The sequence below is a fragment of the Streptomyces sp. Edi4 genome (genome assembly GCF_040253615.1).
Taxonomy (GTDB): Bacteria; Actinomycetota; Actinomycetes; order Streptomycetales; family Streptomycetaceae; genus Streptomyces.
This window is the reverse complement of record NZ_JBEJGY010000004.1, coordinates 2115237-2172159: the sequence shown is the minus strand read 5'-3', so window position 1 is coordinate 2172159 and position 56923 is coordinate 2115237. Positions and strand designations below refer to the sequence as shown.

General features: G+C 72.6%; 50 protein-coding genes and 1 riboswitch (2 of these 51 only partly in view). Of the genes, 15 read left to right on the top strand and 35 right to left on the bottom strand.

The window, feature by feature from the left end:
- From ABR738_RS11875 to ABR738_RS11860, 4 genes are all read right to left on the bottom strand, one after another.
- A protein-coding gene (locus tag ABR738_RS11875; RefSeq protein ID WP_350229938.1) for a metal-dependent hydrolase crosses the window boundary here: on the bottom strand, positions 1 to 511 show its 5' portion. The gene continues 377 nt to the left of window position 1, outside the view; the window shows 511 of its 888 coding nt (coding positions 1-511); it begins with the start codon at positions 509 to 511; the stop codon falls past the left edge of the window.
- 156 nt (positions 512 to 667) lie between these two features.
- Positions 668 to 2611, bottom strand: coding sequence for a hypothetical protein (locus tag ABR738_RS11870; RefSeq protein WP_502964071.1), 1944 nt, complete (start codon positions 2609 to 2611; stop codon positions 668 to 670).
- A gap of 78 nt (positions 2612 to 2689) precedes the next feature.
- Positions 2690 to 3484, bottom strand: coding sequence for a tyrosine-protein phosphatase (locus ABR738_RS11865; protein ID WP_350229936.1), 795 nt, complete (start codon positions 3482 to 3484; stop codon positions 2690 to 2692).
- 28 nt (positions 3485 to 3512) lie between these two features.
- Positions 3513 to 4094 carry a rhomboid-like protein gene (locus ABR738_RS11860; protein WP_350229935.1) on the bottom strand — a complete coding sequence of 194 codons (582 nt, stop codon included), beginning with the start codon at positions 4092 to 4094 and terminating at the stop codon, positions 3513 to 3515.
- A 98-nt stretch (positions 4095 to 4192) separates the two neighbouring features.
- On the opposite strand from ABR738_RS11860, the gene ABR738_RS11855 reads away from it, so the two are divergent.
- The gene (locus ABR738_RS11855) at positions 4193 to 4591 is read left to right on the top strand and encodes a hypothetical protein (protein WP_502964070.1); all 399 of its coding nucleotides are present in this window, start codon (positions 4193 to 4195) and stop codon (positions 4589 to 4591) included.
- Between the two features lie 52 nt (positions 4592 to 4643).
- Here ABR738_RS11855 and ABR738_RS11850 read toward each other — a convergent pair whose 3' ends face one another.
- The 8 genes from ABR738_RS11850 to ABR738_RS11815 form a co-directional block, all read right to left on the bottom strand.
- Positions 4644 to 6041, bottom strand: coding sequence for a DUF1996 domain-containing protein (locus ABR738_RS11850; protein WP_350229934.1), 1398 nt, complete (start codon positions 6039 to 6041; stop codon positions 4644 to 4646).
- 97 nt (positions 6042 to 6138) lie between these two features.
- Positions 6139 to 7284 carry a methyltransferase gene (locus ABR738_RS11845; protein ID WP_502964069.1) on the bottom strand — a complete coding sequence of 382 codons (1146 nt, stop codon included), beginning with the start codon at positions 7282 to 7284 and terminating at the stop codon, positions 6139 to 6141.
- Positions 7285 to 7346: 62 nt separating this feature from the next.
- Complete coding sequence (locus ABR738_RS11840; protein ID WP_350229932.1) at positions 7347 to 7994, bottom strand: LuxR C-terminal-related transcriptional regulator; 648 nt, start codon at positions 7992 to 7994, stop codon at positions 7347 to 7349.
- A complete protein-coding gene (locus tag ABR738_RS11835) occupies positions 7979 to 9244 on the bottom strand; it encodes a sensor histidine kinase (RefSeq protein WP_350229931.1) in 1266 nt (421 codons plus the stop codon). Before ABR738_RS11835 ends, ABR738_RS11840 begins: the two co-directional genes overlap by 16 nt.
- Before the next feature lie 144 nt (positions 9245 to 9388).
- Positions 9389 to 9973, bottom strand: coding sequence for a winged helix-turn-helix domain-containing protein (locus ABR738_RS11830; RefSeq protein ID WP_350229930.1), 585 nt, complete (start codon positions 9971 to 9973; stop codon positions 9389 to 9391).
- Positions 9974 to 10471: 498 nt separating this feature from the next.
- Positions 10472 to 11512, bottom strand: a complete 1041-nt coding sequence (gene glnII, locus ABR738_RS11825; protein WP_350229929.1) for a glutamine synthetase — start codon at positions 11510 to 11512, stop codon at positions 10472 to 10474.
- A gap of 161 nt (positions 11513 to 11673) precedes the next feature.
- Positions 11674 to 12777, bottom strand: a complete 1104-nt coding sequence (locus tag ABR738_RS11820) for an ARPP-2 domain-containing protein (protein ID WP_350229928.1) — start codon at positions 12775 to 12777, stop codon at positions 11674 to 11676.
- Positions 12774 to 14195, bottom strand: coding sequence for a hypothetical protein (locus tag ABR738_RS11815; RefSeq protein ID WP_350229927.1), 1422 nt, complete (start codon positions 14193 to 14195; stop codon positions 12774 to 12776). Before ABR738_RS11815 ends, ABR738_RS11820 begins: the two co-directional genes overlap by 4 nt.
- 201 nt (positions 14196 to 14396) lie before the next feature.
- Between ABR738_RS11815 and ABR738_RS11810 the strand changes: the two genes are divergently transcribed.
- Positions 14397 to 15302, top strand: coding sequence for a Gfo/Idh/MocA family protein (locus ABR738_RS11810; RefSeq protein ID WP_350229926.1), 906 nt, complete (start codon positions 14397 to 14399; stop codon positions 15300 to 15302).
- A gap of 7 nt (positions 15303 to 15309) precedes the next feature.
- Here the strand turns inward: ABR738_RS11810 and ABR738_RS11805 are convergent, their stop codons facing one another.
- Positions 15310 to 15672 (bottom strand): ArsC/Spx/MgsR family protein, encoded by a 363-nt coding sequence (locus tag ABR738_RS11805; protein ID WP_350229925.1) that lies wholly within the window; start codon positions 15670 to 15672, stop codon positions 15310 to 15312.
- A 118-nt stretch (positions 15673 to 15790) separates the two neighbouring features.
- Between ABR738_RS11805 and ABR738_RS11800 the strand changes: the two genes are divergently transcribed.
- Positions 15791 to 16072 carry a hypothetical protein gene (locus tag ABR738_RS11800; protein WP_350229924.1) on the top strand — a complete coding sequence of 94 codons (282 nt, stop codon included), beginning with the start codon at positions 15791 to 15793 and terminating at the stop codon, positions 16070 to 16072.
- 40 nt (positions 16073 to 16112) lie between these two features.
- On the opposite strand, the gene ABR738_RS11795 is transcribed toward ABR738_RS11800, so the two are convergent.
- On the bottom strand, positions 16113 to 16502 hold the full coding sequence (locus ABR738_RS11795) for an ArsR/SmtB family transcription factor (protein ID WP_350229923.1): 390 nt from the start codon (positions 16500 to 16502) through the stop codon (positions 16113 to 16115).
- Between the two features lie 190 nt (positions 16503 to 16692).
- A riboswitch (cobalamin riboswitch) is annotated at positions 16693 to 16895 on the top strand.
- 28 nt (positions 16896 to 16923) lie between these two features.
- Here ABR738_RS11795 and nicT point away from each other — a divergent pair.
- The gene (gene nicT, locus ABR738_RS11790; protein WP_350229922.1) at positions 16924 to 18030 is read left to right on the top strand and encodes a Nickel transporter NicT; all 1107 of its coding nucleotides are present in this window, start codon (positions 16924 to 16926) and stop codon (positions 18028 to 18030) included.
- A gap of 792 nt (positions 18031 to 18822) precedes the next feature.
- Here nicT and glnA read toward each other — a convergent pair.
- Positions 18823 to 20232 carry a type I glutamate--ammonia ligase gene (gene glnA / locus ABR738_RS11785; protein ID WP_350229921.1) on the bottom strand — a complete coding sequence of 470 codons (1410 nt, stop codon included), beginning with the start codon at positions 20230 to 20232 and terminating at the stop codon, positions 18823 to 18825.
- A 210-nt stretch (positions 20233 to 20442) separates the two neighbouring features.
- On the opposite strand from glnA, the gene ABR738_RS11780 reads away from it, so the two are divergent.
- Positions 20443 to 20910 (top strand): RDD family protein, encoded by a 468-nt coding sequence (locus tag ABR738_RS11780; RefSeq protein WP_350229920.1) that lies wholly within the window; start codon positions 20443 to 20445, stop codon positions 20908 to 20910.
- 132 nt (positions 20911 to 21042) lie between these two features.
- On the opposite strand, the gene ABR738_RS11775 is transcribed toward ABR738_RS11780, so the two are convergent.
- From ABR738_RS11775 to lipB, 4 genes are all read right to left on the bottom strand, one after another.
- Positions 21043 to 21750, bottom strand: coding sequence for a DUF4191 domain-containing protein (locus tag ABR738_RS11775; protein WP_350229919.1), 708 nt, complete (start codon positions 21748 to 21750; stop codon positions 21043 to 21045).
- A gap of 19 nt (positions 21751 to 21769) precedes the next feature.
- Positions 21770 to 21982 (bottom strand): SCO2195 family GlnR-regulated protein, encoded by a 213-nt coding sequence (locus ABR738_RS11770; RefSeq protein ID WP_350229918.1) that lies wholly within the window; start codon positions 21980 to 21982, stop codon positions 21770 to 21772.
- Positions 21983 to 22289: 307 nt separating this feature from the next.
- On the bottom strand, positions 22290 to 23246 hold the full coding sequence (lipA, locus tag ABR738_RS11765; protein ID WP_350229917.1) for a lipoyl synthase: 957 nt from the start codon (positions 23244 to 23246) through the stop codon (positions 22290 to 22292).
- A 194-nt stretch (positions 23247 to 23440) separates the two neighbouring features.
- Complete coding sequence (lipB, locus tag ABR738_RS11760) at positions 23441 to 24250, bottom strand: lipoyl(octanoyl) transferase LipB (RefSeq protein ID WP_350229916.1); 810 nt, start codon at positions 24248 to 24250, stop codon at positions 23441 to 23443.
- 251 nt (positions 24251 to 24501) lie between these two features.
- On the opposite strand from lipB, the gene ABR738_RS11755 reads away from it, so the two are divergent.
- Positions 24502 to 25950: an NsdA family TPR-like regulatory protein gene (locus tag ABR738_RS11755; protein ID WP_350229915.1), complete on the top strand. Its 1449-nt coding sequence runs from the start codon at positions 24502 to 24504 to the stop codon at positions 25948 to 25950.
- 52 nt (positions 25951 to 26002) lie between these two features.
- On the opposite strand, the gene ABR738_RS11750 is transcribed toward ABR738_RS11755, so the two are convergent.
- Together ABR738_RS11750 and ABR738_RS11745 are read right to left on the bottom strand one after the other, a co-directional pair.
- A complete protein-coding gene (locus ABR738_RS11750; protein WP_350229914.1) occupies positions 26003 to 27319 on the bottom strand; it encodes an NAD(P)/FAD-dependent oxidoreductase in 1317 nt (438 codons plus the stop codon).
- Positions 27320 to 28372: 1053 nt separating this feature from the next.
- Positions 28373 to 29278 carry a TIGR01777 family oxidoreductase gene (locus ABR738_RS11745; protein WP_350229913.1) on the bottom strand — a complete coding sequence of 302 codons (906 nt, stop codon included), beginning with the start codon at positions 29276 to 29278 and terminating at the stop codon, positions 28373 to 28375.
- A gap of 36 nt (positions 29279 to 29314) precedes the next feature.
- On the opposite strand from ABR738_RS11745, the gene ABR738_RS11740 reads away from it, so the two are divergent.
- Positions 29315 to 29842, top strand: a complete 528-nt coding sequence (locus ABR738_RS11740; RefSeq protein ID WP_350229912.1) for a GNAT family N-acetyltransferase — start codon at positions 29315 to 29317, stop codon at positions 29840 to 29842.
- A gap of 86 nt (positions 29843 to 29928) precedes the next feature.
- Positions 29929 to 31173, top strand: a complete 1245-nt coding sequence (locus ABR738_RS11735; RefSeq protein ID WP_350229911.1) for an amidohydrolase — start codon at positions 29929 to 29931, stop codon at positions 31171 to 31173.
- Positions 31174 to 31182: 9 nt separating this feature from the next.
- Here ABR738_RS11735 and ABR738_RS11730 read toward each other — a convergent pair whose 3' ends face one another.
- On the bottom strand, positions 31183 to 31854 hold the full coding sequence (locus tag ABR738_RS11730) for a TetR/AcrR family transcriptional regulator (RefSeq protein ID WP_350229910.1): 672 nt from the start codon (positions 31852 to 31854) through the stop codon (positions 31183 to 31185).
- A 172-nt stretch (positions 31855 to 32026) separates the two neighbouring features.
- Between ABR738_RS11730 and ABR738_RS11725 the strand changes: the two genes are divergently transcribed.
- Positions 32027 to 32824 carry an SDR family NAD(P)-dependent oxidoreductase gene (locus ABR738_RS11725; RefSeq protein WP_350234531.1) on the top strand — a complete coding sequence of 266 codons (798 nt, stop codon included), beginning with the start codon at positions 32027 to 32029 and terminating at the stop codon, positions 32822 to 32824.
- Between the two features lie 92 nt (positions 32825 to 32916).
- On the opposite strand, the gene ABR738_RS11720 is transcribed toward ABR738_RS11725, so the two are convergent.
- Together ABR738_RS11720 and ABR738_RS11715 are read right to left on the bottom strand one after the other, a co-directional pair.
- Positions 32917 to 33438, bottom strand: a complete 522-nt coding sequence (locus ABR738_RS11720; RefSeq protein WP_350234530.1) for a DUF4240 domain-containing protein — start codon at positions 33436 to 33438, stop codon at positions 32917 to 32919.
- A 230-nt stretch (positions 33439 to 33668) separates the two neighbouring features.
- Positions 33669 to 34541 carry a GntR family transcriptional regulator gene (locus ABR738_RS11715; protein WP_350229909.1) on the bottom strand — a complete coding sequence of 291 codons (873 nt, stop codon included), beginning with the start codon at positions 34539 to 34541 and terminating at the stop codon, positions 33669 to 33671.
- A gap of 259 nt (positions 34542 to 34800) precedes the next feature.
- Between ABR738_RS11715 and ABR738_RS11710 the strand changes: the two genes are divergently transcribed.
- Positions 34801 to 35028 (top strand): hypothetical protein, encoded by a 228-nt coding sequence (locus ABR738_RS11710; protein ID WP_350229908.1) that lies wholly within the window; start codon positions 34801 to 34803, stop codon positions 35026 to 35028.
- A 64-nt stretch (positions 35029 to 35092) separates the two neighbouring features.
- Here the strand turns inward: ABR738_RS11710 and ABR738_RS11705 are convergent, their stop codons facing one another.
- From ABR738_RS11705 to ABR738_RS11675, 7 genes are all read right to left on the bottom strand, one after another.
- The gene (locus tag ABR738_RS11705; RefSeq protein WP_350229907.1) at positions 35093 to 36022 is read right to left on the bottom strand and encodes a winged helix-turn-helix domain-containing protein; all 930 of its coding nucleotides are present in this window, start codon (positions 36020 to 36022) and stop codon (positions 35093 to 35095) included.
- 158 nt (positions 36023 to 36180) lie between these two features.
- Complete coding sequence (locus ABR738_RS11700) at positions 36181 to 36948, bottom strand: VOC family protein (RefSeq protein ID WP_350229906.1); 768 nt, start codon at positions 36946 to 36948, stop codon at positions 36181 to 36183.
- 99 nt (positions 36949 to 37047) lie between these two features.
- The gene (gene aceE / locus ABR738_RS11695; RefSeq protein ID WP_350229905.1) at positions 37048 to 39783 is read right to left on the bottom strand and encodes a pyruvate dehydrogenase (acetyl-transferring), homodimeric type; all 2736 of its coding nucleotides are present in this window, start codon (positions 39781 to 39783) and stop codon (positions 37048 to 37050) included.
- Positions 39784 to 40008: 225 nt separating this feature from the next.
- Positions 40009 to 40635, bottom strand: coding sequence for a GntR family transcriptional regulator (locus ABR738_RS11690; protein ID WP_350229904.1), 627 nt, complete (start codon positions 40633 to 40635; stop codon positions 40009 to 40011).
- Between the two features lie 129 nt (positions 40636 to 40764).
- The gene (sucB, locus tag ABR738_RS11685; protein WP_350229903.1) at positions 40765 to 42597 is read right to left on the bottom strand and encodes a 2-oxoglutarate dehydrogenase, E2 component, dihydrolipoamide succinyltransferase; all 1833 of its coding nucleotides are present in this window, start codon (positions 42595 to 42597) and stop codon (positions 40765 to 40767) included.
- A 55-nt stretch (positions 42598 to 42652) separates the two neighbouring features.
- Positions 42653 to 44041, bottom strand: a complete 1389-nt coding sequence (gene lpdA / locus ABR738_RS11680; RefSeq protein ID WP_350229902.1) for a dihydrolipoyl dehydrogenase — start codon at positions 44039 to 44041, stop codon at positions 42653 to 42655.
- A 330-nt stretch (positions 44042 to 44371) separates the two neighbouring features.
- Entirely contained in the window at positions 44372 to 45892 is a 1521-nt protein-coding gene (locus ABR738_RS11675; RefSeq protein ID WP_350229901.1) for a leucyl aminopeptidase, read from the bottom strand.
- A 360-nt stretch (positions 45893 to 46252) separates the two neighbouring features.
- Between ABR738_RS11675 and ABR738_RS11670 the strand changes: the two genes are divergently transcribed.
- The 4 genes from ABR738_RS11670 (at position 46253) to ABR738_RS11655 (ending at position 51949) form a co-directional block, all read left to right on the top strand.
- Positions 46253 to 48244, top strand: a complete 1992-nt coding sequence (locus tag ABR738_RS11670; RefSeq protein WP_350234529.1) for a hypothetical protein — start codon at positions 46253 to 46255, stop codon at positions 48242 to 48244.
- A gap of 40 nt (positions 48245 to 48284) precedes the next feature.
- Positions 48285 to 49835, top strand: coding sequence for a GT4 family glycosyltransferase PelF (pelF, locus tag ABR738_RS11665; RefSeq protein WP_350229900.1), 1551 nt, complete (start codon positions 48285 to 48287; stop codon positions 49833 to 49835).
- Entirely contained in the window at positions 49832 to 51268 is a 1437-nt protein-coding gene (locus ABR738_RS11660; protein ID WP_350229899.1) for a hypothetical protein, read from the top strand. The genes pelF and ABR738_RS11660 overlap by 4 nt, the downstream gene beginning before the upstream one ends.
- Positions 51269 to 51331: 63 nt before the next feature.
- Positions 51332 to 51949, top strand: a complete 618-nt coding sequence (locus ABR738_RS11655) for a spherulation-specific family 4 protein (protein ID WP_350229898.1) — start codon at positions 51332 to 51334, stop codon at positions 51947 to 51949.
- Positions 51950 to 51970: 21 nt separating this feature from the next.
- On the opposite strand, the gene ABR738_RS11650 is transcribed toward ABR738_RS11655, so the two are convergent.
- Positions 51971 to 52753, bottom strand: coding sequence for an adenosylcobinamide-GDP ribazoletransferase (locus ABR738_RS11650; protein WP_350229897.1), 783 nt, complete (start codon positions 52751 to 52753; stop codon positions 51971 to 51973).
- A 78-nt stretch (positions 52754 to 52831) separates the two neighbouring features.
- Between ABR738_RS11650 and ABR738_RS11645 the strand changes: the two genes are divergently transcribed.
- Entirely contained in the window at positions 52832 to 53587 is a 756-nt protein-coding gene (locus tag ABR738_RS11645; RefSeq protein ID WP_350229896.1) for a hypothetical protein, read from the top strand.
- On the opposite strand, the gene ABR738_RS11640 is transcribed toward ABR738_RS11645, so the two are convergent.
- From ABR738_RS11640 to cobT, 3 genes are all read right to left on the bottom strand, one after another.
- Complete coding sequence (locus ABR738_RS11640) at positions 53536 to 54267, bottom strand: hypothetical protein (protein WP_350229895.1); 732 nt, start codon at positions 54265 to 54267, stop codon at positions 53536 to 53538. The two genes, ABR738_RS11645 and ABR738_RS11640, sit on opposite strands and share 52 nt — an antisense overlap.
- Positions 54264 to 56033, bottom strand: a complete 1770-nt coding sequence (locus ABR738_RS11635) for a phosphatidylglycerol lysyltransferase domain-containing protein (protein ID WP_350229894.1) — start codon at positions 56031 to 56033, stop codon at positions 54264 to 54266. The genes ABR738_RS11640 and ABR738_RS11635 overlap by 4 nt, the downstream gene beginning before the upstream one ends.
- Positions 56034 to 56114: 81 nt before the next feature.
- Positions 56115 to 56923: the 3' portion of a nicotinate-nucleotide--dimethylbenzimidazole phosphoribosyltransferase gene (gene cobT / locus ABR738_RS11630; RefSeq protein ID WP_350229893.1), read on the bottom strand. The gene runs 277 nt beyond the window's last position; the window shows 809 of its 1086 coding nt (coding positions 278-1086); its start codon lies off the right edge, out of view; the stop codon is at positions 56115 to 56117.

Sequence of the window (56923 nt, the reverse complement as noted above, 5' to 3'; positions counted from 1 at the left end):
TCGGATCGGCGCCGCGTTCGTCCAGGGTTCGGGCGTTGAGGATCCAGTTGCCGAGGAAGGCGGTGTAGTGCTCGATCGCCGCGATCGTGGCGACCCGCTCCATCAGCCACCACTTCCGTGCCCGGCCCGGCGGCAGCGTGCGGTCCCCGAGCAGCTTCTCGAACAGCCAGTCCACCTGAGCGGTGTAGGGCGTCGGGTCCAGGCCGAGCTTCTTGAGGTGGGGGAGTACGTCGTCGTGCGCGGCGGAGTGCATCGCCTCCTGGCCGATGAACCCGATGACGTCCTCGCGCAGCCGGTCGTCCGTGATGTACGGCAGGACCTGCTTGTAGACGTGCACGAACCAGCGCTCACCGGCCGGGAGCAGCAGGTGCAGCACGTTGATGGTGTGGCCGGTGAACGGGTCGCCGGGTATCCAGTGCAGGGGCGTGTCGTCCCAGGCGAACGAGACGGCGCGGGCCTTGAGCTCGATGCGCTCCTCCGCGACCGGAGCGGGCTGCGGCGTATTAGACATGGCGTCAATGTACTGATGGGTACGCCGCGGCGACAGGGGTCGGGGCCGCTTTGTTGCGCTGCGGCGCGTGAGGGCCGGGGGCGGTCGGCGCCCGGCCCCCGCCCCCGACCCCCGAAGCCCCGGTCGCTCCGAGGCCGCGGCCCCCGCCGCCGGTGATCAGCGCAGGGTCGCGATCGGACTCCCGTCGGACAGCCGTCCGTTGAGCTCGGCGCGCGCGCCTTCCTTCGCGCGCACGGCCAGCAGGTTGCCCCGCTCGTTCGCGGTCATTCCGCCCGTCAGCGCCACCGACGCCACCTGCTCACTGCCCGCCGCCAGCACGAACCACGTGCCGCCGCGCGACTTCCACAACACCCCCGCGAGCACCCGCGCCTCGCGCTGCCCGCAGGCCGCCGAGTTCTCCGCGCGGGCCGCGATCGCGCCGGGTGCGAGCCGGGTCGAGGGCGCCTGGAACTGCGCGAACACCCGGCTGCCCGCGCCCCGCCAGGTCTCCGCGCGCGTACAGATCCACGAGGCGGCGCCGTTGTTCTCGGGCAGCGCCTGCTGGGCGAACTGCCAGTCGTTCACCGAGCGCACCCCGTGCGAGCGGACGGTCGGCAGCAGGCAGGCGGTCCGCGCCCAGCCCTCGCGCGCGGCGCGGTCACCGACGTCGTGGGGGTTGGAGGGCGGCCCCCACGTCAGCCGGGCCGGCGCGAGCTCCCCGAGGTCGGTCACGAGCCGCACCCCGCTGTCGTCACGGAACTCGAGCGCCTCCCAGGACGTGCACTGGCGGGGCTGCGCGGGGAAGATGACCGGGTCGCTCACCCCGTCCTTGTCCCGGCGCAGCGGCCGCGCCCCCGCGCCCGGCGTGAGCAGATCGCGTACGGAGGCCTCGCGCACCCAGGGCGCCGTCAGATAGCGCACATTGCCGTCGGTCCTGCCCACCACGAGCGCGCTCGCGGAGGCCGCGTCCGCCGCGTCCACCCGCGCGAAGTCGAGCGCGGCGCCGGCCGTGCCCTGGCGTGGCTCGGCATAGCGGGCCACCCGCAGCCCGTCGTAGAACAGCACCACCCTGGCCCGGTCCACATCGCCCGCGAACAGCAGTTGGGGCGCGCCCATCGGCGGGCCGGACGGGGTGCCGGGCGTCGCCGACACCTGGACCGCCGCGCCCGGCCGCGCCCACACCGCGAGCGCCCGCCGCAACAGCCCCGTGTCGGCGGTGAGATCGCCCCGGGCCGGCCAGACGGAGAAGTCCGTACGGGTCGCGGTCGTCCACGCCGTGGGCTCGACCCGCAGCAGGTGCCCGGGGTCGAGCGCGGCCCGGGCCGCCGGGTTCTGCGCATAGGCCGGCGCGGCCGGACCGTCGGGCCCCCAGCCGTCGCCCGGAAGCCCGATGAGCGCCCCGCACACCACGAGCGCGGCGACGGCGGCGAGCGCGGCCTTGCCGTGCTGGCGGCGGCGCATCAGGTCGGTGGGGCGCGCCTGGAGCGAGCAGGGGTCGAACTCGGCGGATTCGAGCAGCCCGGCCGGCGTCTCGGTGGCGACGGCCTCGGCCAGTGCCAGGCGCGCCTCGGTGACCCCGGCCGAGGCCAGCTCCGCGCACACCTCCTCGTCCCCGAGCCGTTCGAGGCCGCGCAGCACACAGGCCGCGCGCGCGGGCCCGGACAGCGCCGAGAGGCGCTGGTCGAGGGCGAGTTCGTCGGCGCCGCCGGAGCGCGGAAACAGCCGCAGGCCCCAGACCTGGGGCAGCAGCGGGGGGAACTGCGCCCGCTTGGGCCAGGCCCTGCGCCGCAGCGGGAGCCCCGCTTCGAGGGCCTGGCGCACCACCCGCCGCCGCACATACGCATACCCCGGCCCGCCGCCCGCATCGGCCCGCCGCGCCGCCGGGATCAGCCCATCGCCCGCGCCGTCACCGCGGCCGCCGCGGCCGCGCGGCAGCGAGCGCTGCACGATCGCGTGCGCGGTCAGCACCCGGCGGTTGCGCCCGAGGGAGGGCGGCAGCACGAGATAGGCGAGCCGCACCAGGCGTGGGTAGTGCTCGACGAGCGCGGCCTCGGCCTGCTCGACACCGACGGAGGGGGCGGGTGGGTTGAGGATGTCCTGCTCTGGGGCCACGTTCAGCAAAACGAGCGAATGTGGAGATGGTCACCCCTGGCCCCAACGGGCCCCTCCCTCAGGCGAGTTGACGCCCGGGCGGGCCGATCACGCGATGAGCCGTCCGCGCAGCCGGGCGACCGCGTCGTCGGGCACCCCCAGCCCTTCGCGGACGTACTTCTCCATCGAGCCGTACTCCGTGGCGACCTGGTCGAGGGCCGCCGCGAGATACGCGGGCACCACCCCGATGACGGCCAGCGCGATCTCGGGGTCGCCGCCCTGCGCGACGAAACCCTCGACGAGCGGCGCGAACGCCTGGCGCACCGCGGGGTTGACCGACAGGTACTCCCGCTCGATCGTCGCCTCGTCGGCGCCGAGCAGCGCGAGGACCACCGACGCGCCCCAGCCCGTGCGGTCCTTGCCCGCCGTGCAGTGGAACAGCAGCGGGCCCGCGTCGTCGGCGGCCAGCTCCGTCAGGAGGGTGCGGTAGGCGGCGCGCGCCGAGCCGGAGGAGACCAGCGAGCGGTAGGTGTCGGCGAACAGCGTCTGCGCCCGGCCGCCGCCCAGGTGCTTCTCGGCGAGCGCCGGGTCGGCCAGGACGTGCTTGAGCTGCGCGGCGGCCGGCGCGCCCGATGCCGAGATCTTGTCCGCGAGCGCGTCGGCGATCAGCAGACGCGCCCCGGCCGGCACCCGGTCGGGGTGGTCGGCGCGCTCGGCGGCGGTGCGCAGGTCCACGATCGTCCGTACGCCGAGCGCGGCCACCGCCGGGTCGGCGCTCGCGTCCATGCGGTCGAGCTGGCCGGCGCGGAAGACCAGACCGGTGCGGACCGTGCGGCCGCCGGGGAGCGGGGTGGAGCCGAGGTCGCGCAGGTTGGCGACGGTGGTGGCGGGGATCGCGATCATGGGCGGGCGGCTCCTGGACAGGGGAAATCTACCGGTTTCGAACCGAACGGTAGTCCACGGCCGCCGCGAGCCCGAGGCCGAGCCCCAGTGCCGTCAGGTGTCCCGCCTCGGTGAAGGTGCGCCCCGGCCGCAGCACGGGCCGGGCGGTGAGCGCGAGCAGAGCGAGGCGGACACCGCCGCGCACCGGGCCGCGCGGAAGGGCCGAGGTGAGTGCGCCGAGGACCGCGTAGAGGCCGTAGCTGGGGCCCACGTCCACGGCGCGCCGGACGGCGGGCGAGGGGCGGCTCGCGCGCAGCCCCCCGTACACCAGGAGCGTCGCGCCCACGTGGCCGAGCAGGAAGACGCCCACCGCCCACCAGGCTCCCCGCGCGTACTCGGCGTATCCGAGGACGGCGACCAGGAGCAGCGCGTACGGCAGCTCCATCGGCTCCTCGACGAACAGCGCACTGGTGGCGAGCGTCGAGAAGCGCCCGGCGGACAGGTTGTCGACGTTGGTGGAGCACGAGCGCAGCAGGTCCTGGCGGTCCGCCGCCGGCAGCAGGCGGCGGGAGGCGTTCGCGATGAGCTGGACGCCGCCGACGTAGGCCGGCGCGAGGATGGGTACACGCATGCGTCCATGATCGGTCATCGGCGGCCGACGTGTGCGGCCGCCCGGGCACTGTTGCCAACTCCCCTTGTTTTTACGGGAGTTGGGTGCAGGATGGGGTGATGCGCAATGAAGCACGAGTGGTCCTTGGGGTGGTGGTGGCCGCCGTCGTGATGAGCGGCTGCGGTACGTCGTCGGCGCCGCACGAGCCGAAGCCCGCGACCGGCACCCTGGAGCAGCTGGCCGCGCGGGCCGCCTGCCACCCGGTCCTGTCCACCGACTCGGCGGAGCTGCGCCAGGCCAACTGCGCCACCGGGGACGGCCGTTACGTGCTCGCCACCTTCGCCACCGACCGGGGCCAGCGCGAATGGATCAACGAGGCGAAGGACTACGGCGGGGTCTACCTGGTCGGGCGCAGGTGGGTGGCGGTCGGCGGTCCTTCGGTGGTCACGGCACTGCGCGGCCGGCTCGGTGGCAGTGTCGAGACCGGGGACGTGCATTCCGGGCATGACGGACACTGACCGGCCCGGCCGCGCCGCGGCAGGTGCCTCTTTCGCGCTCGCGCGCGGGATATCAGGCGCAGGTGCGCCCCGTGTTGATGCAGTTCACCACCTTCCCCATCAGCTGATCGCTGAAGACGTCGATGAAGTCACCGTGATCGGTGACCGGCTTGTGCAGCTGCTCGGGAAACGAGTCCACGGCGAAGGCGCCGGCCTTGGCGGGCACGTCGTAGACGATGCGCTGCACGAGTTGGGGGATCGCCCTGAACCCGGCGGGGCAGGCGCCCCGCTTGTCGGCGAAGGCCACATGGGTGCGGTGGTTGGCGCTGTCGGTGTCGCGCCCGTCCCAGCAGCTCTGGAACTTGAAGGTGCGCACCACCTCGCTGCCCTGCGGACACAGCGGATACTTGTCCTTGAGCTGGCGGTTCTCGAAGCCGGTGCAGCTCCAGGAGGCATTGGCGTTGGCGTTGCCATTGGTGAACGCCTTGGCGTCGCCCGTGATGATCCGCAGGAAGCGCGGCATCGCGGTGACCTTGCTCACCGGGGATCCGACATAGGTGATCGTGGCCTGCGCCGGGGTCTGGATCTTTCCGACGTTGCGGTCCTTGCCGCCGCCGTCGGCCCGCGCGTCGGCGTCGTTGCCCTGGTTCAGGACCCGCACGACCGGCCAGTAGTAGGTGGACCTGTCGCCCTGGTCGCGGCAGCTGGTGGCGCCCCTGGCGAGGTCGGCGTCGCTGGAGAACGCGTCGGTCGCCTGGTTGCCGACGTAGTCGTGGGTGTGGTGGGCGCCGTTGCTCACACCCGGCGCGACGATCACGTTGTCGGGGTTGCGCTTGGCGTTCTGGTTGCGCCCGCAGTCGCTGGTGAAGGTGCCGGTCGAGGCGGCGCGCCCGGGCGCGGGCGCGGGGGCGTCGGGCCGCACCGAGCGGATGTCGACGAAGTCGCTCCGCGCGGGGCCCGAGGCGGCGAGGGCGGGCGCCGGGCCGGTACGGGCGTCGTCGGCCCGCATCGTGCAGGCGGCCAGCCCCCGGTCCTTGAGGGTCGGCTCTCCAGTGGTGTCGGCGATCTGCCCGATGGAAGCGGTCCGCTGCTTCTTGAGCGGGGCGAGCACCATGCTGTCCGCGAGAGAGGGATCGCGCTGGATCCGGTCCTGGTTGTCGGCGAACGTCGTGTACGCGTCGGTGATCTGCGTGTCCAGGGCCGCGAGCTGGCGGCCCACGCGGGACTTGGCCGTCTCGGGCACCGTGGCCAGCGCCTCGCCCACGTCGGGGCAGTCGATGGTCGACACCATCCGCATCCGCGCCATGCCGGACCCGGACCCCGAGCCGCCCGGGGGGCCGCTCTCGCTGGCGGAGGCGTAGACATTGACCGCGGCGAGCCCACCACCGCCCAGAAGGAGGGCGGCGGCGGCCAGCATCATCCGGCGGGGGAGGGCCGGACGTTTTCGGGATGAGCGTGCGATGCGTCCCATGGAACTCCTTCGCTCGAAGCGCGCAGTTCCATACGGCTGTGAGGCGTGAGGCGTTCAACGCCTCAGGAGATCCAGGGGAGTTGGGCCGCCGTCGGCGTCAGCGCGCCCGCTTCACCGCCCGCAGCACTACGAACTTCGGGTCGGAGGCGACCAGTTCACAGGTGCCGAACATGCGGCGCAGCTTCTCGTGGTAGCCCAGATGGCGGTTGCCCACCACCCACAGCTCACCGCCGTCACGCAGCGCGGTGCGGGCGTCGGCGAACATGCGCGTCGAGGTGCGGTCCGTCGTGGTCTGGTGGGTGTGGAAGGGCGGGTTGTTCAGGACCAGGTCGGCCGTGCCCGGCTCGAACGCGGCGAGCCCGTCACCGAGGTGGAAATCGGCCTCCCGCGCGGACCCCGCGCACATCCGGAACGTGGCCTTCGCCGACGCCATGGCGGGATGCGACTCGTCGGCGAAGGTGACGTGCGCCTCGGGGTTGGCGAGCGCCGCCGCCGTCCCCACGATGCCGTTGCCGCAGCCCAGGTCCACCACCCGGTCGGGACCCGTGCGCTCGGGCAGGTGCTGGAGCAGGAAGCGGGTGCCGATGTCGAGGCGGTCGGCGCAGAACACCCCGGCGTGATTGGTCACCGCGAGCCCGGATGCGGGGCCGATGCCCAGCTCAAGGGAGTACGTCAGGGGCCAGGGATTGCGGGGCCTGGCGAGCTCCGGATCCGGCGTGGTGAAGATCAGCCGGGCCTTCTTCTCGGCCAGCGAGGTCTTCGTCGGGCCCAGGATCCGCTCGAACAGGTTCAGCGTCGAGGTGTGGATCTCCTTGACCATGCCGGTGCCGAGCACGACCGTACCGGCGTGCACCGAGGGCGCGATCCGGTGCAGCTGGTCCTCCAGGAGACCCAGGCTCTTGGGTACGCGTACGAGCAGCACGTCGACCTGCCCGGGCACCTCGTCCCGGGTCGAAAGCAGCCGTACGGAATCCGGCGCGAAGCCGGCCCGTGCCACATTGGCGCGGGTCGCCTCCTGCGCCAGGAAGGAGTCGCTGATCTGGGCCGGGTGGTGCGCGGCGAGCGCCGTCGTGAGCGCGCCCCAGCGGTCGCCGATGACGACGACACTCCCCGCCGGGTCCACGCCCCCGGTCTCGGCGAGGTGGCGCAGCAGATACTCGTCGGCGGCGTCCCAGGCCCGCAGCGGGTCGCGGGGGTCTTCGGGGAATCGGGTCAGGTCGTGCTCGCCCCAGGGCGTGATCATGCGGTTCATTGTGTGCCAGGCTAACCCGGAACGACCCCGCCGCCCCGCCGCCCGGGCCCGCCTCAGCCCCGGTCGAGATGGGCGAGCACCGCGAGCACCCTGCGGTTGTCGTCGTCGGAGACCGGCAGGCCCAGCTTCGCGAAGATGTTGGAGGTGTGCTTGGCGACGGCCCGCTCGGTGACCACGAGGCGCTCGGCTATCGCCGTGTTCGAGCGGCCCTGCGCCATCAGCTCCATGACCTCCCGCTCGCGCGGCGTGAGCATCCCTAGCGGCCGGTCGCGCTCGCGGCGCGCCAGCAACTGCTGGATCACCTGCGGGTCCATCGCGGTGCCGCCGCCCGCCACCCGGCGCACCGCGTCGATGAACTGCTCCGCGTCGAACACCCGGTCCTTGAGCAGGTAGCCCACCCCGCCGGTGCCGTCGGCCAGGAGCTCGCGCGCGTACAGCTGCTCCACGTGCTGGGACAGGACGAGCACCGGCAGGCCGGGCCGGGCGCGGCGGGCGGCGAGCGCGCACTGGAGGCCTTCGTCGGTGTGCGAGGGCGGCAGCCGCACGTCGACGATCGCGACGTCCGGCGTGAGCTCGGACAGGGCCCGGGTCAGCTCCGGCCCGCTCTCCACGGCGGCAAGGATCTCAAAACTGAAGGCCTCCAGCATCCGGACGAGACCGTCGCGCAGCAGGAACAGGTCTTCGGCTAGGACAACGCGCACGGGATCTCCATCGTCACCACAGTGGGGCCGCCGACGGGACTGCTGACGGCCAGGACGCCGTCGAAGGTGCCGAGCCGCCGCTCCACCCCGCTCAGGCCACCGCCCGCCCCGGCCTTCGCGCCGCCCCCGCCATTGTCACCGACCAGCACCCGCAGCGCGCCCCTTGCGTACGACACATCGACCCACAGTCGGTCGGCCCCCGCGTGCTTGACGGCGTTGGTCAGCAGCTCGCTGACCGCGAAGTACGCCGCCGACTCCACCGGCGCCTCGGCGCGCGCGCCGTGCGGCACATCCACCGTCACCTCGGTCGGCACCGGCAGGCGCAGCGCGAGCGCCCGGACCGCGTCGGGCAGTCCGCGCTCGGCGAGCACCGGCGGATGGATGCCGCGCACCAGATCGCGCAGCTCGGTCAGGGCCTCGGCGGAGGCGGCGCGGGCCGTGGCGACCAGACGCCTGGCCTGCTGCGGGTCCTTCTCGATGAGCGCTTCGACGACGCCCAGGTCCATGCCCATGGCGACCAGGCGGGCCTGCGCCCCGTCGTGCAAGTCCCGCTCGATGCGGCGCAGTTCGGCCGCCGAGGCGTCCACGGCGTCGTGCCGCGTCTCGGTCAGGCGGTCCACGCGCCGCTCCAGTTCAATCTCGCGGGAGGGGGCGAGCAGCGCGCGGGTGAGCCGGAAGTGGCCGCGCAGCAGGGCCGGTCCGACGAACACGCCGAGCACGCAGATCGCGGTCCCGAGCGCCGCCGCCGCGTAACCGCTCGCGCGGTCGGTGACGTGCACGAACAGGAACCAGACGCCGCCCGCGCCGGCGAGCGGCCGCCAGGCGCCGAGCGCGATGGCCCAGCCGTACACCACGTACAGGAGCAGGACGGCCGGCAGGATCGCGGTGAGGAACCCGGCCGTCATGTCGGCGAGCAGCCAGCGCAGAGCGCGCCAGGTGGCGCCGTCGCGCAGGAGCGCGGCGCACCGCAGGAACGGGCCCGCGAGGCCCGGGCGGGCCGGTGCGGCCGGACGGGGCGGCGGGATCCGTACGCCGCTCCAGCGCAGGGCCAGGTTCGTGCGGCGCTCGGCGTGGGCCCGCACGCCCCGGAGGGCCCACGGGAGGGTGAACACGCCGACGCCGGCCGGTATGAGGGCGATCGCGACGACGCTCAGGATGAACAGCAGGAGCGACCCCACCAGCGCGATGGGGGCGAGCGCAAGCCCCCGCACCCCCGCCGAGAACGCGTCCCGTGCCTTGCTCGCCGCCATCGTTGCCCCGTTTCCCGTTCCGCTGGTGCCGGTGGTCCGGCCCCCAGTGTTGCCGCATGCCGCGGCGCGGGTCACGGGGTTTCGCCCCCGTCCGCACGGTGGTGCCGGCACCACCGTGCGGACGGGGCTCGGGCGGGGCGCGGATCAGGGCGCGTACTTGTACCCCACGCGCCGCACCGTCTGGATCGCCCCCCGGTGCTCGGCGCCCAGCTTGCGCCGCAGCCGCGCCACGTGGACGTCCACGGTGCGGCCGTCGCCGACGTGCCCGTAGCCCCACACGGTGCTCACCAGCTGGTCGCGGGTGTGCACCCGGTGGGGGTGTGCCACAAAGTGGGCCAGGAGCTCGAACTCCAGGTAGGTGAGGTCGAGTTGGCGGCCGTCCACCTCGGCGGTGCGGCGCGCGGAGTCGATGCGTACGAGCGCGTCACCGCCCGCGGTGGAGGGCCCGGCCGGCGCGGGCGTCAGGGGCTCGGGCGCCCTGGTGAGCACCGGGGCCCGCTGGTCGGCGGGGACGAGCACGAGGTAGCCCACCATCGGCGGGCGGCCCGGCAGCGCGGGCAGAGAGTGCTGGGGCGCGGGCAGCCAAGTGGCGCCCGGCGGCAGGAAGTCGAGGACCTGGCCGGCGCCGGGCCCGGCCACCTCGTCGCGGTCCACGGCCCGCAGGCGGTGGCGGCCGAGCGGCAGCGGGGCGGTGGCTTCGGGGGCCGGGGAGGTATGGGTGTTCGCCATGAGAGGTCAGCTCTTTCGCGCGGGGTGTCGTCAACGGGGGACGTACGTCGGTGCGCGCGGGCCGAAGGCCTGGAGTGGATCGAGGCGTTAGAGGGCCGGCGCGTTCCTCGCGCGGCAACACACCCGGTCGAAGTCGTGGTCCTGGCGGGACGGCCAGAACGGCTCGAGGTCGCTGCGACCCGTCACGGAGTTCTGGAAGCTGGACATGGGCCCATTCAACCAGACGGACCGGCCCGCGCAGCAGCCCCTCCCACGGACTGGCACGTACCGCTGGCACAGCGTCACCGGAATCATGCGCTCCGCACCGAGGGGGGCGCGGGCCGGGCGGGGACACGGCGAAGGGCGCCACCGCCGGGGCGCGGGCGCCCAGTTGACCGGGGGGGCGGAGTGCGGCCGGGGCACGGCGGCGGCGCGGGGCCGGGGCACGGCGGCGGCGCGGGGCCGGGGCGCGGCGGCGGCGCGGGGCCGGCCGCGCCCGCGTTCGTACGGCCGTGGGGATCAGGCCTGGCCGGCCTTCTCCAGGCCGGCGCAGCAGGTGTCGACGATGAGCCGGGTCACCACATACGGGTCGACGTTGGCGTTGGGGCGCCGGTCCTCGATGTAGCCCTTCTTGTCCACCTCGACCTGCCACGGGATGCGCACCGAGGCGCCGCGGTCCGAGACGCCGTACTTGTACTGGTCCCAGGGGGCCGTCTCGTGCAGACCGGTCAGCCGGTCGTCGATGCCCGCGCCGTAGTTCTTCACGTGGTCCATCGGCTTGGAGCCCTCGCCCAGCGCCTCGCACGCGGTGATGATCGCGTCCCAGCTGCGGTCGCCCTCGCGCATCGCCCTGGTGGAGAAGTTGGTGTGCGCGCCCGCGCCGTTCCAGTCGCCCTTGACCGGCTTGGGGTCGAGGGTCGCCGACACGTCGAAGTCCTCGGCGGTGCGGTACAGCAGCCAGCGGGCGATCCACAGCTGGTCGGAGACCTCCAGGGGGCCGACCGGGCCGACCTGGAACTCCCACTGGCCCGGCATCACCTCGGCGTTGATGCCCGAGATGCTGAGACCCGCGGCCAGGCAGTGGTCGAGGTGCTTCTCGACGATCTCGCGGCCGAAGATCTCATCGGCGCCGACACCGCAGTAGTAGCCGCCCTGCGCGGCCGGGAAGCCGTTCACGGGGAAGCCGAGGGGGCGGGCGCCGTCGAAGAACGTGTACTCCTGCTCGATGCCGAAGATCGCCTCCTGCGCCGCGAAGCGCTCGGCCACCGGACGCAGCAGCGCGCGGGTGTTGGAGGCGTGCGGCGTCCCGTCGATGTCGAAGACCTCGCACAGGACCAGTATGTTCTCGCCGCCGCGGATCGGGTCCTGGCAGGAGAAGACGGGCTTGAGCACGCGGTCGGACGCGTGGCCCTCGGCCTGGTTGGTGCTCGACCCGTCGAAGCCCCACAGCGGCAGCTCCTCGACGCCGGCCGGCGAACCGGCCATGATCTTCGTCTTGGAGCGGAGCTTGGCGGTGGGCTCGGTGCCGTCGATCCAGATGTACTCGGCCTTGAACGTCACGGAAGCCATCCTTTGCGGGAGCTGCGGGAGCTGCGGGAGCTGCGGGGGCTGCGGGGGAGCCGCGGGGTGTCCGCGCCCTGTCACGCCGCGTCGCCCGCTGTCCGAGCGGCAAGCCTCACACGGCGAAATTTCCCGTCCGTTGCCCGTATGTGAACCCGGTGTTACCCGCGTTCCCGCAAGAGCGACGCGAAGCCCGCGTCGCGGATGCGCCTGGTCAGTTCCTCCGGCCGCGTGCCCAGCGCCTGGGCGCATCGTCCGAGATGCCAGTCGTGCGCGGCCAGACTCCGCAGCAGATGACCGCGCCGCACCTGGTTCTCGGAGAGGCGGAACGTCTTCAGGTACGCCACCCGGCCCCTGCGGTCGGTGATGGCCTCACCGATGTGCTGGGCGGCGCCGCCGCGCTCGAACGGCGGCAGGAAGCGCCACAGGTCGAAGCCGCCCATCCGGTACACCCGGCTGAAGGCGTACGACGTGGCGTACAGCTCGGCGGCCATCACCGTGTCGTGCGCCGCGCGCCAGGCCCGCTCCTGCGCGCGGACCGCCGCGCGCAGATCGCCGGTGCCGCGCACGTGACGGTCCTCGATGCGGGCGGTGAACTCCGCCGCCGGGCGGCCGAAGAGCGCGTACTGGTGGATCAGCTCACCGAACAGATCCTGAAGCAGCGTCGCGTGCAGCGCCCGGTAGTCGTCGGGGTGCGGCACCGCGAAGGCGGCGCCGAGCGCGTCCGCCGCGTACACCAGGACGCCGCACTGACGCGGATGGATCTCGAAGACGCGCAGCGCGTCGGCGAGGCCGGGCACGTCCGCGCCGAGGTAGGCGCTCTCGACGCGCGGCGAGAGCCCGGAGCGCAGCGCCTCGCGCGACCAGGTGTCCCACAGCGTCGAGGGCCCGCCGAAGTGCAGCGCCAGATAGCCCTCGAGGGCCAGGTGCAGCGGCAGGAACCGCAGCCGGTCGCCCGGCCGCCGCTTCGCCATCCGGTGCAGCGCCACCCGGCCCGCCGGCGCCGCGCCGCCCAGGCTCGTGCCGTACGCCGCCGCCGTGCCCTCGCCCGACCAGTCGGCCACGAAGCCGTGCGGGATGTAGGAGGTGTAGTGGGCGCCGTCGTTCAGGCGCACGTCCTCGGTGGCGAAGTCCCCGCTGCCGTACGCCTCCCGGTGCAGCCGGAGCCCCGCCACGGGCTCGGCGCGCAGCAGGGGCACCAGCCGGATGCCGCCCCACACCTGGGCCGGTCCGGCGCTCAGCCCGGTCAGGTCGAGCGCGGTCACCGGACGCTCGCGACGAAGTCGGCCGTGCGGCGGTCCAGATACGTGGACAGCTCGGCCAGGCCCGTGCGCCCCTCGGCGAACGCGGCGATCTCCACCAGGGCGGGCAGGTCCTCCGCGTCGCGAATGCCGGCCGTGGGTACCGAGGGGGCGAGCCGTCGCACGTCGAAACCGTCCGCGTCGTATACGGGATTGAGGTGCACCACACGGGTGCGCAGGCCCGGGTCGAGCCGGGTGCGCCACACCCGCAGCACCTCACCGGCCAGGCCCGGCGGCGCGTTGTCCCAGCCGTCGGAGACCACCACGACCCGCTCGGGACCCTCCTCGAGGGCGTCCAGGAGGCGACTGCCCAGCGGCGTCGCGCCGCGCGGCCGTACGAGCAGCGCGTCGGTGGCGCCCGAGGTCCACCACCCCCGGTAGGCCCCGGCGCCGGCCAGCGCCTCCAGGAGGAAATGGCAGGCCAGCGCCACCGCGAGCGGGCGGCGGCGCTTGACGCCCGAGCCGGCCGATGAGTAGCTGTCGTCGAGCACCGCGGCGACGCGGCCCCACGAGCGCGCGTGCGGCCCGGCCGCGCGCAGCGCCGCTGCCCGCAGCGCGTCCGTCAGCTCCGCCCGGCGCGCCGCGCGCTCACCGGGCGCGAGCGAGAGGACGAACAGGGCGAGCCGGGTCAGCGGCAGGCCGGCCAGATCGGCGGCGGGCGCCCCCGCCCGCCCCTGGAAGCGCAGCCGTTCCAGCCGGGTGGCGCGCGGCGCGACGCGCTTGAGAAACGTCTCGCGCGCCACTCCGTGCCGGGCCGCGAACCCTTCGGCGACCGTGAACGGCAGCTCGTACAGTGCCCCCTGCTCGTAATGGGCACGGCGGTGGGCGTCGAGCAGCGGATGCGCGTAGTGGGGCCGTCGCCCGGGTCGGAACAGGAAATCCCCCAACTCCGCGTCCGCGAAGGGCAGATGGACATGGCGGGCGGCGGACTTCAGTCCGGCCCGGTACTTCACCGCGTCGAAGCCCAGGTCGGGGCGGGCTCCGAGCCAGTCGCGGAAGATCGCCCGGGTGCGCCGGTTGTTGACCTTCGCCGCGCGCAGCGCGCGCATCAGCCGGTACACCCGCTGCGGGGGCAGCGCCGCGAGCCGCGCCGCGATCAGCCGCCCCTCGACGCGCTTGTCATCGGCGCTCGCCTCATCCGCGCTCACCAGGAGGTGGCGCACGATGAGAGCCGCGTTGTGGTCGTTGATGTCGAGGGCGAGCGCGGCGGCGTACACCGTGCGGTAGTTGACCCGGACGTACTCGTGCAGGAAATCCAGCGAGAGCCGCTGCGCGCCCGCGCCCGAGTGGAACTCGCGCTGCCCGGTGGCGGTGATGGCGGCGTTGACGAAGAGGAGTACGTCCTCGGCCGCCACCAGGTCGGCGCGGCTCTCCTCGGCCATGGCAGATCTCCGTTGTGCGAATGGGGGAGCCGGCCGGGGAATGGGGGCGCGAACTGCGAAATGTTTGCGGTAGAGGCAAGTCCCGGAAGTCGCGCCGGAGTCCCGCGGCCGGCCCGGGAAACCTAACATCCGGCCCCGGTGGCCCCGCCACTTCAATTCCCGTCCGGGGCGGATGACCGGGGGCCGGGGCAGACTGGCCCCATGAACACCACCGGTAACACCGTTCGCATCGGTCTCCTCGGTACGGGCCCCTGGGCCGTCGCCACGCACGCGCCGGCGCTCGCCGCGCATCGCGACGTCGACTTCGTGGGGGTGTGGGGGCGCAGGCCCGAGGCCGCGGCCGCACTCGCGGGGGAGCACGGCGTGGCGGTGTACGAGGACGTGGACGCGCTGTTCGCCGACTGCGACGCCGTCGCGTTCGCGCTGCCGCCGGACGTGCAGGCGCCCCTCGCGCTCCGGGCGGCGCGGGCCGGCTGCCATCTCCTCCTGGACAAGCCCGTGGCCACCGACGTCGAAAGCGCGCGTGAGCTGGCCGCGGCGGCCGAGGGCGCGGGAGTGGCCTCCGTGGTCTTCTTCACCCTGCGCTTCGCGCGCGAGACCGCAGCGTGGGTGTCCCAACAGGCGGCCCGCGACGGCTGGTTCACCGGGCACGCGCAGTGGTACGCGGCGCTGTTCACGCCGGACGCCGAGCGCGGCCCCTACGCCGCGTCGCCCTGGCGCGGTGAGAAGGGCGCGCTGTGGGACGTGGGACCGCACGCCGTCGCCGTGCTCGAAGGGGCGCTCGGCGAGGTGACGGCGGTGACGGCGGCGGCGGGACCGGGCGACACCGCGCACCTGATCCTGCGGCACACCTCGGGCGCCTCCAGCACGGCCGCCCTCAGCTTCACCGCGCCCGAGGCCGCCGCGGGCGTCGAGGTGACGCTGACCGGCGCCGATGGCGTGGTGACGATGCCCGGCTGGGGCGGCGCGCTCGACGCGTTCGCCGCCGCGCTCGACGCGCTCATCGAGTCGGCCCGCACCGGGACGCCGCACCCCTGCGACGTACGGTACGGAGCGCGCGTCACCGAGCTTCTGGCCGACGCGCAGGCCCAGCTCGACGGGGCCTGAGGCGGCGCTACTTCCGCGTCAGGGCGTCGCGTACGGCGTCGTCGGTGCGGCCCACCACGGCCGTGCCGTCGTCCGCCGTGATGATCGGGCGCTGGATGAGCCGGGGGTGCTCGGCGAGCGCCGTCACCCAGCGCTCGCGGGCGTCCGCGTCACGCGGCCAGTCCTTGAGGCCCAGTTCCTTGGCGTCGGGTTCCTGGGTGCGTGTGATGTCCCACGGTTCGAGGCCGAGCCGGTCGAGGACGGCCCGGATCTCGTCCGGGGACGGCACGTCTTCGAGGTAGCGGCGCACCGTGTAGTCGGCGCCCTCCGCGTCGAGCAGACTCACCGCGCCGAGGCACTTGGAACAGGCCGGGTTGATCCAGATCTCCATGCCCGCGAGAGTACCCGCAATACGTCCCCAAAGCGCCGCTGGCCAGGGCCGATTGTCAGTGGTGCCCAGTAAAATCGAGGCAGTAAGTGAGGGTTCCCGACTGCTCAGGAGGATGCCCATGACCGCTGCCGTACTCACCTCGCGCGCTCCGAAACAGCTGTCCCTCGCGCCCCTTCGCAAAGTGCCGCTGCCCGCCGGGCGTCCGCGCGCGTGGTACGAGTCGCACAACCGGCGCCTGAAGGCCATGCGCCTGGCCATCGCGCTGCTCGACACGGGCGTCTACCGGCCCGAGCAGGCGCCCGACCGCACGATACGGACCGTCGCCGCCCTCATCGGCGTCCACCCGCCGTCGGAGACGACGTGCCGGATGGTGCGCGCGCTGATCTACGACGGCCGCTGATCACCGGCGGCGGCCGGTCCGTCGCCGCGCCCGGTCCCGGTCATGCCGTCGAGGCGTGGCCGGGGCCGGTCCCCGAGGGCGTCATCGCGTACTGGTCCAGGAGGCGCGCGGTCGCCTCGTCCACCACCCGGTAGCGCACCACCCGCCCGTCCTTCTCGCCGGCGACCGCACCGGCGGCCCGCAGCAGACGCAGTGCCTGCGAGACGGCCGGGTCGCGCATGCCGGTCGCGACGGCCAGGTCGGAGACGGCCAGCGGTCCGGCCCGGCGCAGCGCGAGCAGCAGGGCGAGCCGGTTGGGGTCGGCGAGCAGCGAGAAGCGGTCGGCCCAGGCGCGTACGCGCGTGGGGTCGCCGATCGCGGCGATGGCGTCACACACGCGGTGGCCGTCGATGGTGCGGTGGCCGGCGCGGTCGGCGGGGACGAGATGCATACCGGCATCCTCGCAGGAGCGCGGTGCGCGTCCGAGCCCCGGGCCGTGCGCGTCCGAGCCCCGGGCGGTGCGCGTCCGAGCCCGGGTCCGCCCGGGGGCCCGGTCTTCACGAGGCCCGGCTGCGGCGGACGCGCCGTGTGATCTTCGATACCTGCACAGCTGTGCAGCTGTGCGGGCAACTCTCCAGCGTCTAGGGTGACCTGGCCGTGGTGTTCGGGAAGACCGGTGGGAAACCGGAGCGGCCCTCGCCACTGTGATCGGGTTCCCCCGTCAGTTCTACGGGGGAGCAGCCGTCCCCTCGCGGGCCACTGGCCAGGATCCACCTGGCTGGGAAGGCCGGGGCGGTCGCACCCACCCGTCAGCCAGGAGACCGGCCGCGGCATCTCACGAAGTGATCCACGAGGTGCTGGAGCGTGACCGCATGACCCTGTCCACCCCCACGTCCGCCGAGGCGGGCGCCGTCTCACCGGCCTTCCACTGGCGCCGCGAGGACACCGTCCGCACCGGCCTGTTGCTCGCGGTGATAGCCGCCCTGCACGTGGCCGCGTTCGGCATCCTCTTCCTCCTGGTGGCCCCCGCGCACTACGCGGTCGGCACCAAGACGTACGGCATCGGCCTCGGCATCACCGCGTACACGCTCGGCATGCGGCACGCCTTCGACGCCGACCACATCGCCGCCATCGACAACACCACCCGCAAGCTGATGGCCGACGGCAAACGGCCGGTGTCCGTTGGCTTCTGGTTCGCGCTCGGCCACTCCAGCGTCGTCGTCATCATGGCGGCCCTGGTGGCCGGCGGCGCACAGCTCGCGGGCACCCTGATGAACGAGGACTCCAGCGCGCACAAGGTGCTCGGCCTCGTCGGAACCACCGCGTCCGGATCCTTCCTCTACCTCATCGCCGCGCTCAACCTGGTGGCCCTGTTCGGCATCCTGAAGGTGTTCCGCGCGATGCGGTCGGGCGCGTACGACGAGAAGGAGCTCGAAGCGCACCTGGACTCGCGGGGGTTCATGAACCGCGTCCTGGGCCGCTTCACCAAGTCCATCTCGCGGCCGGGCCAGATGTTCCCGCTCGGCTTCCTCTTCGGCCTCGGCTTCGACACCGCGACCGAGGTCACCCTGATGGTCATGGCCGGCACGGGCGCCGCCGCCGGACTGCCCTGGTACGCCATCCTGTGCCTGCCGCTGCTGTTCGCCGCGGGGATGAGCCTCTTCGACACGCTGGACGGCACGTTCATGAACTTCGCCTACCAGTGGGCGTTCTCCAACCCCGTGCGCAAGGTCTACTACAACCTCACCATCACCGGCCTCTCGATCGCCGTCGCGTTCTTCATCGGCACCATCGAACTGGTCGGCGTCGTCCACGAGAAGTTCGACCTCACCGACCCGGTCAGCGGCTGGATAGCGGCCCTGGACCTGGACAACGTGGGCTTCGTCATCGTCGGCCTGTTCGTGGTGGTCTGGGCGGCGGCGCTGGCGTACTGGCGGCTGGGGAAGGTGGAGCAGAAGTGGGCGGGGTCCAGGGTTTGAGGGTGCTGTAGAGGGCGCCGGCGTACCCCTGCCGCGCCGCGACGCCCGTGAGGGTGAGGACGCGGATCCGGGTCCTCGCACCCCCACGGGCGTCCATTCACCTCCGCGACGCTCAGCTGAGCTGCTGGAAGGCCTCCCACCCCCCGCTCCCGACGGCGGTGCCGGAGCCCACGCTGTTGTCGTAGAAGTACAGCTTCGCGTCGTCGCCGCTCGACCAGATGTCGGGCTTGCCGTCGCCGTTGGCGTCAGGGGCGGCGGTGAACAGCGGCCGGTAGGCGGGGGCCCCAGCGGCTTCGCTTTATGCCGTGGGGCTCGGCGCTCATTACTACGTCGCGTCCAAGCAGGGCCGACTGCGGGTAGTTAGGGAATAGTAGTCATGGCTGAGCGTTCTTATCCGAGCGTCACCAAGCGTTGGAGTAATTCCCCCGTTCAGTGCCGGGATGAGGAGCGGGTGTCCCAGCCTGAGGCGGCCAGAATTCTGAGGGTGTCCATGGTGCGACTGGCCCTGAGAATGATGACGGACCACCTGGTTCCCGCCCACAACAGTAAAGGGGTGGCGGGAGTGACGCGAGCGAGCGTTGAGAAGGATGCCGCATGGCTGAGCACCGCTTCCAGGTCCGCGAAGGTGTCGCGCGTCTTCAAGGGATTCTGGCGCTTGCTCTGACCGATGACATGCGGGTCGGGTGATGAGGACGGTGCCGAAAACGCGAGAGGCCGCCGCCCCGGTGGGGAGCGGCGGCCTCGCCGCAGCTGACGCTGCGTCAGGATGCGGGCCGGGAACCGGCCCCGCTCCTAGAGGTCGAAGTACAGCTCGAACTCGTGCGGGTGCGGGCGCAGTTGGATCGGGGCGATCTCGTGGGTGCGCTTGTAGTCGATCCACGTCTCGATCAGGTCGGAGGTGAAGACACCGCCGGCCTGAAGGTACTCGTTGTCGGCCTCGAGCGCGTCCAGGACGGCCGGGAGCGAGGTCGGGACCTGCTGGACGCCCGCGTGCTCCTCGGGGGCCAGCTCGTAGAGGTCCTTGTCGATCGGCTCGGCCGGCTCGATCTTGTTCTTGATGCCGTCGAGGCCCGCGAGCAGCAGCGCGGAGAAGGCGAGGTAGGGGTTCGAGGACGGGTCCGGCGCGCGGAACTCGACGCGCTTGGCCTTCGGGTTGGAGCCCGTGATCGGGATGCGCATCGCGGCGGAGCGGTTGCGCTGCGAGTAGACCATGTTGACCGGGGCCTCGAAGCCGGGGACCAGGCGGTGGTAGGAGTTCACCGTCGGGTTGGTGAAGGCCAGCAGCGACGGCGCGTGCTTGAGGATGCCGCCGATGTAGTAGCGCGCCATGTCCGACAGGCCCGCGTAACCCTGCTCGTCGTAGAAGAGCGGGTCACCGCCGGCCCACAGGGACTGGTGGACGTGCATGCCCGAGCCGTTGTCACCGAAGATCGGCTTCGGCATGAAGGTCGCGGTCTTGCCGTTGCGCCAGGCGACGTTCTTCACGATGTACTTGAAGAGCATCAGGTCGTCGGCCGCGGCCAGCAGCGTGTTGAACTTGTAGTTGATCTCCGCCTGGCCGGCCGTGCCGACCTCGTGGTGCTGGCGCTCGACCTGGAGGCCGGAGTTCTCCAGCTCGAGGGAGATCTCGGCGCGCAGGTCGGCGAAGTGGTCGACCGGCGGGGCCGGGAAGTAGCCGCCCTTGTAGCGGACCTTGTAGCCCCGGTTGTTCTCCTCCGAGCCGGTGTTCCAGGCGCCGGCCTCGGAGTCGATGTGGTAGAAGGACTGGTTCGCGGAGGTCTCGAACCGTACCGAGTCGAAGACGTAGAACTCGGCCTCGGGGCCGAAGTACGCGGTGTCCGCGATGCCGGTCGAGGCGAGGTAGGCCTCGGCCTTCTTGGCGATGTTGCGCGGGTCGCGGCTGTACTGCTCGCCCGTGATCGGGTCGTGGATGAAGAAGTTGATGTTGACCGTCTTGTCCCGGCGGAACGGGTCGACGCGCGCCGTCGACAGGTCCGCGCGGAGCGCCATGTCGGACTCGTGGATGGCCTGGAAGCCGCGGATCGACGAACCGTCGAAGGCAAGCTCCTCGGCGGGGTCGAACGCCTTCGCGGGGATCGTGAAGTGCTGCATCACGCCCGGCAGGTCGCAGAACCGGACGTCGACGAACTTCACGTCGTTGTCCGCGATGAACTTCTTCGCGTCGTCGGCGTTCTGGAACATCCAACTCCTCCTACTCCCACCCGGGGAGGGGGCGGGGTTGCGGCTCGGTCGTGCGGCCATTGCGGTGGCACACGCTGGACCCGACCATAGGCAGACGGCATTTCTCAAGCGTGACCCGTTTGTTTCGCCCAAGTTAACCGGCCAGGTGACGACCGCCCAAGACCGACCCGGGCCGAACTGATCGAAAACGGGCGCAGTACCGTGGGAGCCGTGGACAACAGGCAAGCAATGGGATCGTGGCTCTCGGGGCCCCGCGCGGCTGCCGAGGACATGGGTGTCGACTTCGGTTACCGGGGCCAGCGGCTCGGTCTGCCCAAGGACGGGCCCGGCTCGGTGGCCCCCCTTGGCCGGCGCTTCGGCGCCATCTTCATCGACTGGGCCCTGTGCGCCCTGATCGCCTACCAGCTGATCGCCCACGGCAACACGCATGCCGCCAACAACTGGGCGCTCCTCGTCTTCTTCCTGCTCGGCGTGCTGACCGTGGGGACCGTCGGGTCCACCCCCGGCAAGCGGCTGCTGGGCCTGCGTGTGGTCGCGGAGGAGGGCGGCCGGCTCGGGATCGTGCGGGTCGCCGTGCGCACCGTCCTGCTGTGCCTGGCCATCCCCGCGCTGATCTGGGACCGCGACGGCCGGGGCCTGCACGACCGCCTCGCGCGCGCGGTCCAGGTCAGGATCTGACCCCGGCCGGACACGGAGACAACCGGACGCGAAGACCGGCAGACCGGACACGAAAAGGCGGCCCGGACCATCTCGGTCCGGGCCGCCTTCGTTCGCGTACGAAATGTTCGTTCGCGTACGAGGTGGTGAGGGTCAGCGCGTCTTTCCGCCGCGTGGCATCCGCATGCCCTTGGGCATCGGACCCTTCGGCAGCGGCATGTTGCTCATCAGGTCGCCCATCGCGCGCAGCCGGTCGTTGGCCGCGGTGACCTGCGGGCCCGACAGGACGCGGGGCAGCTTCAGGAGCGTGGTGCGCACCTTCTTGAGCGGCACCTGGCCCTCGCCGTCGCCGACGATCACGTCGTGGACGGGGGCGTCCACGACGATGCGGGCCATCTTCTTCTTCTCGGCGGCCAGCAGGGACTTCACCCGGTTCGGGTTGCCCTCGGCGACGAGCACGATGCCGGCCCGGCCGACGGCCCGGTGCACGACGTCCTGGCTGCGGTTCATCGCCACGGCCGGGGTGGTGGTCCAGCCGCGCCCGATGTTCTGGAGCACGGCCGCGGCCGCGCCCGGCTGGCCCTCCATCTGGCCGAAGGCCGCCCGCTCGGCACGCCGTCCAAAGACGATCGCCATCGCGAGCACGGCCACAAGAAGGCCGAGAATGCCCAGGTAGACCGGGTGCCCGAGCAGGAACCCGATCGCGAGGAAGACGCCGATGACGACGATTCCCACGCCGGCGATGACCAGCCCGATCTTGGAATCGGCCTTCCGGGTCATCTTGTAGGTCAGGGCGATCTGCTTCAGTCGCCCCGCATTCGCATCGTTCGCAGCGCTCTCTGCGGTTGCCTTCCTCGCCATACCAGGAAGTTTACGTGGCCTACGGGTGACGGGTGGCCACGGCCTCCAGTACGTGCTGCGCCTCGACCCGGTCCTTGGCCCGGCGGCGGTCCTCCAGAACGGCCGTCCAGGCGTTGCGGCGGGCGGTGCGCTGACCGGAGCCGATGAGGAGCGATTCCATGGCGCGCAGGGCGCCGGTCACGGACGGAAGCGTGGTGGCTCGCACGGTCTGCTGAGCGGTAGCGGCCTGCATCGTCGAGGTCCCCCCTCGGGACGGAAGTCGGGAACGGGCGGATGGGGTGCTGGGAGTGTGCGCGGTGCGTAGAGCCATCGTCACTGTTTGGTGTTACCAGGGCGTGTCGAAGCGGTCAAACCCCAATGAAACCTTGACGCGGGCCCGGAAAACGCCGACGCGGCCCGTACGCGTGCCCCGACCTGCGGGGACGGTACGAGCCGCGTCGGCGCGGCGTCTACCGATCATTAGGAGCTTGTGAGCGGGTTCACGCGGAGCCCGCTCGGTTCACGCGGAGCCCGCCCGGTTCACGCGCGAGGCGTGCGGCTCACGCCGTGGTGGCGGCGCTCCGTGCCTCCATCGCCTGCTGGTACAGGCGCCCGGCGCGGTAGGAGGAGCGGACCAGCGGGCCCGACATCACACCGGAGAAACCGATCTCGTCGGCCTCCTCCTTCAGCTCCACGAACTCCTGCGGCTTCACCCAGCGCTCTACGGGGTGGTGGCGCACGGAGGGGCGCAGGTACTGGGTGATCGTGATGAGTTCGCAACCCGCGTCGTGCAGGTGCTGGAGCGCCTCGCTGATCTCCTCGCGGGTCTCGCCCATGCCGAGGATCAGGTTGGACTTGGTGATCAGGCCGTAGTCGCGGGCCTGGGTGATCACGTCGAGGGAGCGCTCGTAACGGAAGCCGGGGCGGATCCGCTTGAAGATGCGCGGCACGGTCTCGACGTTGTGCGCGAAGACCTCGGGGCGGGAGGAGAAGACCTCTCGCAGCTGCTCGGGGACCGCGTTGAAGTCGGGGGCCAGGAGCTCGACCTTGGTGCGCCCCTCGGCGCGGTCCGCGGTCTGCGCGTGGATCTGGCGCACCGTCTCGGCGTACAGCCAGGCGCCGCCGTCGGCCAGGTCGTCGCGGGCGACGCCGGTGATGGTGGCGTAGTTCAGGTCCATCGTGACGACCGACTCGCCCACGCGGCGGGGCTCGTCGCGGTCCAGCGCCTCGGGCTTGCCCGTGTCGATCTGGCAGAAGTCGCAGCGCCGGGTGCACTGGTCACCGCCGATGAGGAAGGTGGCCTCGCGGTCCTCCCAGCACTCGAAGATGTTGGGGCAGCCCGCCTCCTGGCAGACCGTGTGCAGCCCCTCGCTCTTGACCAGCTTCTGCAGCTGGTTGTACTCGGGACCCATCTTCGCCCGGGTCTTGATCCACTCGGGCTTGCGCTCGATGGGGGTCTGGCTGTTCCGGACCTCCAGGCGCAGCATCTTGCGTCCGTCGGGTGCGACTGCGGACACGTCCGGCTCCCTGTGACTTCGATTCTTCGGCGAACCCTAGGGTACGCCCGTTGTTTGCTCGGGTGAGGTGCGGCTTCCCCCCGGTGGGTAACTCGAAGGGGGGCGGCCGCATTCCCGGGCTGTTCGCTCGTTGTTCCCTCGTTCTGAGGGCTCGGGCGGCGCCCCCCGCGCGGGCGGGTCTCAGGGCCGGGCCGCTACGCCGACGCCCGCTCGGTCTCCCGCTCGATCACCCGGGGAGCCGGCTGCGCGTGCTCCAGGACGTCGCGCAGGTGCTTCTCGGCCACCGGCAGGACCTCCGCGATGGTCACCTCGCGGCCCAGTTCGTACGAGAGCGACGTCACACCCGCGTCCCGGATCCCGCACGGCACGATCCGGTCGAACCAGGTGTTGTCCGGGTTCACGTTGAAGGAGAAGCCGTGCATCGTGACGCCCTTGGCGACGCGGATGCCGATCGCCGCCAGCTTGCGGTCCTCGCGGCGCTGGCCGGCGTTGGAGGGCGCGTACTCGGGGCCGTTGAGGCGGGCGTCGAACTCGTCGTCGTTCAGGCGCGGGTCGAAGTCCAGGGAAAGCCCGCCGAGCCTGGGGCGCCGCTCGACCGGATCGCCGAGGACCCACACTCCGCTGCGGCCCTCGACCCGGGTTGTCTCCACGCCGAAGTCGGCGGCGGTACGGATCAGGGCCTCTTCCAGACGGCGTACGTGCGCGACCACGTCGACGGGGCGCGGCAGCTTCTGGATCGGGTAGCCGACGAGCTGGCCGGGGCCGTGCCAGGTGATCTTGCCACCCCGGTCGACGTCGATGACCGGGGTGCCGTCCAGGGGGCGCTCGCTGTCCTGCGTGCGTCGCCCCGCCGTGTAGACCGGGGGGTGCTCGACGAGCAGACAGGTGTCGGGGATCTCGTCGGCGAACCGGGCCGCGTGCACGCGCCGCTGCTCGTCCCAGGCCTCCTGGTAGTCGACCGCGTCCTCGCCGAAACCCAGCCGGACACATCGCAGCTCGTTCACGCCAGCTCCCCTGTCGAACCTCTCGGAACCCCTTGGACCCTGCTGCACGCGATCGGTGCGCGTCCTCATTCACTGTACGACCGTGTTCGACACCCTCCGCACGCCCCCTGGGCCCGGCAGAAACGGCACGTCACCACACGATCGGATGAATGCGGGGCCGAGGCGGCGGCACCGGCCGTATTGACCGCTAAATTCTCGCCGTTCCATGAGGGCTGCACGCTTGGCCCGGAAGGCAGGAGAACGCAGAGCTGATGACGGAACGACCCTCGCAGCGCACCCCCAACCGCCAGCTCGCCGCACTCATCGCAGAAGCCGGGTTCTCCAATGCCGGGCTCGCCCGCCGCGTTGACCAGCTCGGGCTCGAGCACGGCCTGGACCTGCGCTACGACAAGACCTCGGTCACGCGGTGGCTGCGCGGCCAGCAGCCGCGCGGCACCACACCCGCGCTGATCGCCGAGGTGTTCACCCGCCGGCTCGGCCGCCGGCTCTCCGCTCAGGACCTCGGGCTCGACGCGTGTGCGCCGGTGTACGCGGGCCTGGAGTTCGCGGCGACGCCGGAGGAGGCCATCGACATCGTCAGCGGCCTGTGGCGCAAGGACTCGGGCAGCCACGCCGAACTGCGCAAGATCGCCTTCACCCCGGCGGGGCTGGTGGTCCCGAGCCGGGACTGGCTGATCGGGCGGGCCGACGACCGGGTGGGACGGGGTGAACCCGCCCCGCCGGGCGGCGCCACGCGCGTCCCCGTCCAGGGCCGCCCCTCCGTGCCCCGCCAGCGGACCACCGACCGGGGCCCGGGACAGCGCGTGACCAGCGGAGACATCGCGGCGCTCCGCTCGGTCGGCGAACTCTTCCGCACCCTCGACCATGCCTACGGCGGCGGCCACGCGCGTCAGGCCCTGGTGCGCTACCTGGAGCACGAGGCCGAGCCGATGCTGCGCGGTCATTACGGCGAGAGCGTGGGGCGGCGCCTGTTCGCGGCCGCCGCCGACCTGACGCGGCTGGCCGGCTGGACCTCGTACGACATCGCCGCCCACGGGCTCGCCCAGCGCTACTTCGTGCAGGCGCTGCGGCTGTCGCAGGCCGCGGGCGACCGGGCGTACGGCTCGTATGTGCTGGTCACGATGAGCCGCCAGGCCGTCTACCTCGGGCACGGCCGCGAGGCGGTCCAGCTGGCCCGGGTCGCCCAGCAGGGCGTGGGATCGGCGGCGCCACCCGTTGTGCAGTCGCTGCTCAACGCGGTGGAGGCGCGCGGGCACGGGGTGCTCGGCGAGGTGCGGGCGTGCACCGCCTCGCTCGCGCGGGCCGAGCGGGCCCTGGAGAGCGCGCGGCCCGGCGACGACGTGCCGCACTGGGCGCGCTCCTTCGACGAGGCGCAGCTCGCCGACGAGTTCGGCCACTGCCACCGCGACCTCCAGCAGTACCGCGCCTGCGCGCAGCACGCGGAGCGCTCGCTGCAATTGCGCGCCCCCGCGTACGCCCGCTCGCGCCTGTTCTGCCGGGTCGTACTCGCCACCGCGCGGCTCGGACTCGGCGAACTCGACCAGGCGTGCGCGCTGGGCGCGGAGGCGGCCCAGCAGGCGAGCGAGATGCGCTCGGCGCGCGCGGTGGAGTACGTACGCGACTTCGAGCGCCGCCTCGAGCCGTACCGGGACGCGGCCCCGGTCCGCACCTACCGGGACCGGGTGGCCGCGCTGGGGTGAGGGAGCGTGGGGCGCGGGGTGCGGGGCGCGGGGTGAAGGGGCCCGCCCCGGCTCAGGCCGCCTTGCGGATCACCTCCGGCCTCGCCTGCCAGGACGGGACGCCCAGATCACTGAGGATCGCGTCGGCCGCGCGGCGCCCCGAGTACAGGGCGCCCTGCACGGTGCTGGTGTCGCGGTGGTCGCCGCACACATACAGGCCGGCGAGCAGCCGGACCGGGCGGCGCAGATCGTGCGGGGCGGGCATCGACGGCACGGCCTGCGGGGTGTGGTGCAGGGCCAGAAGCTCCCAGTCGGACGTGGACGTGGCGTACAGGCGCGCCAGTTGGCGCCGTACGGCGCGCTCCACGTCGTCCGGCGGAGTGCCGAGTACGGCCGAGGTGATCAGGGCCCGGCCCCGCGGGGCCCGGCTCGGGTCGACCTCGCTCATCACCGACGTGTACGCCACCGGGCCGCCGCGGTCCGCGTCCAGGAGCAGCGCGGGATCGGCGAGCGGGGCGCGGGGCGCGGTGTGGTGCAGCACGGTCAGCGGGTGGAAGGCGGGGACCCTGAGGCCCGGCAGGAGCGCGGCGGCGGCCGGGGCGTCGGTGGCCAGGAGCAGCGAACGGCAGCCGAGCACGCCGTGGTCCGCGGTGGTGACCGAGGTCGTGGCGACGGACGTCACCTTCACGTCCGTACGCACCGTGCCGGGCGGCAGGGCGGCGGCGAGCAGCCTCGGCAGGGTGGCCGCGCCGCCCTCCGGCACGCACAGCCTGCCGCGCGCGAAGCCGCGCAGCGCGAGGTCGGCGCAGTGGCTCGACGTGGTCAGGCCGGGGTCGCAGAGCAGGGCGGACAACAGGGGGCGTACGAAGCCGTCCAGGGTGCGGGCGGGCAGGCCACGGCTCAACAAGGCCTGCCCGATGGGGAGTTCGGGGCGGGCCGTGATCCGCTCCAGGGGAGTGGCGGCCAGCCTGGCGAGTGCCTTGCCCAGGCGGGCCTGGTCCAGTGCGCCGCCGAGCGGGGTGGCCGTGCCGCGCGGGGCGCTCGCGCGGGCGCGCGCTGCGGCGAGTGCGCCCCGTGCGCTCCCCGTCGTGCCCGCCCGGTAGTGGCGGCCCTCGCTGTGCACGAGGACGCCGGGTGCGAACGGGCGCAGCGGCAGGTCCTCCAGGCCCGGGGTGCGGGTCAGGTCCGGGTAGGAGGTCGAGAGCAGTTGCCCGATCCGGTCGAGCCGGAAGCCGTCGACGGAGCGGGTCGCCATGCGGCCGCCGACGTCGGGGGCCGCCTCCAGAACGCTGACCGTGACTCCCGCGCCGGTCAGCCGATGCGCGGCTGACAGGCCCGCGAGCCCGGCTCCCACGATGAGTACGTCCGCGTGATGTGCGGTGCTGAGCACGTGGCCCTCCCCGAGGTAGGCGCGGTAGGTGGAGGCCTCATGCCCCCAACTGGCCCACGGAATGCCGGAGTTCGAGGAGAGAGTAGGGATGGGGGGTGGGGTGGGGCGTCGCGCGCGGGGGTGGGCGTTGGGGCACGGCGGGCGCACGGGGCCCTCCGGGGGTGCGCGGGAAGGGGCCCGCCCCTCGGCCCGGGCCGGCCGCGGCCCGTCCGGGGGCGGTTTCCGAGTGCGGGTTGTGTGGGGCTGGTCGCGCGGTTCCCCGCGCCCCTGGCGGGGCGGGTGCTGGCCCACCCGGCGTACCTCAGCCCGTCCGGGGGTTGGTTTTCGGGTGCGGACCGTGCGTGGCTGGTCGCGCAGTTCCCCGCGCCCCTGACTATCCGGCGCTGGCCCGGATGGGAGGCCTCGGCCTGTCCGGGAGGCCGGTTTTCGAGTGCGGGTCGCGTGGGGCTGGTCGCGCGGTTCCCCGCGCCCCTGGCGGGGCGGGTGCTGGCCCACCCGGCGTACCTCAGCCCGTCCGGGGGTTGGTTTTCGGGTGCGGACCGTGCGTGGCTGGTCGCGCAGTTCCCCGCGCCCCTGACTATGCGGTGCTGGCCCGAATGGGAGGCCTCGGCCTGTCCGGGAGGCCGGTTTTCGAGTGCGGGTTGTGTGGGGCTGGTCGTCGCGCAGTTCCCCGCGCCCCTGACTATCCGGCGCTGGCCCGGATGGGAGGCCTCGGCCTGTCCGGGAGGCCGGTTTTCGAGTGCGGGTCGCGTGGGGCTGGTCGCGCGGTTCCCCGCGCCCCTGACTATCCGGCGCTGGCCAGTATCGGCAACCTCAGCCTGTCCGGCGTTTGAGGATGAGCGCCCTTCAGGCGCGAACGGGGTTTGGGGCGAGGCTCCAGGGACCCCGGGTGCGGACCGTGCGTGGCTGGGCGCGCAGTTCCCCGCGCCCCTGGCGGGGCTTGGGCCGGCCCGCATCGGCATACCCAGCCCGTCCGGCGATTGGGACGAGGCCGTTCAGGCCGAACGGGGTTTGGGGCGGAGCCCCAGGGACCCCGGCTGCGGACCAGCATCCTCAATTGCCGGCGGCAGCCACCCGTACCGCCTCCTCCACGGTGGGGAACGCGAACCTGAAGCCCGCTTCGAGCAACCGCCCCGGCACCACCCGCTGCCCAGCCAGCACATCACCCGCCGCCTCGCCCAGCGCGACCCGCAGTACCGGGGCCGGCACGGGCAGGAGGGCCGGGCGGCGCAGGACCCGGGACATCGCCGCCGTGACCTCCCGGTTCGTCACCGGCTGAGGCGCCGTCAGGTTCACCGGCCCGGAAAGGGACTCCGTGTCCAGCAGGAACCGCAGCGCCGCCACCTCGTCGTGCAGCGCGATGAACGACCAGTACTGCCGCCCGCTGCCGAGCCGCCCCCCGAGTCCCGCCCGGAAGAGCGGGATGAGCTTGGCCCACGCCCCGCCCCGGCGGGCCACCACGAGCCCCGTACGCGCGAACACCGTACGGACGCCCGCCTCCCGCGCCGCCTCGGCCGCCTCCTCCCACTGCACGCACACCGAGGGCAGAAAGCCGTCGCCGGGCGGAGCGGACTCGTCCACCACGCGCTCGCCCGTGTCGCCGTAGTAGCCGATCGCCGACCCGCTCACCAGCACCTTCGGCGGGGTGTCGAGGCCGGCGAGCGCTTCGGCGAGCGCGGCGGTGCCCAGCACCCGGCTGTCCCGGATCTCCTTCTTGTACGCGGCGCTCCAGCGCCGGTCGGCCACCCCCGCCCCGGCCAGGTGCACCACCCCCTCGCAGCCGGCCAGGCCCGCCGCGTCCACGTACTGGCGCAGCGGATCCCACGCGACCTCGTCGGGCCCCCGCGGCGCGCGCCGCACCAGGCGCAGCACCTCGTGCCCGTCCGCCCGCAGCGAGCGCACCAGCTCCGCACCGATCAGCCCCGTCGAACCCGTCACCGCGATCTTCATGGTTGACATCCTCGCGCGCCGCGGCCTCCATGGCACAGTGGCGGCATGCCCGAGTCGTATACCAAGTCCCGTACTTCTCCGCTCCCGCTCATACGCCCCGCCCGGCACTCCGACGGCGACCGCCTGGGCGTGCTCACCCGGGAGGCCTGGTCCCCGCTGCACGCCGTGGCGCCGCGCCCGGTACCGCCGTACGAGCCCTTCTTCGACGACCGGCACGAGCCCGGGCACTACCTCGTGGCCGAGGTGGACGGCGACATCGCCGGCTTCGTGCGGGTGGTCCCGCCCACACCGCTGCCCAGCAACCGCCACGTCCGGCAGATCCAGGGCCTGGAGATCGACGCGTCGGCGCGCCGACGGGGCGTGGGCCGCGCCCTGTTGCGCGCCGCCTGCGAGACGGCCCGCGCCGAGGGCGCCACCCGGATCACCCTGCGGGTGCTCGGCCACAACGCCCCCGCCCGCGCGCTGTACGAGCGGGAGGGCTTCGTCGTGGAGGGCGTACAGCCGGGTGAGTTCCTGATCGAGGGCGCGTACGTGGACGACGTCCTCATGGGGCGCTCGCTCCTGGACGACTGACACCCTCAGGACACCCGACACCGAACCCGTCCCCAGTCCCAGTCCCAGTCCCAGTACCGACCCCGACCCGAGAGCAGGCAGGCACCGTGTCCCACCCCGCCCCCTCCGCCCCCACCGCCCTGCTGGGGCTCGACGCGATCCGCGCCGAGCTCGCCGGGATCTACCGCGATCTGCACGCCCACCCCGAGCTCTCCTTCGCCGAGCACCGCACCGCCGCCGAAGTCGCCCGCCGGGCAGGGGAGTACGGCTGCGAGGTGACCACCGGCGTCGGGCGCACAGGGGTGGTGGCCGTGCTGCGGAACGGGCCGGGACCCACCGTGCTGGTCCGGGCCGACTTCGACGCGCTGCCCGTGACCGAACGCACCGGACTCGGCCACGCCTCCACCGTCGAGGGGGTCATGCACGCGTGCGGGCACGACATGCACACCGCCTGTCTGCTCGGCGCGCTCAAACTGCTCGCCGATTCCCGCGAGCTGTGGAGCGGCACCGTCCTTGGGGTCTTCCAGCCGGCCGAGGAGACCGGGCAGGGCGCGCGGGCCATGCTCGACGACGGGCTGTACGAACGGTTCGGGACGCCCGACGTGGTGCTCGGCCAGCACGTGGGGCCGTTCCCGGCCGGGATGATCGGCGCGCACGCGGGGCCCGCCTTCGCCGCCGCCGACGCGCTCAGGGTCGTGATGCACGGCAAGGGGGCGCACGGTTCACGGCCCGAGACGTCCGTCGACCCGGTGGTGATGGCGGCCTCGACCGTGCTGCGCCTACAGACGATCGTCTCGCGCGAGATCGCGGGCAGCGAGACGGCCGTCGTCACCGTGGGCGCCCTGAACGCCGGGACCAAGGACAACATCATTCCCGACGAGGCCGAGCTGTTGCTCAGCATCCGTACGTACACCGAGGACGTGCGCCGTACGGTGCTCGCCGCCGTGGAGCGGATCGTGCGCGGCGAGGCGGCCGTGGCCGGGGCCGCGCGCGAACCCGACATCGAGACGACGGCCTCCTTCCCGCTCCTGGTCAACGACGAGGACGCGGTGGCGCGGACCATGGCCGCCGTCGGCGCGGTCATCGGCGCGGACAAGGTGTTCGACCCGGGCCCGGTCACGGGCAGCGAGGACGTCGGCCTGTTCGGCGCCGAGGCCCAAGTGCCGCTCTGCTACTGGCTGTTGGGGGGAGCCGACCCCGAGGCGTTCGCCGCCGCGCTCGCCGCCGGCACCCTTGAGCGGGACATCCCCTCCAACCATTCGCCGTACTTCGCGCCGGTCGTCGAACCCACCCTGACCACCGGCGTCACCGCCCTCACCACCGCAGCCCTGGCCTGGCTCGACGCCCGCTAGCGCCCGGGGTCAGCGGCCCAACAGGCGCATCGCGCCGGTGAGTTCGCGCAGGCAGCGCACCGCGAGTTCGGCGGGGGAGCCCGGGCCCGTGGCCGGGGCGTCGGTTGCGGACCAGGACTCGAGGGCGACCCGGATCGCGTCGGTGGCGGCGGCCGCGGCGAGGCGTACCTCGAGGGCGTCCGCGCCCGGTCCCGCGAGCCGGGCGAGGACCGGCAGCAGGCGCTCCTCGGAGTCCTGGTTGACGCGGTACCAGACCGCGCGCAGCGCCGCGTCGTGCTCGGCCGCGCGCAGCAGCCCCCGGGTCCACCGCAGCTGTTCGGCCGCGTGCGCGTCGGGCACCGCGAGCGCTTCCCGCACGGCGGTTTCCAGGGTGGGGGCCAGCGGGCCGGGCCCCGCGGTTTCGAGCAGGGCGCGCCAGCGTTCGGCGCCGCCCGAGAGCAGCGGGCCGACCGCGTCCTGCTTGGAGCGGAAGTAGCGGTAGAAGGTGCGCAGCGCGACCCCGGCGTGGCGGGCGATGGCCTCGGCGGTGGTGCCGTCGGGCCCGTGCTCGGCGAAGAGCGCGGCCGCGGCGCGGGCGATGTCGAGCTGGGTCGCGGCCTTGCGGCGCTCGGTGAGTGAGGGCTGAAGCGGCGGGCGTGGCGGGGACGACGAGGAGTGTGGCTGCGGATCGGGCTGGGTCACGGGGTCAGCGTACGCCCGCACCCTCGGCGTATGCATGAAGTGACATGGTGGCAAAACGTGCCACCCAGGCGTACGGTGGGAGCCGCCCCGCCGTTGGCCGCCTCCATCGGCCATCCCTCGGGCCGCGCATCGAGGACCCCGCGCCCGTCACAAGAAAGCTGGACCCATGAGCATGAACCCCGTCACCGACCGCTACGAAGGACGCCGCGCCCTGGTCACCGGCGGCGGCTCCGGCATCGGGCAGGCCACGGTGCTGCGCCTGCTCGCCGAGGGCGGGCACGTCGTCGCGGCGGACGTCAGTGAGGCCGGCCTGAAGGACACCGCCGACAAGGCGGGCGCCGCCATCGGACGGCTGACCACCCTGGACATCGACATAGCCGACGAGGAGTCGGTCCGCGAGGGCGTGGCCGCCGCCGTCTGCGTGCTCGGCGGCCTCGACGTCCTGGTCAACGCGGCCGGCATCCTGCGCTCCTCGCACACCCACGAGACGAGCCTGGCCGAGTTCAACCGGGTGGTCGCGGTCAATCTGACCGGCACCTTCCTGATGATCCGCGAGGCGATCCCGGCGCTGCTCGAAGGCAATGGCGCGGCCGTAGTCAACTTCAGCTCGACGTCGGCGGTGTTCGCCCACCCCTACATGGCGGCGTACGCGGCCAGCAAGGGCGGCGTCCAGTCGATGACGCACGCGCTGGCCGCCGAGTACGCCAAGCAGGGCATCCGCTTCACCGCCGTGCAGCCCGGCTCGATCTCCTCCGGCATGACCGACGGAAGCGGCGCGTCCCGCTCCAGTGTGGGCCCGGGCCTGCCCGCCGACGCCGACATGTCGCTCTTCGTGAAGCTCGCCCCGGCCATCGGGCAGGGCTTCGCGGGCCCGGAGACGGTGGCGTCGGTGGTCGCGATGCTGGCCAGTGACGACGGCCGTTTCATCACCGGCACCGAGGTCCGCGTCGACGGCGGAACGCACTTCTGACACCCCGGGAGCCGGCCCGCGCCCGGCCCGCGCCCGGCCCGCGCCCGGCCCGCGCCCGGCCCGCGCCGCCGCCCGGCCCGCGCCGGACCGGCTCAGCCCGGGCCGAAGCGGTCCCACAGGCGCGGGAAACGGTCCGCGAGGGCCGCTTCGTCCTCGAAGTCCAGCGGCGTCCCCTCCGGCTCGTCGGCCTGGGGCGGGATGCCGAGGTCGGGCGCGACCACGCCGGTCAGCTGCTCGTACGCCTCGTCCGCCGCGTAACCCAGCTCCTCGCCGTCGCCGTCGACCTCCTCGTCGAACTCGCCGACGAGGTCGGCCAGCGCGTCGGGGTCGTGCACCGCGCCCTCGAAGACCTCCCGGCCCTGGCCGATCAGCCAGCAGCGGAAGTAGTCGAACGCGTCGTCGCTCGCCCCGCCGAGCAGCACGGCCGCCGCGCCCCACAGGTCCCAGCGGTAGGCGCGGTTGTAGCGCGCCTCGAAGTGCCGGGCGAAGTCGAGCACGGATTCGGGGTCGAGCTGGAGCAGCCGCTCGATGAGCAGGTCGGCCTGCTCCTCGGGGTCGCCGTCGGCGGCCTCGCGGGTACGGTCGACGATCTCCCAGAACTCCGTCTCGTCCATCACGCACCCAGCATCGTGGGTGGCGGGTCGCGGCGCACGCGGAGCGGCGCTTTTCGTCCGGTTGGCGCCATCCGCCACCCCTGGCACACCTGTTGCCATCGGGCCGCCTCGCGCCTCGCGCCGCCCCGGGCCGCCGGCGCCCGCGCACCCCGCCCCCGGGCCGCCGGCGCCCGCGCACCTTGCCCCCGGGCCGTCCGCGCCTGGCGGCCCGCGCCGGGTGGGGCGGGTCCTCACTCGTCGAGCGGGCGCAGTGGCGTCGCGGCCATCTCCCAGCGTGAGTCGAACCATGCCTGCGCCTGCTGGAGCTCGGCCCGGTCGAGGGGCCGCGCCCCGTTCACCTCCGACCCGGCCGGGAAGAGGGTGTCGCTGTGCAGCTCAAGTACCTCTATGGACGCCGCGTCGACCAGGATGCGGGTCCGGCGCAGGAAGTAGTAGCCGGTCAGCATCTGTGTGCCGTTGATGAGGTAGCGCTTCTCGCCGGGCACCGTCGGCAGGCTCCGGATCTCCACGGACACCGAGGCGACCGTACCCTCCTCGGCCAGCTGGGTGAGCGAGTGGTGCAGCGCCTCGGCGTACATCCGGATGACCCGGCGCAGCCGCCGCAGCGGGCGCGGGTCATCCGGGTCGTCGACGTGGCGCGGATAGGGGTGCGGGGTGTCCAGATCGGGCACCAGGACCCGCACCCGTACCGAATCCGGGGCCGGCCGGTCGCCGAGCCTGATGAGTTCGGCCTGTTGCTGCACGGCACGGGACAGCTCCTCGGTGTGCAGCGACCACACGTCGAGCGAGACGTGGGGCGCTTCGAACGCGCGGGAGATGTAGTGGGCCAATGGCCGCCCGATGGCAGCCTGGCGGGCCACCCGGGCGCCCCGGCCCGACACCCCGGCCTCCAGGAGCTGTTCGTCACGCAGCAGTTGGAGGGCCTTCTGTACAGTGCCGCGCCCGCAGTGGAAGCGCCGCATCAGCTGTTCCTGCTTGGGCAGCGCCTCGCCGGGCGCAGGGACGCCGTTCTGGATGTCCTGGCGCAGCGCGTCGGCCACCAGACGGTAGCCGGGGGTCTCCCCGGCTGCGTCCCGGCCGGGCCCCGTGGTGTGGGTCGTCACCACGTGAGGCTACAACTCGGGTGCATGTGCGACCAGATGAGCGCGGCAAGCGGGCAACTCACGTACCTGCCCGATTGGTTGACCGCCCTGACCGCTCAACCCGCCATTGGTGCGGCTGTGTTGCCCAATAGGCAGGCGGCTGGCCATAGATGGCAGCCATTCACGCCGGGTAGGAGGAGGGAACACAATCGCCGGCCAAGGAAGGCACCGATCGTCACTGCGCGCGGTCCCCGGCGGCGACTACCAAAGGAGGTGTTCCATGGGACTGGAGACGCGGGTGCGGATCGTCCTCGAACTGCTGTCGAACGCGGGTGTGGTGTCCCTGCTCGGCCCGTCGGGCCTGCTGGCGCTGGTCCTCGGCGTCCTGCTCACCAAGGGCGGCGGCGCGCGGTCCCCGGAGCCGAAGCCGGTGCCGGCCGGGCCGCGCGTGAACCTGGTGTGCGTGGCGGCCGTGCTGGTGGTGCTCCTGCTGATCGCCTCCGCCTGAACCGCTGCCGCCTGAACCGCCGCCGGACGGCTCGGGCGCCCCGTCCGCGCCCGGCCCCGACGGCTCAGTCCTGATTGGGGTCCAGGGGGCGGGCGATGGTGTTCCACAGCGAGTCGAACCACTGCTGGGTCTGCTCGACATAGCCGCGGGTCACCGGGTCGTCGTCGACCACGGCGTGCCGGAACAGCATGCCCTCCACGCCGAGCATGTCGTAGATGTCGATCGGGTTCCGGTCGAGATCCACCGTGCGTTCGGTCACCTGGTAGTGGCCGGCCAGCACCTCGCGGCCGTTGAGGATGTACACCTTCTGCGTGGGGGTGATCGCCACCTTGCGGGCCTCCACGCTCACGTCATCGACCAGATCGCGGACCTTGAGCATCCGCAGGGAGTGGCGCAGCGAACCGTAGATGTGGTTGCTGGTGATCCGCAGCCGCTCGCGCGGCCTGACGTTGCCCAGATCCCCGATCACCTGCGGCAGCGCCAGCGGGGCCTCCGCGTCGGGCAGCAGGACCCGCACCGTCACCCTGCGCGGGCCGAAGCCCGCTGCCTGCACGGCGACCAGGGGCCCCGCCAGCGCGGCGGCCAATGTCTCGCCATTGAGGCAGTACGCGTCGATGGTGACCTCTTCCTCGCGGAAGCACCACGCCACCCGCTCGCCCAGGAAGACCCCCGCGGGCCGGGGCGCGTGGCGGCGCCGGCCCGGCACGTCGCCGCCGTCGCCGCCCGCACGACCGTCGCGGCCGGGGGCGGCCGAGCGGGCGACCGTGGGCGGTGTGCCCTGCTGGGCCCGTCTGATCAGGCCTTCCCGCTCAAGGAGTTCGACGGCGCCACGGACCGCGCCGCGCGGCACCGCGAACCGCGCGCTGAGCTCCGCCTGGGTGGGCAGCCGCTCCCCGACCCGCAGCTCGCCCCCGCAGATCAGGGCGCGCAGGCCGTCGGCGACCACGTCCCGTGGACGGCGCTGTTCCTCGGCCGAATCGCTGTGTCCAGGCACGCGTCAATGCTACAACGCCCTGCCATTGTGGGGGAGTTGTCCGCCGCCATCGCCAATGTGGCGACACCACCCGCCAGTTGGCCGCGCTTCGGGCCGGCCGGGGGCGCGGGCGGGCCCCCGCCGACCGGCGCCGGCTGCCCGGTGCCGACCAGCGCCGGCTACCCGGCGGTCAAAGCAATGACGGAGAAGACGCCGCCCTGCGGGTCGCGCAGCAGGGCGAAACGGCCCGGCGGGATCGACGTGGGCGGCACATGCACGTCCCCGCCCAGCTCGCGGGCCTTCGCCGCCGTCGCGTCGCAGTCCTCGACCTGGACGTACACCATCCAGTGCGCCGGCACCTCCGGCGGAAAGTCCTCGCCCATCCGCATCATGCCGCTGAAGCTCTCGCCCTCGAGCTTCCACTCGGTGTACTCGGAGGCCCCGTACGGCTCGCTGTCGCTGTCCCAGCCGAAGACCGCGCGGTAGAACGTCCTTGCCCGGTCCGCGTCCCGGGTCAGGAGCTCGAACCAGCACATGCCGCCCGGCCGGTCCACGACGCCGAACCCCTTGTGCTCCTTGGGCTGCCAGACGCCGAAGACCGCGCCCGCCGGGTCGGCGAACACCGCGAGGCGGCCCGAGTCGAAGACGTCCATGGGGCCCGCCACGATCGAGCCCCCGTTGCCGGTCACCTTCGCCGCCGTTTCGTCGGCCGACTCGACCTGGATGTACGCCAGCCACGCCACCGGCTGCCCCGGCGCCATGCAGGGCCCGTACCCGCCGACGTACTCCTCGCCGAGCAGGAACATGCCGTACCCGCCGGCCTCCTCCATCGGCACGTCCGCGCCCCGCCAGCCGAAGAGGCCCCCGTAGAAGGCCTTGGCCGCGCTCACGTCGGTCGTCGACAGGTCGGCCCAGGCGGGCGCCGAAGGACGGTTGTAGATCTTCACGCTGTGCTCCCGGAGTCGTGTCGCCCCCGGTCGACATTCACGCACGCGTGCCCCGCCCCGGCAATCGGGACGGGGCACGCGTGCGTGACCGGGTGCGGCCTACAGGCCGTAGCGCTCGCGCGCTTCCTTCACGGCCGTGACCGGGACCTCGCCGCGCCTGGCGAGCTGGGCCAGGGCCGCCACCACGATCGACTGCGCGTCGACGCCGAAGTGACGGCGGGCCGCCTCACGGGTGTCGGACAGACCGAAGCCGTCCGCCCCGAGCGAGGACCAGTCCTGCTGGACCCACTGCGCGATCTGGTCGGGGACCTGACGCATGTAGTCGGAGACCGCGAGGACGGGGGAGTCCACGCCGTCGAGCGCCTTGCGGATGTAGGGGATCCGCTCCTCGCCGCGCAGCAGGGCGGCATCGGCTTCGAGGGCGTCGCGGCGCAGCTCGGTCCAGGAGGTCGCGGACCACACGTCGGCGGCCACGCCCCACTCCTCGGCGAGCAGCTTCTGGGCCTCAAGGGTCCAGTGGATCGCGGTGCCGGAACCCAGGAGCTGGATGCGCGGGGCGATGGGGGCACCTCCCTGCTCGAGCGGAGCCGAGAGCTTGGGGGATGGGAAGGTCACGCCGGCCGACTCCGCCGTGTTGAAGCGGTACAGGCCCTTGACGATGCCCTCGTCGATGCCCGAAGGCTTCGCCGGCTGGGGCATCGGCTCGTTGTAGACGGTGAGGTAGTAGAAGACGTCCCGGTCCTCACCGGGGGCCGCCTCGCCGTACATCCGGCGCAGACCGTCCTTGACGATGGCCGCGACCTCGTAGGCGAAGGCCGGGTCGTAGGACATGGCCGCCGGGTTGGTCGCCGCGATCACCGGGGAGTGGCCGTCGGCGTGCTGAAGGCCCTCACCGGTCAGGGTCGTACGACCGGCGGTGGCGCCCACCAGGAAGCCGCGGCCGAGCTGGTCGCCGAGCTGCCACATCTGGTCGGCCGTGCGCTGCCAGCCGAACATCGAGTAGAAGATGTAGAACGGGATCATCGGCTCGCCGTGCGTGGCGTACGAGGACGACGCGGCGATGAAGTCGGCCATCGAGCCGGCCTCGGTGATGCCCTCGTTGAGGATCTGGCCGTCCTTGGCCTCGCGGTAGTACATGAGCTGGTCGCGGTCGACCGGCTCGTACGTCTGGCCCTTGGGCGAGTAGATGCCGAGCGAGGGGAACAGCGACTCCATGCCGAAGGTGCGGGCCTCGTCCGGGACGATCGGGACCCAGCGCTTGCCGGTCGTCTTGTCGCGGATCAGGTCCTTCATCAGGCGCACGAACGCCATGGTGGTGGCCATGGACTGGCTGCCGGAGCCCTTGTCGAAGGCCGCGAAGGACTTGTCGGCCGGGGCCGGCAGCGGGGCGAGCGCGTGGCTTCGGCGGGCCGGGGCCGGCCCGCCGAGCGCCGCGCGGCGCTCCTGGAGGTAGCGGACCTCGGGGGAGTCGGCGCCGGGGTGGCCGTAGGGGACCTGGCCGTCGACGAACTGCGCGTCGGAGATGGGCAGTTCAAGAAGGTCACGCATGTTCTTGAACTCGTCGTTGGTGAGCTTCTTCATCTGGTGGTTCGCGTTCTTGGACGCGAAGCCCTCACCGAGGGTGAAGCCCTTGACGGTCTGCGCCAGGATGACGGTCGGCGCACCCTTGTGGGACAGGGCGGCCTTGTAGGCGGCGTACACCTTGCGCGGCTCGTGGCCACCGCGCGAGAGGTGGAAGCACTCCAGGATCTTGTCGTCCGACAGGAGCTTGGCCATCTCGACGAGCGCCGGGTCCTTGCCGAAGAAGTCCTCGCGGATGTAGGCCGCGTCACGCGTCTGGTACGTCTGCACCTGGGCGTCGGGGACCTCGCGCAGGCGGCGGACGAGGGCGCCGGTGGTGTCGAGCTGGAAGAGCTCGTCCCAGGCGCCGCCCCACAGCGACTTCACGACGTTCCAGCCGGCGCCGCGGAACTGGGCCTCCAGCTCCTGCACGATCTTGAAGTTGGCGCGGACCGGGCCGTCCAGGCGCTGGAGGTTGCAGTTGATGACGAAGGTCAGGTTGTCCAGACCCTCGCGGGCGGCGAGCGCGAGGGCCGCCGTCGACTCGGGCTCGTCCATCTCGCCGTCACCGAGGAACGCCCACACGTGGGAGTTGGAGACGTCCTTGATGTTCCGGTTGGTGAGGTACCGGTTGAAGCGCGCCTGGTAGATCGCGGAGAGCGGGCCGAGTCCCATGGAGACGGTCGGGAACTCCCACAGCCAGGGCAGGCGGCGCGGGTGCGGGTAGGACGGCAGACCGTCGCCGGCGGACTCCTGGCGGAACTTGTCCAGGTGCGCCTCGGTGAGGCGGCCGTCGAGGAAGGCGCGGGCGTAGATGCCGGGCGAGGCGTGGCCCTGGATGTAGAGCTGGTCGCCCGATCCGTCGCCCTCCTTGCCGCGGAAGAAGTGGTTGAAGCCGGTCTCGTACAGCCAGGCCGCGGACGCGAAGGTCGCGATGTGGCCGCCGACGCCGTACTTCGAGCCTCGGGTCACCATGGCGGCCGCGTTCCAGCGGTTCCACGCGGTGATCCGGCGCTCCATCTCCTCGTCGCCGTCGATGACGGGCTCCGCGGAGGAAGGGATGGTGTTGACGTAGTCCGTCTCCAGCAGCTTCGGCAGGGCGAGGCCCGCGCCTTCGGCATGCTTGAGCGTGCGGCGCATCAGATACGCGGCCCGGTGCGGGCCGGCGGCCTTGGCGACGGCATCGAGGGAGGCCGCCCATTCGGCGGTCTCCTCGGTGTCACGGTCCGGGAGCTGGTCGAGCTCGCTCGGAAACTTGGCTACGGGGTCGATCATGATCGCCGCCTTCCGGACAGGAGGGGGGTGGAGAAAAGGGGGCCTTTGTCTGGCAGGACGGGGCCTGGACCGGTGAGTCCGCCGTTGACTGTATGCCGACGATCGATGATCGATCAAAGTATGGGCCCAAAAACTTGCTCGAATCGCGAAAGTCGGCACAGGGTGCCGCTGATGCGGGCACCCGGTGCCTTGCATTCGCAGGGTCGGCGGCCGGCGCCGCTCCGGTCAGGCGCTGCGCGGGGCGCACCCGAGGACATGCGCCTTCACCAGCGGGCCGATGGCCGGATCCCGCCGCCGGAAGGCCGCCACCAGGTCCTCGTGCTCCTCCGCGTACGACTTCTGTACGGTGCCCAGCCAGCGGATCGAGAGCGCCGTGAAGACCTCGATGCCCAGGCCCTCCCATGTGTGCAGCAGCACACTGTTGTCGGCGGCCCGCACCAGCTCGCGGTGGAAGCCGACGGTGTGCCGCACCTGCGCGGTGCCGTCGGCGGCGCGGTCCGCCTCGTACAGGGCCGCCACGTGCGGCTCCAGGGCCGAGCAGTCCTCGGCAAGACGTCCGGCCGCCAGCTCCGCCGCGATCTGTTCGAGACCGGCCCGCACCGGATAGCTCTCCTCGAGGTCAGCCGCGCTCAGATTGCGCACGCGTACGCCCTTGTTGGGCGCCGACTCGATCAGGCGCAGGCTCTCCAGCTCCCGCAGGGCCTCGCGCACGGGCGTCTGGCTGACCTGGAGCTCCACCGCGATGCGCCGCTCCACGATCCGCTCACCGGGCTTCCAGCGCCCGCTGACGATCCCCTCCACGATGTGCTCGCGGATCTGCTCGCGCAGCGAGTGGACTACGGGCACGGTCATGGGGGCTCCTTAAGGCGAGCGGCGACGTGCCAAACAATACGGCCGCGTCCCCGTCCGAAAGAGCCCGGACGGGGACGCGGCCGCTGGTGAGACGAGTGTTACAGCCGTCCCAGGGTGCCGTGGAGAGCCTTACAGGCCGAGCTCGACCTCGAACTCGCCGGCCTCCAGGATCGCCTTGACCGCCGTCAGGTAGCGGGCGGCGTCGGCGCCGTCCACCAGACGGTGGTCGTAGGACAGAGCCAGGTACGTCATGTCGCGGACGCCGATGACGGTGCCCTCGGCGGTCTCGATGACCGCCGGACGCTTGACGGTGGCGCCGATGCCCAGGATGGCGACCTGGTTCGGCGGGACGATGACGGTGTCGAACAGCGCACCGCGCGAGCCGGTGTTGCTGATCGTGAACGTCGCGCCCGACAGCTCGTCCGGGGTGATCTTGTTGCCGCGGACCTTGCCGGCCAGCTCGGCCGTGGCCTTGGAGATGCCGGCCAGGTTGAGGTCGCCCGCACCCTTGATGACCGGGGTCATCAGACCCTTCTCGGAGTCGACGGCGATGCCGATGTTCTCCGAGTCGAAGTACGTGATGGTGCCCTCGTCCTCGTTGATCCGGGCGTTGATGACCGGGTGGGCCTTCAGCGCCTGGGCCGCCGCCTTCACGAAGAACGGCATCGGGGACAGCTTGACGCCCTCACGCGCGGCGAAGGCGTCCTTCGCCTGGTTGCGCAGCTTCATCAGCTTCGTGATGTCGACCTCGACGACCGTGGTCAGCTGGGCCTGCGAGTGCAGCGCCTTCATCATGTTGTCGCCGATGACCTTGCGCATGCGGGTCATCTTGACCGTCTGACCGCGCAGCGGGGACGCCTCGAGGGACGGGGCGGCCTTCTTCGCGGCCGGGGCGGCGGCGGCCGGAGCGGGAGCCTTGGCGGCCTCCGCGGCGGCGATGACGTCCTGCTTGCGGATGCGACCGCCGACGCCGGTGCCCTTGACCGCGCCCAGGTCCACACCGGACTCGGAGGCGAGCTTGCGGACCAGCGGCGTGACGTACGCGCCGTCGTCACCGGAGGCCGGGGCGGGGGCCGGAGCCTGCGGGGCCGGGGCGGCGGCCGGAGCCGGCGCCGGGGCGGCCTGGGGGGCCGGGGCGGCCGGAGCCTGAGCGGCGGCCGGGGCGTGGGCCTGGGGAGCCGGTGCCGGAGCGGCAGCCGGTGCAGGAGCCGGGGCGGCAGGTGCCGGAGCGGCCGGGGCAGCGGCCGGAGCCGGCGCCGGGGCGGCCTGGGGGGCCGGGGCGGCCGGAGCCTGAGCGGCCGCCGGAGCCGCGCCGGGCGCACCGATGACGGCGAGCTTGGCGCCGACCTCGGCGGTCTCGTCCTCACCGACGACGATCTCGAGCAGCACGCCCGCGACCGGAGCCGGGATCTCGGTGTCGACCTTGTCCGTGGAGACCTCGAGCAGCGGCTCGTCCTCGGCCACCTCCTCGCCGACCTCCTTGAGCCAGCGCGTGACGGTGCCCTCGGTCACGCTCTCGCCGAGCGCCGGAAGCACGACGTCGGTGCCCTCGGCGGAGCCACCGCCGGAAGCGGCCTCGGCCGTGGGGGCCGGGGCGGGCGTCTCGGCCTCGGTGGACGGCGCGGCCTGCGGGGCCGGAGCCTCCTGCGCCGGAGCCTGCTGCGCCGGGGCCTCCTGCGCCGGGGCCTCCTGCGCCGGGGCGGCCTCGGCCGCCGGGGCGCCCGAGCCGTCGTCGATGACGGCGAGCTCGGCGCCGACCTCGACGGTCTCGTCCTCGGCCACCTTGATGGAGGCCAGGATGCCGGAGGCGGGGGCGGGGATCTCGGTGTCGACCTTGTCGGTCGAGACCTCGAGCAGCGGCTCGTCGGCCTCGACGCGCTCGCCCTCGGCCTTCAGCCAGCGGGTGACGGTGCCCTCGGTGACGCTCTCGCCGAGCGCCGGAAGGGTTACGGAAACCGACATGGTTTCGGTTGCTCCTTACGAATTGCGGGGAAGTGGTCGTCGCGCCCGGGGGCTGTCAGTCGTGGGAGTGCAGCGGCTTGCCGGCCAGGGCCAGGTGGGCCTCGCCCAGCGCCTCGTTCTGCGTCGGGTGCGCGTGGATGAGCTGCGCGACCTCGGCCGGCAGCGCCTCCCAGTTGTAGATCAGCTGGGCTTCGCCGACCTGCTCGCCCATACGGTCACCGACCATGTGAACGCCGACCACGGCGCCGTCCTTGACCTGGACGAGCTTGATCTCGCCCGCGGTCTTGAGGATCTTGCTCTTGCCGTTGCCCGCGAGGTTGTACTTCAGAGCGACGACCTTGTCCGCGCCGTAGATCTCCTTGGCCTTGGCCTCGGTGATGCCCACGGAGGCGACCTCGGGGTGGCAGTACGTCACCCGGGGCACGCCGTCGTAGTCGATCGGGACGGTCTTGAGGCCGGCCAGACGCTCCGCCACCAGGATGCCCTCGGCGAAGCCGACGTGCGCGAGCTGGAGCGTCGGGACCAGGTCACCGACGGCGGAGATGGTGGGCACATTGGTGCGCATGTACTCGTCGACCAGGACGTAACCGCGGTCCATCGCGACGCCCTGCTCCTCGTAGCCGAGGCCGTGGGAGACCGGGCCGCGGCCGATGGCGACGAGCAGGACCTCGGCCTCGAACTCCTTGCCGTCCGCCAGCGTGACCTTCACGCCATTGGCGGTGTACTCCGCCTTCTGGAAGAAGGTGCCCAGGTTGAACTTGATGCCGCGCTTGCGGAACGCGCGCTCCAGGATCTTGGAGCTGTTCTCGTCCTCGACCGGCACGAGGTGCTTCAGACCCTCGATGACGGTGACGTCGGTGCCGAAGGACTTCCACGCCGAGGCGAACTCGACGCCGATGACGCCGCCGCCCAGGATGATCGCGGACTGCGGGACGCGGTCCAGCGTCAGCGCGTGGTCGGAGGAGATGATCCGGTTGCCGTCGATCTCCAGACCCGGCAGCGACTTCGGCACGGAGCCGGTCGCCAGCAGGACGTGACGGCCCTGGACACGCCGGCCGCCCACGTCCACCGAGGTCGGGGAGGACAGGCGTCCCTCACCCTCGATGTAGGTCACCTTGCGGGAGGCGACCAGGCCCTGGAGTCCCTTGTACAGGCCCGAGATGACCTCGTCCTTGTACGCGTGGACCGCGTTGATGTCGATGCCCTCGAAGGTGGCCTTGACGCCGAACTGGCCGGCCTCGCGCGCCTGGTCGGCGATCTCGCCGGCGTGCAGCAGGGCCTTCGTGGGGATGCAGCCGTTGTGCAGGCAGGTGCCGCCGAGCTTGTTCTTCTCGATCAGTGCGACGTCCAGGCCCAGCTGCGCTCCGCGCAGGGCGGCGGCGTAACCGCCACTGCCACCGCCGAGGATCACTAGGTCGAAAACGGTGCTGGCGTCGTTCGCCACGTCACGTCCTCCATGCATGTGCGCCGGGCGCGGTCGTCGATGACCGGCGGCGGCTGGTATCGGCCGCTTGTCTTCGGCCCTGTGGTGGGGGCCCTGTCCTGCCGAGAACCCATCTTCGCACTTGTTGACGGAAGGCGGGACGCGGGGCCGGGGTCTGAGACCGCTGATCGCCGGACTCGGCGGTCTCAGCGGTGACTGCGCACCGCGCCTCGGCGCGCGGATTTCATCGACAGCGAAATCCGGCCGAGGTCTGGCGGTACGGAGCGCGAAGGCGGGCGGCCCCGGCACGGATGCCCGGAGCCGCCCTGTGTGCCGGCTGTGCGCGGCCGCTCAGCCGAGGTCGCCCGCGGCGGCGTGCTCCGCGAGCCGGACCAGGGTGCGCACCGAGGAGCCGGTGCCGCCCTTGGGGGTGTAGCCGTGCGGGCCGCCCTCGTTGTAGGCGGGACCCGCGATGTCCAGGTGGGCCCAGGTGATGCCCTCGCCGACGAACTCCTTCAGGAACAGGCCGGCGATGAGACCGCCGCCCATCCGCACGCCCATGTTGGCGATGTCGGCGGTGGGGGAGTCCATCGTCTTGCGCAGGTTCTTCGGCAGCGGCATCGGCCAGGACTGCTCGCCGGCCTCCTCCGCGATCTCGTGGATCGCGGTGCGGAAGGCGTCGTCGTTGGCCATGATCCCGAAGGTGTGGTCACCGAGGGCCAGCACCATCGCGCCGGTCAGGGTGGCGACGTCCACGATCGCGTCCGGCTTCTCCTCGGAGGCCTTCCACAGCGCGTCGGCCAGCACGAGCCGGCCCTCGGCGTCGGTGTTCAGGACCTCCACGGTCTTGCCGCTGTACATGCGCAGCACGTCGCCGGGGCGGGTCGCGGAGCCCGATGGCATGTTCTCGGCCAGCGCAAGCCAGCCGGTGACGTTGGCCTCGACGCCCAGGCGCGCGGCCGTGACGACGGCGGCGAACACGGCGGCGGCGCCGGCCATGTCGCACTTCATCGTCTCGTTGTGGCCGGCCGGCTTGAGCGAGATGCCGCCCGAGTCGTAGGTGATGCCCTTGCCGACGAAGGCCAGGTGCTTGGCGTTCTTGGCGTGGGTGTAGGAGATCTTCACCAGGCGCGGCGGGTTCTTCGAGCCGACGCCGACGCCGAGGATGCCGCCGAAGCCGCCCTTCTCCAGCGCCTTCTCGTCGAGCACCTGCACCTTGAGGCCGTGCTCCTTGCCGGCGGCCGAGACGACCGCGGCGAAGGCCTCGGGGGTCAGGTCGTTCGGCGGGGTGTTGACCAGGTCGCGGGCGCGGTTGATCTCCTCGGCCAGGGCCAGGGAGCGCTCGACGGCGGCCTTGTGGGCCTTGTCGCGCGGCTTGGCGCCGAGCAGCGTCACCTCGGCGAGCGGGCCCTTGGCGTCGGCGCCGCGATCCTGGTACGCGGTGAAGGCGTAGGAGCCGAGCAGGGCGCCCTCGCCGATCGCCTCGATGTCCTCGGCGGCCTCGATGGGCAGCGCGAAGGCGGCCTTCTTGATGCCGTGCAGGGCGCGGGCGGCGTTGCCCGCGGCGGTGCGCAGCACCTCGGAGGCGTACGCCTCGTCCTTGGCGGGGGCGGTGCCGAGGCCGACCGCGAGGACGAACGGCGCCTTGAGGCCGGAGGGCGACACGGCCTTGGTCACCTCACCCTCAGCGCCGCAGGCGCCGAGGGTCTCCAGGACGGCGGCGAGCTTTCCGTCGAACGCCTTGTCCACGGCCTCGGCGCCCGGCGCGACGACCAGCCCACCCTTGGGGCCGGCGGCCTTGGCGACGCCGACGACGAGGGCGTCGGCGCGCAGCGTCGCCGCGCCGGCAGTGCTGAGAGTCAGAGCAGTCACGGTGGTGAGATCTCTCTTCCTTGAGAATCCTGTGGAGTGTTCGACCGTCGTATGGGCCGGCCGAGGCCCGGTCCATCGTATTTGGGGCCGGTCGTCCACCAGCCACGAGCCTACGCGCGCGAACGGCGTTCGATCGCGGTGGCCTTAATTCACTCATCCGTGGTGTCTCTTTCACGTTTGGCCCACACGCTCCCTGAGAGCTCCGCCACACTCACCTCGATCGGGCACAGGGGGCAGCGTGCCCCTTTGCATCATCACCACGGGCCTCCGTACGCACCCGCGTACAGGGGCTCATGAGGGGGACACATGAAGGCGAAGGCCTTGAAAAACGGCAGAACCAGGTGGGCGCTCACGGCCCTGATGGCCGCCGGACTTCTCACCACGGCCGTACCGGCCGCCGGCGCGGTGGGCACGACCGTGCCGCGCGTCGACCTGAAAGTGCTGGTCCTGGACGACGGCGGGAGCGCGGTCGCGGCCCTGGTGGCCGAATTGAAGAACACCCAAGTGCCCTACCAGAGCGTCGCGTTGGCGGCGTCGGGGCGGCCGGTCGTCGACGCGGCCTTCCTCAGCGACACCGTGGGCGGCCGGCCACGGGCGAAGTTCCAGGGCGTCGTCGCGCCCAACGAGATCCCCTTCGGCGCGGCCGGCTCGCCCGAGCAGACCGCTCTCGCCGCGTACGAGAAGACCTTCGGGATCCGCCAGGTCGACGCCTACACCTGGGCGCACCCCGAGGTCGGGCTCGACTACACCGACCAGCCCGGCGGCTTCTCCGGCGTCCTGGACGGCACCACGACGCAGGTCACCGCGGCCGGCAAGGCGGGGCCTTTCGGTTATCTCGACGGGCCGCTGACCTTCGAGGACAACGATCCCGCCGTGCCCGAGAGCTACGGCTACGCGGCGCACCCCAGGGACGGCTTCACCAGCTACCTCGACGCGCCGTCCGGCGGCTCCATGCTCGGCCAGTACACCCACGACGGCCGCAGCGAGCTGGTGGTCACCTTCGCCTACAACCAGTACCAGGAGCAGTTCCAGGCGCTGTCCAAGGGCATGGTGGAGTGGCTGACCCAGGGCGTCCACCTGGGCCAGAGCCGCAACTACTTCGCGGTGCACGTGGACGACGTGTTCGCCCCCGACTCCCGCTGGGACAGCGTCAACAACTGCACCCCGGGCGACCTCGACTGCCCCGCCGGCGGCGCGAACAACCCGGACATCCGCATGACGGCCGCCGACGCGCAGTACGCGGCGCAGTGGGAGGCCGCCAACGGCTTCACGCTCGACATGGTCTTCAACGGCGGCGCGGGCGAGGAGTGGAAGTCCGAGAACGGCGGCACCGACGCGCTGGCCGCCCAACTCATCGCCGACAAGGCCAAGTTCCGCTGGGTGAACCACACGTACACCCATGAATTCCTCGGCTGTGTGCAGGACACCACCGTCGTGCCGTGGCAGTGCAAGAAGAACGCCGACGGCTCCACGCAGTGGATGAGCCGCGCCGACATCTCCGCGCAGATCTCGCAGAACAACACCTGGGCCGCCCAGAAGGGCCTCCCGGTCGACAGGAGCGAGCTGGTCACCGGCGAGCACTCGGGCATGCGGGTCCTGCCGCAGCAGCCCGACGACAACCCGAACCTGGCGGGCGCGCTCGCCGACAACGGCGTCAAGTGGACCGGCGGCGACGCCTCGCGCGAGCCGGACCAGCGCGCGGTGGGGGCCGCGCTCACCGTCCCGAGGCACCCGATGAACGTGTACTACAACGCCGGCAAGGCCGCCGAGATGACCGACGAGTACAACTGGCTGTACACCTCCAAGGCCAGCGGCGGAAGCGGCATCTGCGAGAACAACCCGGTCTCCACCTGCATGCCCGCGCCGCTGGACACGGCCACCGGCTACCAGGACTACATCGTCCCCCGGGAGGCGAAGACCGCCCTCTCGCACGTCCTGTGGAACGACCCGAGGCCGACGTACGTCCACCAGTCCAACCTGGCAGAGGAGCGCATCCTCTACCCGGTCCTGGACAAGGTGCTCGGCGCCTACAAGGCGCTGTACGCCGACAACGCCCCGATCGTAAACCTGCGCGAAAAGGACGCGGGAACCGAACTCGCCCGCCGGGCGTCCTGGGACAAGGCACTGGCCGCCGGCACGGTGACCGCCTACCGGATCGGCGGCGTCGTCACGGTGCAGGCGCCCAAGGGCGTCTACGCACCCGTCACCGCGCCCGAGGGGACGCGCAAGCAACTGTTCGTCGGCACCACGGCGTTCGGCACCGCCTACGCGGGGCTGCGTTCCGACTGGTCGTCGCCCGAGCTGCTTCAGTCGGCGATCACGCTGCAACTGCCGGCCACGCCGACCGCCTGATCGCTCGTCACGCACGACCGCTTGTCCTGGGGGGACATTCATGCCGAGCAGTGGCCGTCATGTCACCATGCTCACGGAAGGTACGTATCCGCATGTGCACGGGGGTGTGAGCACATGGTGCGACCAGCTCATACGCGGCATGCCGGAGGTCGACTTCACCGTCGTCGCCCTCACCGGCAGTGGCCGCGAGCCGGTCGCCTGGGAACTCCCGGCCAACGTCCGCAGCCATACGGCCTTCCCCCTGTGGGGGCCGCGGCCCGGCGGACGGCGGCCGCTCCTCGGCAAGGAAAAGCGCCGGTTCACCGACACCTACGAGCGCTTCCTGCTCGCCCTGCTCGACCCGGAGTCCGGCTGCGACTTCGCCTCGGCCCTCTACGGGCTCGCGGAGTTCGCCCGGGCCGGGCGGCTCACGGCGGCGCTGCGCTGCGAAGCGGCCTTGAAGTCGCTGATGTGGATCTGGACCATGCCGCACCTGGCACTGTCCAAGGCGAAACCGTCCGTGTACGACGCCCTGACCGCCACGGACCTCCTGGAACACGCACTGCGCCCGCTGTCCGCCCGCGTTCGCGCGGACAGCGTGGCGCACGCGGTCAGCAGCGGCCTCGCCACGCTGCCCGCGCTCGCCGCGCGGCACTTCGACGGGGTGCCGTTCCTGCTCACCGAGCACGGCATCTATCTGCGTGAGCGCTACCTCGGCCACCGCGCGGGCGAGCAGAGCTGGCCCGTCAAGGCCGTGCTGCTCGGCTTCTACCGTGAGCTCAACGCGCTCGGATACCGCGATGCCGACCTGATCACGCCGTGCAACCAGTACAACCGCCGCTGGGAGGAGCGCCAAGGCGCGCCGTCCGAGCGGATCCGTACCGTCTACAACGGCGTCGACCCCGAGCTCTTCCCGCACGCCGGGCCCGACCCGGACGTCCCCACCCTGAGCTGGTGCGGACGCATCGACCCCATCAAGGACCTGGAGACCCTCGTCCGCGCGTACGCCATCGTGCGGGCCGAACTCCCCGAGACCCGGCTGCGGTTGTACGGGCCCGTGCCGGCCGGCGGCGGCGACTATCTGACCCGGCTCGAAAAGCTCGCCGCCGAACTGGGGGTGAGCGACGGCATCTCCTACGAGGGCCGGGTCAGCGACACGGCGAGCGCCTACGCCTCGGGCACCGTGGTGATGCTCTCCAGCATCAGCGAGGGCTTCCCCTTCTCGTTGATCGAGGCCATGAGCTGCGGGCGCGCCACCGTGTCCACGGACGTCGGCGGCGTACGCGAGGCGGCCGGCGACGCGGGGCTCATCGTGCCGCCGCGCGAGCCCGCCGTGATGGCCGAAGCCGCCATCGGGCTGCTGCGCGACCACACGCGGCGGGCCGAACTCGGCGCCGCCGCGCGCCGACGCGTGATCGACGAGTTCACCCTGCACCGCTCGGTGGACGGCTTCCGCCGCATCTACCGCGAGCTGGCCGGAATCGACGCGTCCGAGCCCGCCCCCGCCGTCTTCACACCCGAGGACGACTGGACGCTGCGGCTCGCCGCCCCCTGGTACCGCGGCCTGTCCGAGGACGCCGGGGCCGTCTCCCTCGGCGGGGCGACGCGGTGAGCGGATCCCCGCGGCCCGGCGGGGACGAGGGGCAGGACACCCTGCCCTTCATCCCGCGCCAGCGCCCGCCCGGGCCGGCCGCCGAGGAACCCGTCGCCCAACTCGCCCTGCGTCTGGAGGGGTTGATAGCGGCCGCCGTCCACCCGGACGAGATAGCCGCGATCATCGAGTCCGACGGCATGACCGACGCGCGGATAAGCGCCGTCTACGGCCACCCCGACTCCTTCTCGCTGGCCGAGGAGCTGTACGGCCGGGTCGGGCGCCGCTACCCCTCGCCCCCCGCGCCGCCGCCCGAGCCCTGGCACACCCATCTGGGCTCCTGTCTGCTGCGAGGCCTCGTCTTCGCGCTGCCCGGGCTCGCCTACATCCTGGGCGCACCCCTGCTGGCCGGGCCGCCGGCCGCGCTCGGACTGCCCGCGGGCACGCTCTCGCTGCTCGCCGGCGCGGTCACCGGCTGGGTGTGGAACCAGTCGCTCTCGCACCGCGCCCATTCCTGGCTCAGTCTCGCCGACCGCCCGGCCGCCGTCCGCGCCCTGCGCCTCGGCGCCCCGCTCGGCGCCGCCCTGAGCGCGCTGGCCGCGTTCGCCGTGGCGGGCCCCGACGACCTGCCGGGCGCCGCGTTCGCCGCCGGCCAGTGCTGCTATCTGGCGGCGGCCACCGCGCTGCTCGTCCTCGGCCGTGAACGCGCCCTGTTCTGGGCCCTGTTGCCCCTCACCCTCGGCCTCCTGCCGGGCCTGCCGTCTGCCGCCGGCTCCCTCCTGCTGCTCGTCTCGCTGGGCTCGGCGGTGACGCTGGCCGTGCGCGCCCTGTGCGCCGAGCCGGCCGGGCCGGGGCCGGGCGGCGCCGTCTCGCCCCGGCTCACGGCGTCCGTGCCGTACGGCCTGTTCGGGCTCGGGGCCGGGGTGCTGGTCCTGTACGCCGCCCTCGGCGACATCTTCCGGCACGGCTCAACGGGCACGGTCGCGGGCCCCTCCGCGGTCGCCCTCACCCTCAGCATGGGCCCCGCCGAATGGCTGCTGCACCGCTTCCGCGCCCAGAGCCTGGCCGGGCTGCGCGGCTCCCTGAGCGCGCGCGGCTTCCGGGGCTCGGTCGCCGTCACCGTGCTGCTCTGCCTCGGCGCCTACCTCCTGGTGCTCGCCGTGCTCGCCGAGGCGGGCACCGGGCTGTGGCCGGGCGCCCCGGCGCTCGGCGGCGTCGGCCTCGCCACGCTGCTGCTGATCGGCGCGGTGCTGTGGACCGGGCTCCTGCTCCAGTCGTTCGGGGCGGCGGTGGCCGCGGCCGTGGTGTGCTGCGCGGCGGCGCTCGCCCAGACGCTCGCCCTGGTGTTCGCCGCGCCGCCGAGCACCGGCCTCATGGTCCCGGGCGGCGCCGCCGCGTTGCTCGCCGCGCTGGCCTGTGTCCTGCTGGGAAGGGCCACCGCCCACCGACCCTGACCCCGTCCCCCCGTTCACCCCTCCCGGACACCGAGCGTCCCGGGCGCGCAGCGAGGAAGTGGCATGAGCAAGCTCCTGGTGCCCTACTACGAGCACCCGGCCGAGCGCCCCGACGCCTGGGACGCGCTGATCGCCGCCGCGCCCTCGCTGTACGGGGTGGTCCTCAACCCGGCCGACGGGCCCGGGAGTTCGCCCGACGCGGCCTTCGCGGCGGTGGCCGCCCGGCTGCGCTCGGCGGGCGTACGCGTACTCGGCTATGTGGACACCGCCTACGGCCGGCGCCCGCCGCAGGACGTCATACGCGAGGCGGCCCGTCACCACGACTGGTACGGGACGCACGGGCTCTTCCTCGACCAGGCGGCCACCAGCGCCCTGCACCTGCCCTACTACGCCGACCTGCGGACCGCACTCGCCGCGACCCACGACACCTACGTCACGCTGGTCCTCAACCACGGCGCCGTGCCGCAGCCCGGCTACGCCCGGATCGCCGACCTCCTGGTCACCTTCGAGGGGCCCTGGTCGGCGTACCGGCCGAACCTCGGCGCCGGGCCCGACACCTGCCACCTGGTCTACGAGGCGCCGCCCGGCGCCCTCGCCCGGGCGCCGGTCCACTGCCTCGTACCCGGCGGGCCCCCGCACCCCTGGGGCACGCTGCCGCACCATCTGGAACCCGCCCCGTGAGGTCGGCCGACGGTCAGCGGGTCAGCCGACGGTCAGCGCGACCAGCGTCACCGTCGCCGCGCTCTCCGCGACGGCGCCGAACACATCGCCCGTCACCCCGCCGAACCGCCGCACACAGCGCCGCAGCAGCACCTGCGCGACAGCGAGCGCGGCCACCACGGCCAGCGCGAAGCGCGGCGCCGTCCGCACCCCCGACACCAGCCCCGCCGCCGCGCACAGCGCCGTCACCACGACGGCCACCACGGCCGCGCGGACGACGGGCACCGTGCCCGCCACCACGGCGCCCAGGCCCTCGGGGCGGGCCGCGGGCACGCCGCGCCGCGCGGCCAGCGTCAGGGCGGTGCGGGCGGCCACCGCGGCGACGACGGTGGCCACCGCGGCCCGGACCCAGCCGTGCTCGTACAGCCGCGCCAGGGCCGCGATCTGGGCGCCCAGGCAGAACAGCAGGGTGACGACGCCGAACGGGCCGATGTCGCTCTGCTTCATGATGCGCAGCGCGTCCTCGGCGGGCTTGGCGCTGCCCAGGCCGTCGGCGACGTCGGCGAGTCCGTCCAGATGCAGGCCCCGGGTCAGCAGCGCGGGCACCGCCGCGGCCACCACCGCCGCGAGCGGGGCACCCGTGCCGAGCGCCCAGCACCCGGCGCCCGCGGCCGCCGCGCACAGGCCGACGGCGAGGCCCGCGAGCGGGGCGAGTGTCATGCCCGCCCGTGCGGCGTCGCGGTCCCAGCGGGTGATACGGGCGGGAAAGACGGTGAGGGTGCCGAAGGCGAAACGTACGCCGTGCAGGGCCTTCCTTGCGTTCACCCGGCGCAGGCTATCCTGCGCGCCCCGCCCGCCCCCGGCGGTAAATTGCGCATACCAGCGCAAACAGGAGCGGGTGGGATGGGTCACTGGTTCTATCGGAACATCACCGAGCCGGGCAAGCTCCCCATGCTGCTCGCGCTGACCGCGTTCGTCCTGACGTTCGTCGTCACGCGCTCCATCACCCGCCTCATCCGGGCCGGGCGCGGCCCGTTCGGGAACATCAAGCCGGGCGGCCTGCACATCCACCACGTGGTGCCCGGGGTCATCCTCACGATCGTCGGCGGCTTCGGCGCCGTCGGCAGCGGCCGGCACGGGGTCGCGCCGGCCGTCTTCGCCGTGCTCTTCGGGATGGGCGCGGGCCTGGTGCTGGACGAGTTCGCGCTGATCCTGCACCTGGACGACGTGTACTGGAGCGAGAACGGGCGCAAGAGCGTCGAGATCGTGGTCCTGGCGGCCGCGCTGATGGCGCTGGTTCTCGCCGGGTTCTCACCGCTCGGCGTCAACGACGTGAGCCCGGGGGAGCGCCAGGACCGCAGCTCGTTCATCACCACCATCGCGGTCAACTTCTGTTTCGTGGTGATCGCGCTGTTCAAGGGCAAGGTGCGGCTCGCGATGATCGGCACGTTCGTGCCGTTCGTGGCCCTGTTCGGCGCGATCCGGCTTGCCCGCCCCGGCTCCCCCTGGGCCCGGCGCCTCTACCGCCGGCGCCCGCGCGCCCGCGCCAGGGCCACGCTGCGCGCCTATCACCACGACCGGCGCTGGTCAGCGCCGCGCCGCAGGTTTCAGGACTGGATCGGCGGCGCGCCCGACAAGCTTCCGGCGCGCCGGTCCTGATCCCCGTCGCCGCCCCGGGGGCCGCGTCGCACCCAGGTGAGCCAGCAGATCACGGCGACGGTGATGAGGGCCGCGATGTGCTCCTTGCCCGCGAGGTTGTTCTTCACCACCACCTCGACGGCCATCGAGCCCGCCACCACCGCGGCCGTCAGATACGCCCGGTAACGCCAGCACACGTACACCGCGAGCGCCACCACGGCCGCCGAGGGCCCGGTGTCGACCATCGCGGCCGCCGAGGCGGGCAGGCCGAAGACGCTGTCGGGGCCGATGTGGATGCCGACGCGCGCGTACAGGGTGCCGGCCAGCGTCGCCGCGTAGGCGATGAGCAGCATCCGGCCGCGTCCGATGCAGATCTCCGCGACGCCGAAGACGAGCAGGACCTGGGCGAGCGCGCCCCAGACCGGCAGGTCGAGGGCGGGCACGAAGAGCGAGAAGGGGGTGCGCAGGAGCGAGAGCCACAGCGGGTACTGGGCCTTGACCGACCCGATGATCTGGATCGGCCGAAAGCCCCAGGACTGGTTCTGGACGGTCTGGAAGAGCGAGGTGAGGGCGACGGCGGAGAGGGTCAGCCAGATCGCCCGCAGGCGCCGGGTGCGCAGCGCGTCCGCCACGGTCGTGAACAGGGGGCCCCACTCGCGCCGGGCGAACCGGCGCAGCCCCCGTCGCGCACCACCGTTCATCTGTGGGACTCCAGGTGTCTGCGGTGCAGCCACTTGGGCAGGCCGGGGGCTTCGAGGAACCCCTCGGCGCGCGCGGACGCGATGGCGATGCGCGGCAGGTCCGCGCTCTTCTCGAACAAGGTGAACCGAGGCTCCCAGATCGGCCGGTACTTGGCGTTGGACCGGTAGAGGGACTCGATCTGCCACCAGCGGGAGAAGAAGCTGAGGAGCGAACGCCACAGCCTCAGCACGGGTCCTGCCCCGAGCTTCGAGCCGCGCTCGAAGACGGAACGGAACATCGCGAAGTTCAGTGAGACCTGAGTGATCTCGATCTCCTTGGCGCGCTGGAGGAGTTCGATCACCATGAACTCGATCAGGCCGTTCTCGGAGGCGCGGTCACGGCGCATCAGATCGAGCGAGAGGCCGCGCGGGCCCCAGGGCACGAAGCTGAGCAGCGCCCTCAACTCGCCTTCCCCGTCGAAGCATTCGAGCATCATGCACTGGCCGTCGGCGGGATCGCCCAGGCGGCCGAGCGCCATGGAGAAGCCGCGCTCGGTGGCGCCGTCGCGCCAGTCGTCGGCCTTGCGCAGCAGTTCGTCCATCTCCTGGGCGGGGATGTCCGCGTGGCGGCGGATCCGCACCTCGTACCCGGCCCGCTTGACCCGGTTGTAGGCCTGGCGCACGGTCCGCATCGCGCGGCCCTCCAGGGTGAACTCGGCGATCTCCACGATCGCCTCGTCGCCCATCTCCAGGGCGTCCAGGCCGTGCCGGGCATAGATCTGCCCCGCTTCCTCGCTCGCCCCGGTCACCGCCGGGATCCAGCCGTGCTCGCGGGCCTCGGCCAGCCACGGCTCGATGGCGCCAGGCCACGCCTCGGGGTCGCCGATCGGGTCGCCGGAGGCCAGCGAGACGCTGTTGATCACGCGGTAGGTGACGGCGGCCTTGCCGGTGGGCGACCAGATCACGGCCTTCTCGCGGCGCAGCGCGAAGTAGCCGAGCGAGTCGCGTTCGCCCTGCTTGTCCAGGAGCGCGCGCAGCCTCTCCTCGTCCTCGACGGTCAGCGGGTCGACGGCCCTGCGGTTGCGGAAGGCGGCGTAGATGACGGCGATCAGGAGCAGCGTGGCCAGCACGTTGATGACGACGTTGACCCAGCCGGGGGTGGTGATGCCCTGGGTGTGCCGGTCGTCGGGGACCAGGAACACCAGCCGCATCAGGCCGTAGCGCCAGCGATCGAGGAACGTCGACTGGTCGGTGCCGTCATAGGTGTTGGTCGCGCTGACCAGGACCGCGGCGATCAGCGAGGTGACGAGCAGGCCGCCGACGGCGGTCACGACCGCGGCCAGCGGGTTGGAGCGGTCGCCCTTGGCGTAGAACTCGCGCCGTCCCACCACGAGCGCCACCACGAACGCGGTGGTGAGGGCGAGCGAGATCCAGTTCTGCGCGTAGCGGTGGAAGCCCGGCAGCGCCATGACGTAGGCGAAGAGCAGCAGGAAGAGCCCGCCGAGCACCATGTTCAGGATCCACGCGGCGCGCTTGCGGCGGCGCATGGTGACGGCGAGGAAGAGCGTGACGACACCGGAGGTGAAGCCGGCTTCCAGCAGGTACGGCGTGAAGTAGTCGTCCGTGTTGTGACGCCGAAGCCCCTGGCCGAGGGTGACCCACACGGCACTGAGGAAGTTGATGAACGTCACGACGCGCAGGTACCAGACGGCGAACGCCGCGCCATGACGCGACCGGGCGGTGCTCCGGTCTGTTGCTTCGGTGGTGCTCAAGCGGACTTCTCCCATGAAACGCGATGATATGGGGGACCAAGGCGTTCCACGGTGGCCGCGGGCCCGGCCGGGTAAGCCCCCGGCCGGGCCCGCGGCTCACGCGTTGCCGCTCTCCTTCGTGCTCCCCGCGCGCTGGTCGGCGCGCTCGGGCAGTTCCGCGGCGAGTGCGGCCGCGGCTTGGACGAGAGGAAGAGCGAGCAGTGCCCCGGTTCCTTCGCCCACTGTGACGCCATGATCGAGCAGAGGGTTGAGCGCCATCCGGTCCAGTGCCTTGGCCTGGCCCGGCTCGCCGCTCCTGTGCCCCGCCAGCCACCAGTCCGGGGCCCGGAACGCGGCGCGCTGGGCCACCAGTGCGGCGGCCGCGGAGACGACGCCGTCGAGGATCACCGGCAGCCTGCGCACCGCGCACTGCAACAGGAAACCCGTGGTCGCCGCGAGGTCGGCGCCGCCGACGGCGGCCAGCAGTTCGAGCTGGTCGCCGAGGACGGGCCTGGCCCGGCGCAGCGCGTCACGGATCGCGGCGCACTTGCGCATCCAGGCCAGGTCGTCGATGGCGGCGCCGCCGCGCCCGGTGACCACCGAGGCGTCCGTCCCGCACAGCGCGGCGATCAGGACCGCCGCCGGCGTGGTGCCGCCCACGCTGAGGTCGCCGAGCACCATCAGGTCGGTGCCGGAGTCGGCCTCCTCGTCGGCGATCTTCACGCCGAGCCGTACGGCCGCCTCCGCCTCCTCCACGGTGAGCGCGTCCTCGATGTCCACGCGGCCGCTGCCGCGCCGCACGCGGTGGCGCACCACGTCGTCGGGCAGCAGGGCGGGATCGCAGTCGAGCCCGGCGTCGACGACGCGCACGGGCACGTTCTGGCGGCGGGCGAGCACCGCGACCGGGCTCGCGCCGTCCAGGACGG

Bases quoted from the DNA above. Each gene is read 5' to 3' on its own strand.
- ABR738_RS11865 (WP_350229936.1), bottom strand. From the start codon at position 3,484: ATGATCGCGATCCCCGCCACCACCGTCGCCAACCTGCGCGACCTCGGC.
- ABR738_RS11860 (WP_350229935.1), bottom strand. From the start codon at position 4,094: ATGCGTGTACCCATCCTCGCGCCGGCCTACGTCGGCGGCGTCCAGCTC.
- ABR738_RS11855 (WP_502964070.1), top strand. From the start codon at position 4,193: ATGCGCAATGAAGCACGAGTGGTCCTTGGGGTGGTGGTGGCCGCCGTC.
- ABR738_RS11850 (WP_350229934.1), bottom strand. From the start codon at position 6,041: ATGGGACGCATCGCACGCTCATCCCGAAAACGTCCGGCCCTCCCCCGC.
- ABR738_RS11845 (WP_502964069.1), bottom strand. From the start codon at position 7,284: ATGATCACGCCCTGGGGCGAGCACGACCTGACCCGATTCCCCGAAGAC.
- ABR738_RS11835 (WP_350229931.1), bottom strand. From the start codon at position 9,244: ATGGCGGCGAGCAAGGCACGGGACGCGTTCTCGGCGGGGGTGCGGGGG.
- ABR738_RS11830 (WP_350229930.1), bottom strand. From the start codon at position 9,973: ATGGCGAACACCCATACCTCCCCGGCCCCCGAAGCCACCGCCCCGCTG.
- ABR738_RS11815 (WP_350229927.1), bottom strand. From the start codon at position 14,195: ATGGCCGAGGAGAGCCGCGCCGACCTGGTGGCGGCCGAGGACGTACTC.
- ABR738_RS11810 (WP_350229926.1), top strand. From the start codon at position 14,397: ATGAACACCACCGGTAACACCGTTCGCATCGGTCTCCTCGGTACGGGC.
- ABR738_RS11805 (WP_350229925.1), bottom strand. From the start codon at position 15,672: ATGGAGATCTGGATCAACCCGGCCTGTTCCAAGTGCCTCGGCGCGGTG.
- ABR738_RS11800 (WP_350229924.1), top strand. From the start codon at position 15,791: ATGACCGCTGCCGTACTCACCTCGCGCGCTCCGAAACAGCTGTCCCTC.
- ABR738_RS11795 (WP_350229923.1), bottom strand. From the start codon at position 16,502: ATGCATCTCGTCCCCGCCGACCGCGCCGGCCACCGCACCATCGACGGC.
- nicT (WP_350229922.1), top strand. From the start codon at position 16,924: ATGACCCTGTCCACCCCCACGTCCGCCGAGGCGGGCGCCGTCTCACCG.
- glnA (WP_350229921.1), bottom strand. From the start codon at position 20,232: ATGTTCCAGAACGCCGACGACGCGAAGAAGTTCATCGCGGACAACGAC.
- ABR738_RS11775 (WP_350229919.1), bottom strand. From the start codon at position 21,750: ATGGCGAGGAAGGCAACCGCAGAGAGCGCTGCGAACGATGCGAATGCG.
- ABR738_RS11770 (WP_350229918.1), bottom strand. From the start codon at position 21,982: ATGCAGGCCGCTACCGCTCAGCAGACCGTGCGAGCCACCACGCTTCCG.
- ABR738_RS11755 (WP_350229915.1), top strand. From the start codon at position 24,502: ATGACGGAACGACCCTCGCAGCGCACCCCCAACCGCCAGCTCGCCGCA.
- ABR738_RS11745 (WP_350229913.1), bottom strand. From the start codon at position 29,278: ATGTCAACCATGAAGATCGCGGTGACGGGTTCGACGGGGCTGATCGGT.
- ABR738_RS11740 (WP_350229912.1), top strand. From the start codon at position 29,315: ATGCCCGAGTCGTATACCAAGTCCCGTACTTCTCCGCTCCCGCTCATA.
- ABR738_RS11725 (WP_350234531.1), top strand. From the start codon at position 32,027: ATGAACCCCGTCACCGACCGCTACGAAGGACGCCGCGCCCTGGTCACC.
- ABR738_RS11720 (WP_350234530.1), bottom strand. From the start codon at position 33,438: ATGGACGAGACGGAGTTCTGGGAGATCGTCGACCGTACCCGCGAGGCC.
- ABR738_RS11710 (WP_350229908.1), top strand. From the start codon at position 34,801: ATGGGACTGGAGACGCGGGTGCGGATCGTCCTCGAACTGCTGTCGAAC.
- aceE (WP_350229905.1), bottom strand. From the start codon at position 39,783: ATGATCGACCCCGTAGCCAAGTTTCCGAGCGAGCTCGACCAGCTCCCG.
- ABR738_RS11690 (WP_350229904.1), bottom strand. From the start codon at position 40,635: ATGACCGTGCCCGTAGTCCACTCGCTGCGCGAGCAGATCCGCGAGCAC.
- sucB (WP_350229903.1), bottom strand. From the start codon at position 42,597: ATGTCGGTTTCCGTAACCCTTCCGGCGCTCGGCGAGAGCGTCACCGAG.
- ABR738_RS11670 (WP_350234529.1), top strand. From the start codon at position 46,253: ATGGCCGCCGGACTTCTCACCACGGCCGTACCGGCCGCCGGCGCGGTG.
- pelF (WP_350229900.1), top strand. From the start codon at position 48,285: ATGCCGAGCAGTGGCCGTCATGTCACCATGCTCACGGAAGGTACGTAT.
- ABR738_RS11655 (WP_350229898.1), top strand. From the start codon at position 51,332: ATGAGCAAGCTCCTGGTGCCCTACTACGAGCACCCGGCCGAGCGCCCC.
- ABR738_RS11645 (WP_350229896.1), top strand. From the start codon at position 52,832: ATGGGTCACTGGTTCTATCGGAACATCACCGAGCCGGGCAAGCTCCCC.
- ABR738_RS11640 (WP_350229895.1), bottom strand. From the start codon at position 54,267: ATGAACGGTGGTGCGCGACGGGGGCTGCGCCGGTTCGCCCGGCGCGAG.
- ABR738_RS11635 (WP_350229894.1), bottom strand. From the start codon at position 56,033: ATGGGAGAAGTCCGCTTGAGCACCACCGAAGCAACAGACCGGAGCACC.